General features: G+C 32.7%; 63 protein-coding genes (1 of these 63 running past the window's edge). 34 read left to right on the top strand and 29 right to left on the bottom strand.

All coding sequences use genetic code 11. The features are described 5' to 3' along the window. From QO190_RS07070 to QO190_RS07025, 10 genes are all read left to right on the top strand, one after another. Positions 1–629, top strand: partial view of a TolC family protein gene (locus QO190_RS07070; RefSeq protein ID WP_371462167.1) — the 3' portion only. The gene continues 778 nt to the left of window position 1, outside the view; 629 of the gene's 1,407 nt are visible here — the last part of the coding sequence; its start codon lies beyond the left edge, outside the window; its stop codon occupies positions 627–629. A gap of 36 nt (positions 630–665) precedes the next feature. Further along, a complete protein-coding gene (locus tag QO190_RS07065; protein ID WP_371462168.1) occupies positions 666–1,625 on the top strand; it encodes an HlyD family secretion protein in 960 nt (319 codons plus the stop codon). A 146-nt stretch (positions 1,626–1,771) separates the two neighbouring features. After that, complete coding sequence (locus tag QO190_RS07060; RefSeq protein ID WP_371462169.1) at positions 1,772–2,968, top strand: ABC transporter permease; 1,197 nt, start codon at positions 1,772–1,774, stop codon at positions 2,966–2,968. Positions 2,969–3,060: 92 nt separating this feature from the next. Then, the gene (locus QO190_RS07055) at positions 3,061–3,621 is read left to right on the top strand and encodes a Crp/Fnr family transcriptional regulator (RefSeq protein ID WP_371462170.1); all 561 of its coding nucleotides are present in this window, start codon (positions 3,061–3,063) and stop codon (positions 3,619–3,621) included. Positions 3,622–3,726: 105 nt separating this feature from the next. Beyond that, positions 3,727–4,182 (top strand): DUF1569 domain-containing protein, encoded by a 456-nt coding sequence (locus QO190_RS07050; RefSeq protein WP_371462171.1) that lies wholly within the window; start codon positions 3,727–3,729, stop codon positions 4,180–4,182. Between the two features lie 98 nt (positions 4,183–4,280). After that, positions 4,281–4,703 (top strand): SRPBCC domain-containing protein, encoded by a 423-nt coding sequence (locus QO190_RS07045; RefSeq protein ID WP_104792784.1) that lies wholly within the window; start codon positions 4,281–4,283, stop codon positions 4,701–4,703. A gap of 83 nt (positions 4,704–4,786) precedes the next feature. After that, positions 4,787–5,806: a glutaminyl-peptide cyclotransferase gene (locus QO190_RS07040; protein WP_371462172.1), complete on the top strand. Its 1,020-nt coding sequence runs from the start codon at positions 4,787–4,789 to the stop codon at positions 5,804–5,806. 59 nt (positions 5,807–5,865) lie between these two features. After that, positions 5,866–6,627, top strand: a complete 762-nt coding sequence (locus QO190_RS07035; RefSeq protein ID WP_104792466.1) for a hypothetical protein — start codon at positions 5,866–5,868, stop codon at positions 6,625–6,627. A gap of 5 nt (positions 6,628–6,632) precedes the next feature. After that, the gene (locus QO190_RS07030; protein WP_069796688.1) at positions 6,633–7,247 is read left to right on the top strand and encodes a deoxynucleoside kinase; all 615 of its coding nucleotides are present in this window, start codon (positions 6,633–6,635) and stop codon (positions 7,245–7,247) included. A 78-nt stretch (positions 7,248–7,325) separates the two neighbouring features. After that, entirely contained in the window at positions 7,326–7,667 is a 342-nt protein-coding gene (locus QO190_RS07025) for an ArsC/Spx/MgsR family protein (protein ID WP_371462173.1), read from the top strand. A gap of 51 nt (positions 7,668–7,718) precedes the next feature. Here QO190_RS07025 and QO190_RS07020 read toward each other — a convergent pair whose 3' ends face one another. From QO190_RS07020 to QO190_RS06960, 13 genes are all read right to left on the bottom strand, one after another. Beyond that, positions 7,719–8,618 (bottom strand): TIGR01777 family oxidoreductase, encoded by a 900-nt coding sequence (locus QO190_RS07020; protein WP_371462174.1) that lies wholly within the window; start codon positions 8,616–8,618, stop codon positions 7,719–7,721. 81 nt (positions 8,619–8,699) lie between these two features. Continuing rightward, on the bottom strand, positions 8,700–9,008 hold the full coding sequence (locus tag QO190_RS07015) for a DUF493 family protein (RefSeq protein WP_371462175.1): 309 nt from the start codon (positions 9,006–9,008) through the stop codon (positions 8,700–8,702). Continuing rightward, entirely contained in the window at positions 9,005–10,402 is a 1,398-nt protein-coding gene (locus tag QO190_RS07010) for a TolC family protein (protein WP_371462176.1), read from the bottom strand. The genes QO190_RS07015 and QO190_RS07010 overlap by 4 nt, the downstream gene beginning before the upstream one ends. Continuing rightward, a complete protein-coding gene (locus QO190_RS07005) occupies positions 10,389–11,690 on the bottom strand; it encodes an HlyD family secretion protein (RefSeq protein WP_371462177.1) in 1,302 nt (433 codons plus the stop codon). Before QO190_RS07005 ends, QO190_RS07010 begins: the two co-directional genes overlap by 14 nt. Before the next feature lie 4 nt (positions 11,691–11,694). Further along, complete coding sequence (locus QO190_RS07000; RefSeq protein ID WP_371462178.1) at positions 11,695–13,350, bottom strand: peptidase domain-containing ABC transporter; 1,656 nt, start codon at positions 13,348–13,350, stop codon at positions 11,695–11,697. A gap of 89 nt (positions 13,351–13,439) precedes the next feature. Continuing rightward, the gene (locus QO190_RS06995; RefSeq protein ID WP_371462179.1) at positions 13,440–14,117 is read right to left on the bottom strand and encodes a DUF4197 family protein; all 678 of its coding nucleotides are present in this window, start codon (positions 14,115–14,117) and stop codon (positions 13,440–13,442) included. Positions 14,118–14,383: 266 nt separating this feature from the next. Next, complete coding sequence (locus QO190_RS06990) at positions 14,384–16,363, bottom strand: thiamine pyrophosphate-dependent enzyme (RefSeq protein WP_371462181.1); 1,980 nt, start codon at positions 16,361–16,363, stop codon at positions 14,384–14,386. Positions 16,364–16,528: 165 nt separating this feature from the next. Continuing rightward, positions 16,529–17,005 (bottom strand): 50S ribosomal protein L9, encoded by a 477-nt coding sequence (rplI, locus tag QO190_RS06985; protein WP_371462182.1) that lies wholly within the window; start codon positions 17,003–17,005, stop codon positions 16,529–16,531. Between the two features lie 73 nt (positions 17,006–17,078). Next, positions 17,079–17,381, bottom strand: a complete 303-nt coding sequence (gene rpsR, locus QO190_RS06980) for a 30S ribosomal protein S18 (RefSeq protein ID WP_069796669.1) — start codon at positions 17,379–17,381, stop codon at positions 17,079–17,081. 27 nt (positions 17,382–17,408) lie between these two features. Beyond that, positions 17,409–17,750 carry a 30S ribosomal protein S6 gene (gene rpsF, locus QO190_RS06975; RefSeq protein ID WP_069796667.1) on the bottom strand — a complete coding sequence of 114 codons (342 nt, stop codon included), beginning with the start codon at positions 17,748–17,750 and terminating at the stop codon, positions 17,409–17,411. Between the two features lie 118 nt (positions 17,751–17,868). Next, positions 17,869–18,345, bottom strand: a complete 477-nt coding sequence (locus tag QO190_RS06970; protein ID WP_371462183.1) for an N-acetyltransferase family protein — start codon at positions 18,343–18,345, stop codon at positions 17,869–17,871. 11 nt (positions 18,346–18,356) lie between these two features. Next, positions 18,357–18,776: a hypothetical protein gene (locus QO190_RS06965; RefSeq protein WP_069796662.1), complete on the bottom strand. Its 420-nt coding sequence runs from the start codon at positions 18,774–18,776 to the stop codon at positions 18,357–18,359. Positions 18,777–19,036: 260 nt separating this feature from the next. Beyond that, entirely contained in the window at positions 19,037–20,365 is a 1,329-nt protein-coding gene (locus tag QO190_RS06960) for a dihydrolipoamide acetyltransferase family protein (protein WP_371462184.1), read from the bottom strand. 180 nt (positions 20,366–20,545) lie between these two features. Here QO190_RS06960 and QO190_RS06955 point away from each other — a divergent pair, with 180 nt between their 5' ends. Beyond that, positions 20,546–20,836 (top strand): putative quinol monooxygenase, encoded by a 291-nt coding sequence (locus QO190_RS06955; RefSeq protein ID WP_371462185.1) that lies wholly within the window; start codon positions 20,546–20,548, stop codon positions 20,834–20,836. A gap of 16 nt (positions 20,837–20,852) precedes the next feature. Here QO190_RS06955 and lipB read toward each other — a convergent pair whose 3' ends face one another. Continuing rightward, complete coding sequence (gene lipB, locus QO190_RS06950) at positions 20,853–21,575, bottom strand: lipoyl(octanoyl) transferase LipB (protein ID WP_371462221.1); 723 nt, start codon at positions 21,573–21,575, stop codon at positions 20,853–20,855. Between the two features lie 157 nt (positions 21,576–21,732). Between lipB and QO190_RS06945 the strand changes: the two genes are divergently transcribed. The 5 genes from QO190_RS06945 (at position 21,733) to QO190_RS06925 (ending at position 27,892) form a co-directional block, all read left to right on the top strand. Then, positions 21,733–22,125, top strand: coding sequence for a c-type cytochrome (locus QO190_RS06945; RefSeq protein ID WP_371462186.1), 393 nt, complete (start codon positions 21,733–21,735; stop codon positions 22,123–22,125). A 135-nt stretch (positions 22,126–22,260) separates the two neighbouring features. Next, positions 22,261–23,958 (top strand): lysine--tRNA ligase, encoded by a 1,698-nt coding sequence (gene lysS / locus QO190_RS06940; RefSeq protein WP_371462187.1) that lies wholly within the window; start codon positions 22,261–22,263, stop codon positions 23,956–23,958. Between the two features lie 247 nt (positions 23,959–24,205). After that, the gene (gene gyrB / locus QO190_RS06935) at positions 24,206–26,140 is read left to right on the top strand and encodes a DNA topoisomerase (ATP-hydrolyzing) subunit B (RefSeq protein ID WP_069796649.1); all 1,935 of its coding nucleotides are present in this window, start codon (positions 24,206–24,208) and stop codon (positions 26,138–26,140) included. Between the two features lie 84 nt (positions 26,141–26,224). Continuing rightward, positions 26,225–27,025, top strand: a complete 801-nt coding sequence (locus QO190_RS06930; protein ID WP_371462188.1) for a DUF3298 domain-containing protein — start codon at positions 26,225–26,227, stop codon at positions 27,023–27,025. Between the two features lie 18 nt (positions 27,026–27,043). Further along, a complete protein-coding gene (locus tag QO190_RS06925) occupies positions 27,044–27,892 on the top strand; it encodes a diacylglycerol kinase family protein (RefSeq protein ID WP_371462189.1) in 849 nt (282 codons plus the stop codon). On the opposite strand, the gene QO190_RS06920 is transcribed toward QO190_RS06925, so the two are convergent. The 9 genes from QO190_RS06920 to QO190_RS06880 form a co-directional block, all read right to left on the bottom strand. Then, entirely contained in the window at positions 27,884–29,188 is a 1,305-nt protein-coding gene (locus QO190_RS06920) for a deoxyribodipyrimidine photo-lyase (protein ID WP_371462190.1), read from the bottom strand. The genes QO190_RS06925 and QO190_RS06920 overlap by 9 nt on opposite strands. 2 nt (positions 29,189–29,190) lie before the next feature. After that, complete coding sequence (locus QO190_RS06915) at positions 29,191–29,838, bottom strand: MarR family winged helix-turn-helix transcriptional regulator (protein WP_371462191.1); 648 nt, start codon at positions 29,836–29,838, stop codon at positions 29,191–29,193. 5 nt (positions 29,839–29,843) lie between these two features. Beyond that, the gene (locus tag QO190_RS06910) at positions 29,844–30,542 is read right to left on the bottom strand and encodes an SDR family NAD(P)-dependent oxidoreductase (protein WP_371462192.1); all 699 of its coding nucleotides are present in this window, start codon (positions 30,540–30,542) and stop codon (positions 29,844–29,846) included. A 77-nt stretch (positions 30,543–30,619) separates the two neighbouring features. Next, complete coding sequence (locus tag QO190_RS06905; protein ID WP_371462222.1) at positions 30,620–30,901, bottom strand: TIGR03643 family protein; 282 nt, start codon at positions 30,899–30,901, stop codon at positions 30,620–30,622. After that, a complete protein-coding gene (locus QO190_RS06900) occupies positions 30,901–32,382 on the bottom strand; it encodes a cryptochrome/photolyase family protein (RefSeq protein WP_371462193.1) in 1,482 nt (493 codons plus the stop codon). The genes QO190_RS06905 and QO190_RS06900 overlap by 1 nt, the downstream gene beginning before the upstream one ends. Next, positions 32,364–33,665, bottom strand: coding sequence for a DASH family cryptochrome (locus QO190_RS06895; RefSeq protein ID WP_371462194.1), 1,302 nt, complete (start codon positions 33,663–33,665; stop codon positions 32,364–32,366). Before QO190_RS06895 ends, QO190_RS06900 begins: the two co-directional genes overlap by 19 nt. After that, entirely contained in the window at positions 33,617–33,772 is a 156-nt protein-coding gene (locus tag QO190_RS06890) for a DUF2256 domain-containing protein (protein WP_371462195.1), read from the bottom strand. The genes QO190_RS06895 and QO190_RS06890 overlap by 49 nt, the downstream gene beginning before the upstream one ends. Then, positions 33,765–35,090: an ABC1 kinase family protein gene (locus QO190_RS06885; protein ID WP_371462196.1), complete on the bottom strand. Its 1,326-nt coding sequence runs from the start codon at positions 35,088–35,090 to the stop codon at positions 33,765–33,767. Before QO190_RS06885 ends, QO190_RS06890 begins: the two co-directional genes overlap by 8 nt. A 3-nt stretch (positions 35,091–35,093) precedes the next feature. Beyond that, a complete protein-coding gene (locus tag QO190_RS06880; RefSeq protein WP_371462197.1) occupies positions 35,094–35,750 on the bottom strand; it encodes a TetR family transcriptional regulator C-terminal domain-containing protein in 657 nt (218 codons plus the stop codon). A gap of 176 nt (positions 35,751–35,926) precedes the next feature. Between QO190_RS06880 and ribA the strand changes: the two genes are divergently transcribed. Genes ribA through QO190_RS06840 form a run of 8 tightly spaced genes read left to right on the top strand, consistent with a single transcriptional unit; the run spans position 35,927 to position 42,548 of the window. After that, the gene (ribA, locus tag QO190_RS06875; protein ID WP_371462198.1) at positions 35,927–36,529 is read left to right on the top strand and encodes a GTP cyclohydrolase II; all 603 of its coding nucleotides are present in this window, start codon (positions 35,927–35,929) and stop codon (positions 36,527–36,529) included. Positions 36,530–36,543: 14 nt separating this feature from the next. After that, complete coding sequence (locus tag QO190_RS06870) at positions 36,544–37,998, top strand: phytoene desaturase family protein (RefSeq protein ID WP_371462199.1); 1,455 nt, start codon at positions 36,544–36,546, stop codon at positions 37,996–37,998. Between the two features lie 52 nt (positions 37,999–38,050). Next, a complete protein-coding gene (locus QO190_RS06865) occupies positions 38,051–38,899 on the top strand; it encodes a phytoene/squalene synthase family protein (protein WP_371462200.1) in 849 nt (282 codons plus the stop codon). Between the two features lie 11 nt (positions 38,900–38,910). Beyond that, positions 38,911–39,366, top strand: coding sequence for a hypothetical protein (locus QO190_RS06860; protein WP_371462201.1), 456 nt, complete (start codon positions 38,911–38,913; stop codon positions 39,364–39,366). Between the two features lie 9 nt (positions 39,367–39,375). Continuing rightward, positions 39,376–39,843 carry a sterol desaturase family protein gene (locus QO190_RS06855; protein WP_371462202.1) on the top strand — a complete coding sequence of 156 codons (468 nt, stop codon included), beginning with the start codon at positions 39,376–39,378 and terminating at the stop codon, positions 39,841–39,843. Positions 39,844–39,899: 56 nt separating this feature from the next. Continuing rightward, on the top strand, positions 39,900–40,619 hold the full coding sequence (locus QO190_RS06850; protein WP_371462203.1) for a lycopene cyclase domain-containing protein: 720 nt from the start codon (positions 39,900–39,902) through the stop codon (positions 40,617–40,619). Positions 40,620–40,638: 19 nt separating this feature from the next. Continuing rightward, positions 40,639–41,124, top strand: coding sequence for a hypothetical protein (locus tag QO190_RS06845; RefSeq protein WP_371462204.1), 486 nt, complete (start codon positions 40,639–40,641; stop codon positions 41,122–41,124). Next, positions 41,121–42,548, top strand: coding sequence for an SDR family oxidoreductase (locus QO190_RS06840; RefSeq protein WP_371462205.1), 1,428 nt, complete (start codon positions 41,121–41,123; stop codon positions 42,546–42,548). The genes QO190_RS06845 and QO190_RS06840 overlap by 4 nt, the downstream gene beginning before the upstream one ends. Here the strand turns inward: QO190_RS06840 and ggt are convergent, their stop codons facing one another. Beyond that, positions 42,549–44,237: a gamma-glutamyltransferase gene (ggt, locus tag QO190_RS06835; protein WP_371462206.1), complete on the bottom strand. Its 1,689-nt coding sequence runs from the start codon at positions 44,235–44,237 to the stop codon at positions 42,549–42,551. A gap of 226 nt (positions 44,238–44,463) precedes the next feature. Here ggt and QO190_RS06830 point away from each other — a divergent pair, with 226 nt between their 5' ends. Beyond that, on the top strand, positions 44,464–45,432 hold the full coding sequence (locus QO190_RS06830; RefSeq protein ID WP_371462207.1) for an NAD-dependent epimerase/dehydratase family protein: 969 nt from the start codon (positions 44,464–44,466) through the stop codon (positions 45,430–45,432). A gap of 112 nt (positions 45,433–45,544) precedes the next feature. Continuing rightward, positions 45,545–46,297, top strand: a complete 753-nt coding sequence (locus QO190_RS06825) for a polysaccharide deacetylase family protein (RefSeq protein ID WP_371462208.1) — start codon at positions 45,545–45,547, stop codon at positions 46,295–46,297. A 6-nt stretch (positions 46,298–46,303) separates the two neighbouring features. Here the strand turns inward: QO190_RS06825 and QO190_RS06820 are convergent, their stop codons facing one another. Both QO190_RS06820 and QO190_RS06815 read right to left on the bottom strand, forming a co-directional pair. Continuing rightward, positions 46,304–47,509: a metallophosphoesterase gene (locus tag QO190_RS06820; protein WP_371462209.1), complete on the bottom strand. Its 1,206-nt coding sequence runs from the start codon at positions 47,507–47,509 to the stop codon at positions 46,304–46,306. A gap of 73 nt (positions 47,510–47,582) precedes the next feature. Continuing rightward, positions 47,583–48,650, bottom strand: a complete 1,068-nt coding sequence (locus QO190_RS06815) for a 3-oxoacyl-ACP synthase III family protein (protein WP_371462210.1) — start codon at positions 48,648–48,650, stop codon at positions 47,583–47,585. Between the two features lie 106 nt (positions 48,651–48,756). On the opposite strand from QO190_RS06815, the gene QO190_RS06810 reads away from it, so the two are divergent. The 6 genes from QO190_RS06810 to rny all read left to right on the top strand — a co-directional run bounded on the left by QO190_RS06810 (position 48,757) and on the right by rny (position 53,413). Further along, positions 48,757–49,323 carry a hypothetical protein gene (locus QO190_RS06810; RefSeq protein ID WP_069796607.1) on the top strand — a complete coding sequence of 189 codons (567 nt, stop codon included), beginning with the start codon at positions 48,757–48,759 and terminating at the stop codon, positions 49,321–49,323. Positions 49,324–49,374: 51 nt separating this feature from the next. Next, entirely contained in the window at positions 49,375–50,091 is a 717-nt protein-coding gene (gene ubiE / locus QO190_RS06805; protein WP_371462211.1) for a bifunctional demethylmenaquinone methyltransferase/2-methoxy-6-polyprenyl-1,4-benzoquinol methylase UbiE, read from the top strand. Positions 50,092–50,097: 6 nt separating this feature from the next. Next, entirely contained in the window at positions 50,098–50,874 is a 777-nt protein-coding gene (locus tag QO190_RS06800) for a porin family protein (protein ID WP_371462212.1), read from the top strand. Between the two features lie 146 nt (positions 50,875–51,020). Continuing rightward, positions 51,021–51,323 carry a hypothetical protein gene (locus QO190_RS06795; RefSeq protein ID WP_371462213.1) on the top strand — a complete coding sequence of 101 codons (303 nt, stop codon included), beginning with the start codon at positions 51,021–51,023 and terminating at the stop codon, positions 51,321–51,323. Then, positions 51,323–51,610, top strand: a complete 288-nt coding sequence (locus QO190_RS06790; RefSeq protein WP_371462214.1) for a cell division protein ZapA — start codon at positions 51,323–51,325, stop codon at positions 51,608–51,610. Before QO190_RS06795 ends, QO190_RS06790 begins: the two co-directional genes overlap by 1 nt. Before the next feature lie 231 nt (positions 51,611–51,841). Further along, the gene (gene rny / locus QO190_RS06785) at positions 51,842–53,413 is read left to right on the top strand and encodes a ribonuclease Y (RefSeq protein ID WP_371462215.1); all 1,572 of its coding nucleotides are present in this window, start codon (positions 51,842–51,844) and stop codon (positions 53,411–53,413) included. A 274-nt stretch (positions 53,414–53,687) separates the two neighbouring features. Here rny and QO190_RS06780 read toward each other — a convergent pair whose 3' ends face one another. After that, positions 53,688–54,152 carry an acyl-CoA thioesterase gene (locus QO190_RS06780; RefSeq protein ID WP_371462216.1) on the bottom strand — a complete coding sequence of 155 codons (465 nt, stop codon included), beginning with the start codon at positions 54,150–54,152 and terminating at the stop codon, positions 53,688–53,690. Between the two features lie 69 nt (positions 54,153–54,221). Between QO190_RS06780 and QO190_RS06775 the strand changes: the two genes are divergently transcribed. After that, positions 54,222–54,569 carry an arsenate reductase family protein gene (locus QO190_RS06775; protein ID WP_371462217.1) on the top strand — a complete coding sequence of 116 codons (348 nt, stop codon included), beginning with the start codon at positions 54,222–54,224 and terminating at the stop codon, positions 54,567–54,569. Positions 54,570–54,619: 50 nt separating this feature from the next. On the opposite strand, the gene gcvT is transcribed toward QO190_RS06775, so the two are convergent. Further along, positions 54,620–55,702 (bottom strand): glycine cleavage system aminomethyltransferase GcvT, encoded by a 1,083-nt coding sequence (gcvT, locus tag QO190_RS06770; RefSeq protein WP_371462218.1) that lies wholly within the window; start codon positions 55,700–55,702, stop codon positions 54,620–54,622. 143 nt (positions 55,703–55,845) lie between these two features. Next, positions 55,846–56,355 (bottom strand): isopentenyl-diphosphate Delta-isomerase, encoded by a 510-nt coding sequence (idi, locus tag QO190_RS06765; protein WP_104792510.1) that lies wholly within the window; start codon positions 56,353–56,355, stop codon positions 55,846–55,848. A gap of 290 nt (positions 56,356–56,645) precedes the next feature. Here idi and QO190_RS06760 point away from each other — a divergent pair, with 290 nt between their 5' ends. Then, complete coding sequence (locus QO190_RS06760) at positions 56,646–57,599, top strand: D-2-hydroxyacid dehydrogenase (RefSeq protein ID WP_371462219.1); 954 nt, start codon at positions 56,646–56,648, stop codon at positions 57,597–57,599. Positions 57,600–57,671: the final 72 nt, after the last annotated feature.

The following is a 57,671-nucleotide window of genomic DNA, read 5'->3' as shown; positions in this document are numbered from 1 at the left end:
CCAATGAAACCATCGAAAATAGAGCAGAATTAAAAGCTTTGGATTTTGGGATTAAAGCCATTGATGCCAAAATAAAAGCAGAAAAAACGTGGTGGATTCCGAAAGTTCAAGCCATGACTTCTCTTTCATACATGGGATTTTATAATACCAATCTTTCTTCATCAAAAGAATTAATGCCGGGAACTGGCGCAAAGTTAGATTATGACTTGACCAATCTTAATTTACTGCCGATTTTTCAAGCGGGAATTGGTTTTAAATGGGATGTTTTTGACGGAAATGAAGGAAAACATGAAGTAGAAAAAGCAAAAATTGAAAGAGAGATTTTAGAAAGTAAAAAATCTGATGCCGAAAGAAAATTACAACTCAATTTAGCCAATAATCAAACCAATTATAACATTGCAAATGCGCAAGTAGACTTAAAAGCGAAGGCGAAACAAATTGCTAAAAATGCAATGACACAAGCCGAAAAAGAATTCAGATATGGTTTGATTAAATCTACGCAATTGATAGAAGCAGAAAACGATTTAGAAAACGCAGAATTAGAATATCAAACTGCTGTGTTCAACCAAAGAAGAGCAGCGGTAGAACTGATGAAATCTACTCAAAATTTAAACTTAGAAAAACTATAAAACGATAAACATTAATCAATTAAATATTTTAATCCAATGAAAAACTATATTGTAAAATCTTTATTTTTAGTAACCTTACTTTCTCTAGGAGCTTGTAAAAACGAAACTCCACAACAATTAACCGAAGGAAAAACTAAAAAAGAAGTTGTTTCTTTCGCGCCAAAAGTTACAGGTAGAATTTTAAAAATTTATGTAGAAGAAGGACAAACCGTAAAAGCAGGAGATACCCTCGCAATGTTAGACGTTCCAGAAGTTTCTGCAAAAATTGCTCAAGCAAAAGGAGCCACTGCTGCAGCAACTGCACAAGCACAATTGGCGAAAAATGGCGCAACTGCAGACCAACTTCGTCAGTTAAAAGCCAAACAAAAAGGTTTAGCAGAACAATATGAATATGCTCAAAAATCTTTTAAAAGAGCGCAAAATATGTACAAAGACAGTTTGCTTTCTCCACAAAATTATGATGAGGCTTTCGCTAAATTACAAGGTGCAAAAGCGCAATATGACGCAGTGAATGCAGAATTGCACGATGTGGAAATCGGTACAAGATTAGAAAAAATAGAAATGGCAATCGGTCAAGAAAATCAAGCGAGAGGTGTTCTCCAAGAAGCTAATGTTGCCTATTCTGAAAGATATATTATCGCAACCAATGATATGGAAATTGAAACTATTTCTCTAAATGTAGGCGAATTGGCAACTGCTGGTTATGCACTTTTCAACGGTTATATTCCGAATTCGACTTATTTCCGTTTTACCATTCCAGAAAGTAAAATTTCTAAATATCAAAAAGGAATGACCGTGAATATGAAATCTACTTTCGGAAATCAAGAGTTTTCAGGGAAAATAGTTTCTATCAAACAATTGACAAAATATGCAGATATTACCACAGCATTCCCAGATTATCAACCAGAAGATGCGGTTTACGAAATTAAAGTAATTCCTACAGATAGAGCAAAAGTGAATAATATTTTGGTGAATTCTAGCGTAACTTTAAAATAATCTTAACTAAAAACCGCAAAAGCTCCAAAAGAAATGTTTGAAAATAAGCAATTCAAAAGTAAAAAAAGTTTTTTTTCTTTTGGAAAACTTTAAAACGGAAAAGCTTTTGTCTCTTTTGTGGTTAAAAAAAATAAAATTTAGAAAAAATGAAACAGTTAAGATACCTTTTAAAAAGAGAGTTTCATTTGTTCTTCACGAACAAAACAATGCTTTCTGTATTTTTTATGGCTCCCATTTTCTACGCGCTTTTGTTAGGTTTTACCTATGAAAAGGGAAAAGTAACGGATATTCCTGTGATTGTAATTAATCATGACCAAACTCCATTGTCTAATCAAATTGTAGACATGTTAGATGATAATCAAACGCTGAAAGTGCTGAATTATGTAGATGAACCAGCAATTTTGAAAGATGAGATCATCAAAACAGAAGCAGGAGCAGTTGTTATAATTCCGGAGCGTTTCGAGGCGAATATGCTGCAAAAGAAATATCCAGAAATTAACGTGTATCTCAATACTTCGAATGTGTTGACTGCTAATTTTGCTTCAAAAGCGATTCAATTAACCTTAGGAACTTTTTCAGCGGGTGCCGAAATGAAAGCTTTGCAGAAAAAAGGAATGAATGCAGACCAAGCAAAAGCCAATATAGAACCTTATAAAGCCAATTATATTACGCTTTTTAACACCACGAGTAATTACTTAATTTTCATGTGGCCAGCAATGATGGCAGTGGTTTTACAGCAAGTTATTCTTTTGGCGATGGCAGTTACGTTTTCCGAGGAATTTAAAAGAGATTCTTTCATAAAAGATTTTGCAGGGAAACACAAATATGCAATTTTGGTAATGGCGATTAAATGTTTACCCGTTTGGATTTTCTCCAATTTAAATATTTTGGTTTTTTACTTATGCAGTTTGTATTTTAAAATTCCACTTCCAGAAAACGCCATGAATTTCTTTTTGATAACTGCAATTTTTGTAGTAGCAGCAACTAATTTAGGTGTTTTGGTGAGTATTTTGGTTCCAGATGCTTTGAAGGCAACACAAATTTTAATGGTAATTGCTTCGCCTGCGTTTATCATCAGTGGATTTACTTGGCCAAATTACGCGATGCCAGATTTTATTACATATTTCACTAAAATTATTCCTTTAACTCCATACCTGGAAGCGCTGAAAATATTGGTGGTAGAAAAAGGTTCCGATTATTTAACCCAAAAATATTTCTGGCACTTATTTATTTTAGGTTGGGTTTATTTCCTTTTAGGCTGGATTGCATTGAAAATCAAAATCAAAATGCTGTTCAAAGAATATCATCTCTCTGAAGATTATGACGACCAGAGGTTCGTTTAATCCATATAGTTTTTTTTATTAATGTTTATTCGAAGGCGTTTCAGTTTACTGAAACGCCTTTTTTGTGTAATTTTGCCAGAAATTTAGTTTTCATGAAATTAATTCAAGAACTTAATAAGCACATTAAGGTAGATGCAGAAATAGAGCGTTTTTTAAATGAAGAATGTGAAACAAAAGTCTTTGAAAAAGGTGAAATATTGAGCAAGCAGAATCAATACAATCATACTGTTTTCTTTGTAGATGAAGGTTTGCTAAGGATGTTTTACTACGAAAACGGAAAAGATATCACCACCAATTTTTATTCTGAAGGCAAGATTACTGCCAATATAGATACTCTTTTTAAAAACCAACCTACTCGAAATAACATAGAAACGTTAGAAAAATCGGTAATTACCACTTGTAATTTCAATAAATTAGAGGAATTATGTTCGGTTTCGCTTACTGCGGCAAATTTCAGCAGATATATTCTAGGAAACTTAATGATAGAAATGTCGCGCAGAATTTCTTCGCTGCAATACATGACGGCAAAAGAAAAATACATTCAATTGCTTGAAGAAAATCCTAATATCATTCTCAGAGCTCCATTAGGAATGATTGCCTCTTATTTGGGGATTTCTCAGGAGACATTGAGCCGTATCAGAAGTGATATTTAATGTCAAAACGGTTTTAGTTTTCTAAATTTTATCATATTTTTAAGATTCTTTTGGTAGGCGTATTAGAAATTTCAATTAACTTTGATATTCTTTAAAATAAAATCCATGCAAAACGTTTTTGATGCAAAAGATGCGCAAGAGTACATCAATAGAATCAATAATTTAACACCAGAAACCCAAAGAAAATGGGGCAAAATGAGTGTAAATCAAGTTTTAGCACATTTAAATGTAGCCTATGACCTAACTTTTACACCAGAAAAATTTCCAAAACCTAGTTTTATTGCTAAATTTTTACTTTCGAAATTCGTAAAACCGAAAATCACCAACGAAATACCATATAAACAGAGTTTGCCAACAAGTCCAGCTTTTATCATTGCTGATGAGAGAAACTATGAAGAAGAAAAAGCCAAATTAATTGGCAATATTCAGCGTGTTCAACAATTGGGAAGAGAAGCTTTCGAAGGAAAAGAAAACATCAATTTCGGAAAAATGACGGCTCAAGGTTGGAATAATATGTTTGCGAAACATCTCAATCATCATTTAGAGCAATTTGGAGTTTAAATGCTGAGAGAAGGCTGATAAAATTCAGCAACATTAATCAAGATATTTTTTGTAAATTCGAGTATAAATAATTGTTCAATCTTAAAAATGATAACGCTATGCACGATAATGTTAAAATCAGCGTAAAAGTAAACGCACCAATAGAAAAAGTTTGGGATGCGATTACGAATAGAGAACAGATGAAAGAATGGTATTTTAATATACCAGACTTCGAATTAAAAGAGCATACCGCTTTTAATTTCTTTGAAGGAGAAGATAAAAAATTACACCATCACTGCGAAATCGTAGAGATTATTCCTCAGAAAAAATTAAAACATTCTTGGACGTATCCTGATTATACCCATGATAAAACGTTAGTGAAATGGGAACTTCAGCCAGAAAGCAACGGAACTTTGGTTACTCTTACACACAAAGGTTTAGAAAACTTTGATCATCTAGGCGCTGATTTTAAGAAAGAAAATTTCCAAAACGGTTGGGACGAAATCCTAAACAAAGCTTTGAAAAATTTTGTTGAAAATTAAAAATTCTTAAAATTTATTAAATATTAGGCATCATTCTTATAGAGTGGTGCTTTTTTTGTAATTTTGAACTAAATAATTTAAGAATGAAAAAAACACTTTTCGTAAGTATATTTGCCCTATTTTTATTGACTTCATGTAATAAAGACAAAGAGATTTTAGACGCTCTCAATACCTATAATACAGAAATGGAAACCAAAGGTTATCATTTCGGGGACAAAATAAACCTACCCAAAGAAGTTACCGAAAACGCAGAAAGCATCAGCATCAGCTTCGGAGACAAGGAAACAAGCGATTTAGTAGTAGATCCAGCATTTTTTACTTTAGGAGATAATGCGGTAACCATCAATATTACCAGAGATGGAAAAGTATTGACTCAAGATGCTACCATAAATGTTTTCGCCAAAAATCCAGAAGCGCAATTGACTTATGAAATCGTAGCAGAATATCCTCATGATAAAGCTAATTTTGTACAAGGATTTCAGTTAGAAGGAAACACCATTTATGAAAGTGATGGACAAACCGGACAATCTAAAATTTTAAAATATACCTTAGGTCAAACCAATGCTACAACTTTTACAGCACAACCCGCAGATGTTTTCTCTGAAGGAAGCACGATTGTAGGAAACAAAGTGTATCAACTGACTTGGCAAAATAAAAAAGGTTTTATTTATGATAAATCATCGCTTAAACTTCTATCAGAATTTCCTTATCCTAATGTAATGGGAGAAGGTTGGGGTTTAACTTATGATGGTAAAAATCTTATCGCTTCAGACGGAACTAAAAATCTATATTTCTTAGATGTAAATGACCCTTCTAAAATGGTGAAATACATCTCTGTAGCTGGAAATACTGAAGTGTATGACCAATTAAATGAATTAGAATATGATAACGGTTTTGTTTACGCTAATGTTTGGCAAAAGCCGATTATTCTAAAAATTAATCCAAAATCTGGAGAAGTGGTGGCGAGAATAGATTTCTCAGAAATTGTGAAAAAACACAACACAGGAACAGATGATGTTCTCAACGGAATTGCCTTCAAAGGGCAGAATATGCTTATTACAGGAAAAAATTGGGACAAAATTTATGAAGTAAAAATAAAGTAAATTTCATGCTGAAAGTTTCTGGTTTTTTCTTGACAATACATTTTATAAACACAAATGCCATGAAACGATTATCACTTATTTTTACATTTATTTGTTCTGCACTTTTTGCACAAAAAGAATTTCCTATTATCATAAAAGATAGTATTAGAGATGTTCTTATAGATGATTATGAGAACATTTATGTGTATCGCAATAGCGATTTGAGTATTCTGAAATATGATTCTCTTGGTCATAAAAAAGCACAAGTCATGTTTCCGCAACCGTTTAAAATACAATCGGTTGAAAACCCTCTGAATATTTTTTTATTCTCAGAAAACGGACAGGAAATTAAAATTCTAGACCAGAATCTTAATGAAATTCAGTACCTTAATTTATACCAAAAATTCGGACATGTAAAAGCGGTTTATTCGCAAGATTTACAGTTTATTTGGGTGTTAGATTCAGCTCGAAAGCAATTGATACAGTACAATTATCGAGAGGATAAAATCATCAATATCTTTCCTTTTGACATGGATTTGAGTACTGTGGTAGATTTTATCGTGTATCAAAATCACTTATACTTACTCAGAGAAAAATGTTTCAGCGTTTATAAACTCAAAGGTGCTCAGAAATATTCTATCGACATAGATAATGGTAAAAGATTAAGACGCGTAAATGATAAAATTTACGTGATAGAACAAAATACCATTTCACTCTACACACCAGCTCAATTATTCTATCCAGTATTTTCTAAAGAAAATTTTATCATTGTGGAAAAAAACAGCAATCATTTTTTGGCTTTGATAGAAGACAAACTTTATCTTTACGGAATAGAAAAATAGAATCGATGCATATTGCTGTTACTGGAAACATAGGCGCGGGAAAAACTACTCTAACTACCATGTTGTCAAAACATTATGGTTGGGATGCGCAATTTGAAGATGTAGATCATAATCCATATTTAGAAGACTTTTACGAAGACATGAGCAAATGGAGTTTTGCGCTCCAAATCTATTTCTTAGGAAGCAGATTTCGTCAGGTAAAAGAAATTAGAGAAAGTGGTAAAAATATAGTTCAAGACAGAACCATCTACGAAGATGCGTATATTTTTGCGGAAAACTTAAATGATATGGGCTTGCTTACCGAAAGAGATTTTAACAATTATTCTTCGGTGTTTCATCTGATGAAATCCTTTGTTTCGGCACCAGATTTGCTTATTTATTTAAAGTCAGATGTTCCTAATTTAGTAAAGAAAATCTACAAAAGAGGAAGAGATTATGAAGCCAGCATTAGCATAGAATATTTATCTAAACTGAACGAAAAATACGAAAAATGGATTTCTAACTACAAAGAAGGAAAACTACTCATTATAGAAGTAGATGATTTAGATTTTGTAGAAAGACCAGAAGATTTCGGGTATATTTTAGAGAAAATAGAAGCAGAATTGCACGGACTTTTTTAAGCAGTAGCGTTGTAGAATGATTGAGAATTAGAGAACATTGATAAAAATTCATCATTAAACATCTAATATCCAAAATTTATGATTACCATCTTACATAATAATCGCTGCGGAAAATCTAGAACTGCCTTACAGTATTTAGAATCTAAAGGTGTGGTATTTGAAGTAAGAAATTACTTAGAAAACCCATTGTCTGAAGTAGAAATAGAAGATTTATTATCTAAATTAGATACTTCAATACATAACATTATCAGAAAAAATGAAGATTTATGGAAAGAAAATTTCTCAGAAACAACGTATTCTGATAGTGGTTTAGTTTCTATTTTGGCAAATTATCCTAAACTTTTGCAAAGACCAATTGTCGTTAAAGATAATAAAGCCATCATCGCAAGAGAAATAGAAAAATTAGAAAAATTTCTATAAAATAAATGAAAAGCGAACTCGAAAGAGTTCGCTTTTTTGATTTAAAGTTTTTTATTTGTTGATTAAATCTTCTAAAGCAGCATTTAAATCTGGATATTTAAAAGTAAATCCTGTTGATTTTATTTTCTCGTTAGACGCTCTGCTTCCTTCTAAAATAATAGAAGACATTTCTCCCATAATAAGTTTCATCATAAATGCTGGAACATGAATAGGCAAGAAAAATTTGTTTGATTTTTGAGCCATACTTTTCATGAAAGCTTCATTGGTCACCGTTTCATCTGCTACCGCATTGTAACTTCCATTGTATTGAGAATTTTCTATCGCTTCTACATACATATTTGCCAAATCTTCTATGTGAATCCAGTTCATCCATTGTTTTCCTTTTCCTACAGGTGAAGCCAAGTTGAAATCCGTCAATTTTTTCAATGGAACAAAACTTCCGCCTTCTTTTGCCAAAACCATCGCTGTTCTTAGACAAATCACACGTTCTGAAATTTCAGAAAATTGATAGGCAGATTTTTCCCAATCCACTGAAAGTTCAACCAAAAAATCTAGTTTTTTGATGGGCGAATTTTCAGTGAGAATTTCATCACTCGTAAAAGTTCCGTAATAATTAATTCCAGAAGCTGAGATAAAGCTTTTTAGTTTGATTTGATGCTTTTCGCAGTAAGATTTAAGAAGATTAGCAGCATTAATTCTAGAGCTGTAAAGTTCTTTTTTATATTCTTTTGTCCATCTTTTGGCAATGGTAGCACCTGCTAAATGAATAATAGCTTCTATGTTTTCAAAAGCAGCATCTTCTATGAAATTTTGATCTGGATTCCATTGAAATTCATTAGGTTTTCCCGTTTTTTTTCTGGTCAAAATTACAATTTCATGACCATTTTCTTTTAGTTTTTGAACTAAGTATTTCCCGATTAAACCAGTGGCTCCTGTGATTAATATTTTCATAGATTTCAAATTTTAAGATTTCAGATATGAGATATTAGATTTGAGAAGATTTTCTGTCTTCCATCAACTCTCAACCATTTCCTACAACATAATTACACCCTCAATTTTGGCAACTTCTTGATAAAGTCTGATAACATGCTCCGCATCGAGTACGAAACATTGTATCGTAATGCTGATGTATTTTCCGTTACTGCTTTCTCTTGTAGAAAAAGTATTTTTGGTGCCGTCAAAAACCTTATAAATTTCGGTAAGTTTTTCTTGATTATTGAGAATGATGAATTTATAAAGATAATCTTCAGGGAAATTGTGGTTTTTCTCTAAATTTATTTTTAAAGAAGCATAAAATTCTGCTTGTTCATCAAATGGTTCGTTTCCTGTTACTTCTATCATTGTTTTAAAGTGTTGTTTTCCAGCCAGTTCAGTTTAAAATAAGTTTTAATCGTTTTGGCTTTCAGTTCTAAAAATTTTTCTTGAGTTTCTAATAGTTTGTTTTCTCTGCTGTTAATTAAGAAAAGTGAACTTTCACCATTAGAAAATTTAATTTCTTCGGCTTTTAAAAGCCTTTTATAATTCTCAATGAGCGATTCATTATTTTGAGTTAAAGATAAGAAATTGCCCATTTCTGCATTGTAAGTCTGTATTTTGGTCTTTAATTCTTGATTTTTAAATTTTATATTCTCATTATTTTGGAGAATTTTCAACTTAATGTTTTGATAATCAGCACGAGTTTCTCTCATGAATATGGGTAACTCCAATTTTATACCATATTGATAATTATTGTCAAAAAGTGGCAGAATGTCCTGATTTTTAAACTCTTTATTGTACAAATTGTAGTTGAAGTTGATTTTAGGAAGAAAATTTTGCCATTTTAGTTTCCTTTCCAGTTCCAAAGATTTAGATTTTTCAAAATAATAATTCAGCGCATATTGTGCATCAATATTTTGTAAAAGTTTCTCGGTGATGATAAAATAATCTTGGGTAAACTGTGTATTCAGTTGTTCACTTGGTTTAGTAAACAGCGGAAGATTGTAATTTTCACCGTTTTCTTTCCAAAGAAATTGTGAAAGTTCTATGGTAGAAATATTAAACTTGTTCTGAGATTCTATGGTTTTGGCTTCGAAACTTTGCAGTTGCGCGAAAGCTTCTACAGTATCTATGGCTGGTCTTTCTCCCAACTCAAATGATTTTTTGACCAATTGATATCTTTTTTTGTTGAGGTCAAGAACCTTTTTGTTCAATTCTAAAATTTCGTAATTTTTCACCCATTCCCAAAAACTAAAATTGGCTTCCAAAAGGATTTCATTTTTGAGCATTTCTTGCTCGTAAAAAGTCATTTTGCTGAAATTTTTAGATTGCTGAATAGCGGTTCTTCGTTTATTGTAAACCAAATCTCTTGCAAGCGGAATGCTTATTCCTACATGGTTTAGAACGCCTTTAGTTTCTTCATTATTCAGTTTATTTCCAGTCAAATCATTGGTGCCAATGTTGAAATCTATTCCGTACCAAGTTGGGAGATTCAGTTCTATGTTTTTTTGACTGTAATATAGCGTGTTGTCTATTTTTTTCTCGCCAATTTTTGCAGAAATATTTGGGTCAAGTAAAGCTTTGGCTTTCAAAATATTATTTTGAGCAATATTTTTTTCCCAATCAGAAATTTTAATAATAGGATGGTTTTTTTGAACCCAAGAAATATAATTTTCATAACTCAAAGCAATAGAATCTTGAGCGAAAAAATGATAAGACGTGAAAAGAAAAATAAGCAATAAAATTTTATTTTTTCTCATTCTTTTGGGTGTTTACTTGATAATAATCTGGCGGAAAACCATTGATATTTCTCCATATTTCGTACCAAATCGGCACATCATTCAGAATTGCAATTCCACTGGCTCCTGTTCCGATTTTCATGTTGGGTGGCCATCTTTTTTGGGTTTTATCTTCGGCTACAATCGCTTTAAACAAACCGTTTTCACTGATGGAATTTTCTATGGCAATGATTTTTCCAGAAAAAGTTCCGTAGCTAGAATTAGGCCAACCTGAGAAAACAATCGCTGGAAATCCGTCGAAAGTGAGCATCACCTTTTGATTTTCTCTAATTAGCGGTAAGTCTACAGGTTTTACATAAATTTCTGCGATGTAATCTATCTTTTTCGGAACAATAATTCCGATGGTTTCTGCATCTTTTACAATTTCGCCAATTCCAGCTTTCGTGAGTTGTGTAATTTGTCCGTCTTGCGTTGCCAAAATGTAATACAAACCTTTTCTTACTTTATAGGTTGCCACTTGATTTTCTAATTTTGCAATGTCGCCAGTGCTTCCAGCAACTTGTCCCATACTTTGGAAACGATCACCTTCAGTTTTACTCAATTTTTCTGTATATTCTTGAATAACAGCGTTTTGTTCTATGTTTTGAGCCGTGATTTCTTGTTGAGTTTGTGCCAATTTATTCTCCGCAGACGTTTTCTTGGCAAGAGCATTTTGATAACTTACATTTCGTTGTTGCAATTGAGTAAGAGAAACCAAACCTTCTTCATACATTTTATTCTGACGATTAAGCTGGTCTTGAGCAATTTTTAATTCATTGTTTACGGCGGTAAGTTCGGCTTGTTCTGCTTTTAATTTATTTTGTAACTGAGCAATTTTAATTTTAATTTGATTCAGTTTCAAATCTTTAGAGGCAGTAATGGCTGCAATTTGGTTTTCTGTGGTAGAAATTTTGGCATTATAATATTCTCTGACTCCTTTTTTTGCTTGAACTTGTTCCTGAGTTCTTTCTACCAAAAGTGGGTCTAGATAATCGTCTTTAATTTCAGAAATTTGAAGAATAGTATCGCCTTTTTTTACGACATCTCCGTTTTTCACATACCATTTGATGATTCTTCCAGGAATAGGAGAGTTGAGTTTTTGAGGTCTTTGTTCCTGAAATAAAGTATTAACATTTCCTTGAGTTTTAATATTCTGAGTCCAAGGCAAAAACATAATGAAAACAAATGCTAAAAAAGTAAATAAAAACCATTTGGCAACATTTGATTTCTTATTGATATGATAAATATTTTCGAGTGATTTGAGTTGCATCGTTTTATTTTTTAGTTTCTAATAGGCCATTAATCATGTGAAAATGTTGATGAGCTTTTTGGATAAAGTCATCATCTTGAGTAACCACAATAATGGTTTTTTCCTTGGCTAATTCTTGTAAAAACGCTATCATTTTTTCTTTGATTTCTTTTGAAAGTCCATCATAAGGATCTTCTAAAATGATGATTTTATTATCCGTAGCAAGAGCTCTTAGCAGAAGGATTATTTTCTTATTGCTGTAAGAAAGTTGAGAGTTTCCATCTTGAATTTTGGTCAAAAATCCTTTGGTAAATTTAGTCCCGAAATCATCAATTCCTATTTTTTGAGCAATATGATTGATTTTTTCTACGGTTATTTTTTCATTTCCCAGTTGAATATTTTCCAATACCGTTCCTTTGAAAACATCTATATCATCGGTATGAATGCTGATTCCTCTTCTGATTTGGTCTTGAGTTAAATTTTTAGAAGAAACACCATTGTATAAAATATGTCCAGAAGTAGGTGCGTAAATTCCAGACATCAAATTGATAAGCAAAGATTTACCTGAAGAAAGCTCTCCCGAAATCACATTGATGCTGCTTGGTTGAACTTTGAAATTTAAATTTTTCAGAATATCTTCATCTCCAAAACCAAAAGAAACATTTTTAAATTCAATAGATTGAATATCATCTTTGATATGGATAATGTCGCTTGTTTCATTTTCTAGCGGTAAATCAATAACCTTCGAAAGTTTGCTGAGCGCCGTAATGACATCATAATAACTTTCTAAACTTTTAATGAGTTTTTCTACGGCGGTTAAAATGGTAAGCACTACAATTTCAGCAGCGATAAACGCACCAATATTCAATTTTTGGTTGACCAATAAATAGGTTCCGATTACTAACATAACCAGTGTAATCAAAACTTTGAAGAAAATAATGGTTTTATATTGAAATAATAGAACTTTGAAATGATGCGTTCTGTAACTTAGATAATCCAGAAGTCTGTCATCTGTTTCTCTAAGGTGAAGGTTGGTATGTTTATTAGCTTTGAAAGATTTCACCGAACTGGCAATATCTTCTAACCAAGATGCGACAAAATATTTCTTATCACTTTCGATTAAACTTGTTTCTATCCCTTTTTCTGAAGTATAATTAAAAATCAAAACTACTCCTACCAATACAATTCCGCCAAAAGCTAAAAACCATGGGTGGTAAAAAGAGAGGAGAATAATCCCAAATAAAATATGAATAATAGCAGTAGGAATTTCGAGGAGAATTTTAGAAATCCCTTTTTGTAAATTTTGGGTGTCAAAAAAACGATTGATAAGTTCTGGTAAGTAATATTGATTGGTCTTTTCGAGTTTTATTTTAGGTAAAGTTTCCGAAAAAGAGATGGCATATTCTACGAATATTTTTTGTTGAATTTTTTCGATGATTTCCATTACTTTCACCCTGAAAAATCCTACTAACCACGTTCCAAGAACTACAAATGCAATGAGAATATAAATAGAAGTAACCATAGTTGCACCCATCGCAAAACTGATGATGGCTTGTATTCCCAGTGGTAAACTCAACTGAACGAGACCACTTAATATGGCATAAAAGTAAATATTGAGAACATCTTTTCTTTCTTTAGTAATATACTTCAGAAGCCTTTTTCCTTGCTCTTTTGCCGTCATTGTGTTTTAAATTTTGTCAAAAGTAATGCACAAAAAAATCAATTGCAATAGCTCGCAATTGATTTTACATATCATGATATTGAAAACCTCTATTTCAAAATATTCATAGGATTTTCTGGATTGGTTTTTTCGTAATTTTCTACAATGTTGAACAGTCCATTCACCATTTGTTCAGCCGCTAAATTGCTCAAACTTAAACTTGCCGAAGAACTAGAATTTTGATTTCCTAATAAACCGCCAAGCAAATTATTTCCTTGTAAAGCGAGATTTACACTTCTTACAATACCGTATTCATTGAGTTTCGCATCTACTTTTGGCGCAATTGCAGCCATGAGTTGTGCACTGGTTTTTTGTTTAAGATAAGCAGTTGCAGCGCCACTTCCACCTTGTGCAATTTGTTGAGCTTCTGCAGAAGTCATATCATTAATCGCATTTATTAAAATAGGTTCTGCAATCGGAGCAACAAATGCAGCAGCATCTGCAATGTAGCCTTTTTCCTTCTGAACCAAATTGCTTAATCCTAATTTTTCTAGGGTAGAATTAATGTCTTTCAGCTGTTGTGGAAGTGCGACATTAATCAATTCATTGCCCAAGAAACTATTTTTATCTTTAAAAATTCCTAAACCTTTAGAAACGCCACCAATTAAAATCTTTTTAAGAACCGAAAGTCCTACTGTAGTGGCAATTGTCATACAAGATTGCGTGGTAGTGGTAATAATTCCCACCGAACCTAATGCTAATCCTGCTGCTAAAATATATTTTTTCATAATAATCTTTTTAAGGGAAGTTTTCAAATATCAAGCCAAAGTTACAATTTTTTGGGCGTGTATTTTTTTCCTTTGCTTTTTCCTTGCAAAAAATACCGCGCTTTTCGCTGCAATTCCTCGTGAAAACTAACGCTCGCTTCGCTCGCGCCATTTTCACTGCGGGATTTCCGCTGCAATCGCTCACGCAAAACAATTCCGAGTTTCGACATCCGACATCCATCCTCTAACATCTAAAATCTAACATCTAACATCCAACTTCTAGCTTCTCAATATTTCAAAATTTTCTCTACAGCTTCTGCCAATTCTTCATTGGGCATAAATTGGTCTTCTAGCTTTTTGTTGAATGGAATTGGTGTGTCCATAGAAGCTACACGTAAAATAGGAGCGTCTAAATCCTCAAAACAATGTTCAGAAATTAATGCAGAAAGTTCCGCTCCGAATCCACAAGTTAAAGTGTCTTCGTGCAGAATTATCACTTTATTGCATTTTTTCACCGATTCGTAAGTGGTTTCTGTATCGAGTGGAATCAACGTTCTTAAATCAACAATTTCTAAAGAAATTTCAGGATTTTTTTCTGCAAATTCTAAAGCAATGTGAACTCCTAAACCGTAAGTAATAATGGTAAGTTCATTGCCTTCTTTTACTTTTCTGGCTTTCCCGAATGGAGTAGTGTAGAATCCTTCTGGAACGTTTCCTTTCAGACTTCTGTATAATTTTTTATGTTCGAAAAACAATACTGGATTTGGATCTTCAAAACTTTGAATCAATAAACCTTTAGCATCATCAGGAAACGCAGGATAGGCGATTTTCAATCCTGGAGTTTTGGTAAACCAAGCCTCATTACTTTGAGAGTGAAAAGGTCCCGCTCCAGTTCCCGCTCCAGTTGGCATTCTTACCACTACATCAGCATTTTGGTTCCATCTGTAATGCGTTTTTGCCAAATTATTGATGATTTGATTGAACCCTTCCGTTACAAAATCTGCAAATTGCATTTCTACCATAGATTTGTAGCCATTAATGCTGAGTCCCAAACCAGAACCTACAATCGCTGCTTCGCATAATGGTGTATTTCTGACTCTTTTTTTACCAAATTTTTCAACAAAACCTTCTGTAATTTTAAAAGCGCCGCCATATTCTGCAATGTCTTGTCCCATTAAAACCAAATTCGGATGGTTTTTCGTGGAAATTTCTATGGCTTCAGAAATCGCATCGATGAATCTTATTTCTCTGTTTTGTAATTTTTGTGGTAAGATTTCTTGATTGTCAAAAGGTGCGTAAACATCTTCTAATTCCTTTTTTTTATTCGGAATGATTTCTGGTTCTGCGATGGTTTGGTCAAGTGCATCGTCAACTTGTTTTTTATAAGATTCTTTAATTTCTTCAATCAAATTTTGGGTTAAAATTCCTTCAGAAAGTAAGAATTGTTCGTAATTAGAAATCGGGTCTTGTTTTGTCCATTCTTCAATCATTCCTTCTGGATAATATGCTGTTCCTGAAGCTTCTTCATGACCTCTGAGTCTAAAAGTATTGCACTCTACTAAAACAGGTCTAGGATTTTTTCTGATGCTTTCTGCTAAATTTTTGAAAGTCTGATAAACTTCCAAAATATTGTTTCCATTGATAGAATGGGCTTCTATTCCGTAGCCAATTCCCTTATCTGCGAATGATTTGCATCTAAACTGTTCACGAGATGGCGTAGAAAGTCCCCACTGATTATTTTCAACGACGATGATGACAGGCAGATTCCAAACAGCAGCGGTGTTTACAGCTTCGTGGAAATCTCCTTCAGAAGCGCCACCGTCACCAGTGTAAACTAAAGTGCATTTTTCTTCCTGATTCAATAAATGAGAAAGAGCAATTCCGTCTGCAACTCCCATTTGTGAACCCAAATGAGAAATCATTCCCACAATTTTGAATTCTTGAGTCCCGAAATGAAAACTTCTGTCTCTGCCTTTGGTGAAACCATTCATTTTTCCTTGAAACTGAGAAAAAAGTCTATCTAGTGGAATTTCCCTTGAAGTAAAAACACCTAAATTTCTATGCATGGTCAAGATGTATTCTTCTTTGTTCATCGCAAGAGCAGAACCTACAGAAGTAGCTTCTTGTCCCCAACTAGAAAACCATTTAGATATTTTCCCTTGGCGTAAAGCAATGAGCATTTTTTCTTCTATGGTTCTAGGTAAAACCATAGCTTTATAAAGGTGGAGTAATGTTTCTTTATCAAGATTTTCGGTGTTGAAATTCATAAGGAAAGTTTAAACTCAAAAATAATCAAATGTGATGAGAGCAACAATTTATAAATTGTCAAATTTTCAATAAAGTCTAGATAAATTATCTATTTGTTAAATGAAAAACATAAAAAAACGCTCTCAAAATTTTGAGAGCGTTCTTAATATTTATAAGTCTGAATTTTAAGCTTCAGTGTTTGCTTCTTCAATAGCTACATCAGAAACAACTTCGAATTCATATTCGAATTCTACGTTTCTGTGAGGTCTTACTTTAGCAGAGAATTTACCTGTTCTCTTGATAGTATTTCCAGGGATTTTGATGTATTTTTTGTCTACTTCTACACCAGCTTTAGCTAATTCTTCAGCTAAAGTAGCATTGTTAATAGAACCAAAAATCTTATCACCTGTACCTACTTTTGCAGCGATAGAAACAGTTGTAGCTTTTAATTTTTCGATGATTGCAGTTGCAGCAGCGATTAATTTAGCTTCTTCTTCTTTTCTAGCTTCTAAAGTAGCTTCTAGAGCAGCTTTATTTTTAGGAGTTGCAAGAAGTGCATAACCTTGAGGAATTAAGAAGTTTCTTGCATAACCTGGTTTTACATTTACTGTATCAAACTCAAGTCCTAAGTTTTCTACGTCTTTTTTTAGGATAATTTCCATTGTTGTTGTCCTTTTTTGTTTTAAAAAGTTAGGTTTAGTAAACTAAAACCAACAATTTATTTTTTGTTAATAATTATTTTAATAAGTCTGCTACGTAAGGCATTAAAGCTAAGTGTCTAGCTCTTTTGATTGCTGCAGAAACTTTTCTTTGATATTTAAGAGAAGTACCTGTATATCTTCTTGGTAAAATTTTACCTTGTTCGTTTACGAACTGTAATAAGAAGTCAGCATCTTTATAGTCTACGTATTTAATACCGAATTTTTTGAATCTACAGTATTTTTTATCAGATTTAGTATTGATATCAAGTGGAGTAAGGAATTTTACTTCTGATTCACCTCCAGCTGATGCTTGTTTTGCCATGTCGTCGATTGCCATTTTTGTAAATTTTTTAAGGGTTAAAAATTAAGCTTTAGCAGTTTTTACTTTAGCTCTTCTTTTCACTGCGTATTCTACGCCATGCTTATCAAGTTTAGTAGTTAAGTAACGGATTACTCTCTCGTCACGTTTGAAAGCAGTTTCTAAACCTGCAACTACAGTACCTTCACCTTTGAATTCAATCAAAGTGTAGAATCCATTCTTTTTTAATTGAATAGGATAAGCTAATTTTTTAAGACCCCAATTTTCTTTAGCAACGATTTCGCAGTTGTGCTCTTTTAAGAAGTCTTCGAATTTTTTAACTGCTTCCTCCACCTGAGCGTCAGATAGAACGGGAGTTAAAATGAAAACAGTTTCGTAATTGTTCATAATGTTAAAAATATTTGTTAATTATTTCGAGGTGCAAAAGTATTGAAACTTTTTTAAATACACAATATTGATGTGATAATTTGTTGATTTAATGATGTGTTAATGCCAGAATTTAGATTTATTTCGCTAAATTTTCTATTCCATCTTTGTCTAAACGGAAAACCGTCCATTCATCCATTGGTTTTGCACCAAGAGATTTATAGAATTCTATAGAAGGAGTATTCCAATCGAGTACGCTCCATTCTAATCTACCACAGTTTCTTTCTTTGGCAATTCTAGCCAATTCTACTAAAAGTGCTTTTCCGTAACCCTTTCCGCGAGTTTCTGGTTCTACGAATAAATCTTCTAGATAAATTCCTGGTTTGCCAACAAACGTAGAAAAGTTATGAAAATAGAGTGCAAAACCTACTGGTTTTTCGTCTTCTTCTGCGATGAGAACTTCTGCAAATTTTTTCTCAAAAATATTGGTGCGAAGTTCTTCTACTGAAGTGATGACATCGTTTTCTAATTTTTCGTAAACGGCTAATTTGTAAATGAGGTCAAAGATGGTTTGTGTGTCTTCTGGCGTTGCTTTACGGATTTGGAAGTTATTCATATTGAAAAATTTTACTTGTAAATATGGAACTTTTTTGAAATGAGAATTTCTATTTTATTATTTGGAAGTTTATTGACGTAAATATTTTTATAATCAAGCGTTTTTTCTTTAGTTAAAATAATTTTTTGATTATTGATATAGATAATTACTTCTTTGAAATCCTTTTCTAATTCATAAGAATCTGCAACACCTAAAATATCACTTGTGCTAATTTTTTTGTCATAAACTAATTTCTTATCAACATATATTTTAATGTAATCAGATTTAAAGTAGTCTTCAAAAGTTATATTGAGAAATGGACTTGTTTTTTTTTCAAAATTTTTCTCTAAACTTGTTAATTGATGGTTTTTATCATCATACTTAATGGCAATTCTATTATTACAACTTACTAAAATGATTACTAAAAATGATAAAGTAATTATTTTTTTCATGGTTTATTATTTTTTTTTTTCAAAAATAGCAATTTTTTGACGAAAATGTAACTAGCCCCGATTGCAGCGACATCCTTTTTCTTAGGTTGGGAATTGCGGTTGCAAGAAAAAGATATAGCGGAAAGCGGGAAATGCTTCTAAAACACCCCGTCAATCTCGCTAAAGCGGATTGACACCCCTCTAAAAGAGGGGAACCCACAAAAAAAAACCTCCGAAAAATTTCGAAGGTTACTTTTTACTTTTATCTTTTTACTTGGTTCTTAAATTTCTGTATTCATGTCCCAGTTTTGCAGGTAATCATGAACATGTTTTAGGAACATTCCGCCAAGAGAACCGTCTACAACTCTGTGGTCATAAGAATGACTCATGAACATCATTTGACGAATGCCAATCATGTCGCCATCTTTGGTTTCAATAACTGCAGGCTTTTTCACAATCGCACCAATTGCCAAAATCGCAACTTGCGGTTGAGGAATAATAGGCGTTCCCATTAAATTTCCGAAAGTTCCTACGTTTGAAATGGTGTAAGTAGCACCTTGAGTATCTTCTGGACGAAGTTTTTTGTTTCTCGCTCTGTAAGCCAAATCATTAATTGCTTTTGCTAATCCAGAAAGTGATAATTGGTCAGCGTTTTTAATCACAGGAACGATAAGGTTTCCGTCTGGTAAAGCAGTTGCCATACCAATGTTGATATTTTTCTTTTTGATGATTTTGTCACCATCTACAGAAACATTAATCATTGGGAAATCCTGAATAGCTTTTACCACAGCTTTCACGAAAATAGGCATGAAAGTTAATTTTTCGCCTTCACGTTTTTCGAAGATATCTTTGTGTTTTGCTCTCCATTTTACCACATTGGTTACGTCTGATTCTATGAAAGAAGTTACGTGTGGCGAAGTTCTCTTAGAATTAACCATAGCATCTGCAATGATTTTTCTAACTCTATCCATTGGAATGATTTCATCACCTTCTGCAACTGGAACTGGCGCAGATTGCGGTGCAGCAGCAACTGGAGCAGTTACTTGAACTGGCGCAGCAACTGGAGTAGAAGTGCCTCTGTTTTTCACAAAAGCCAAAATATCTTCTTTGGTAATTCTGCCTTCTAAACCAGAACCTTTAATGGTTTTAAGTTCTGCTTCAGAAATATTTTCTTCTTGAGCAATAGATTTTACGAGTGGAGAAAGATAAACATCTCCAGAAAATTCTTGAGGAGTAGAAGTGGTAGCTAAAGGTTTTTCTAATTCTTTTACTACTTCTACAGCAGGAGCTTCAGTTTTAGGTTCTTCCGCTTTTGGAGTTTCTGCAACTGGTGCAGCTTCTCCTTCTCCTGTTGTACCATTGAGCGGAGTCGAAATGTCTAAAATAGCGATTGCTTCACCAATTTTAGCAACTTCGTCTTTATGTTTTAAAATTTTTACAATTTTCCCAGAAACTGGTGTAGGAACATCAGAGTCTACTTTGTCGGTAGCAATTTCTACCACAGAATCATCTTCATTTACGGTGTCGCCTTCATTGTATAACCAACTGATAATAGTAGCTTCCATCACGCCTTCTCCCATGCTTGGAAGGATTAATTTGTATTCTGCCATTTTACTTTTTGAATTTTCACAAAGATAAAAATTTTTTGGAATTACGAATTAATAAAAATTAGATACTTTTTTTATGAATTTTCTAATGGAAGAATTTTAGGATTCTGAGAAACTTTCAAAAATTTATTTCTGAGGTGCTTTTAAAATTCAATACTTTTGTTTTAGAAATTACAGTCAGTTATGAATTTACACATTGTAGCATTATTTAGATTCAAAGAAAATCATCTTTTTGATGCGATAGAATTATTGAAAAAGTTAGTAATAGAAACCAGAAAAGAAGAAGGTTGTTTGCAATATGATTTGGTAGAAGACCGAGAAAACAAAGGCACTTTTTTCTTAATTGAACTTTGGGAAACCGAAGGACATCATCATTTACATGCAGGAACAGAACATCTTTTTACTTTTAGACAAAACGCAGCTCCGCTGATGGAATCTCAAACCGAAGTTTACAGAGGAGCGAAGATTTTTTAAAAAGAAAAAGCGAAACTTAAAAAAGTTCCGCTTCGAAAACATCTTGAAAATGTTTCTTTATTTTTTCTTTTACTTCTTCCACTTCTGTCGGTGTAAATTCTCTTTCTAGTTCACGTTTTAGGGAAGTAACTGCTTTGTCCTTGATTCCGCAAGGAATAATGTATTCGAAATAGCGTAAGTCTGTATTGACATTTATGGCAAAACCGTGCATAGTCACCCATTTTGAAGTTTTAACGCCTAATGCACAAATTTTTCTAGCAAAAGGTTTTCCTACATCGAGCCAAACTCCAGTTTCGCCCGCGCTTCTTTCGCCTTTTAAACCGTATTCTGCAATGGTTCTGATGATTACTTCTTCCAGATTTCTCATATATAAATGAATATCTGATTTGAAGTTGTCTAAATCCAAAATCGGATAGCCTACAAGTTGACCGAAACCATGATAGGTAATGTCTCCACCGCGATTGGTTTTTACGAAAGTGGCGTCTATTTCTTTTAGTTTACTTTCATTAGCAAGCATATTGTGCTCATCACCAGATTTTCCTAAAGTGTAAACATGTGGGTGTTCTACAAACAGTAAATAATTAGGAGTAGTTTCGGGTTCTTGGTCTTCGTTTTCTCTGTTTTTGATTTTAATGGCAATGATTTCATCCATTAAAGATTGTTGATATTCAAAAGCCTCAAGATAATTTTTAAGACCCAATTCTTCGAATTTTATTTTTTTGTTTTGTGAAGCGTTCATTTCTAATTTTTGGTTCACAAAAATAAGTTTTTTTTTAATAATTATGCTTCGAATAAATTTTTTAAAAAATCTGATATGATTTTTAGCATTTTGAAAAAAGGGAAGGCTTTATTCGCTAAATTTGTGAAAATTTAAAAATAAATAAAATATTATATCTATGAAAAGAGTAATTTTAACACTAGCTTTCGGTGCATTAGTAGCGGTTTCTTGTTCTAAAAAAGAAGAGCCAGTAAAAGAATCAAATGTAATGTTGCCAGAACCTACAGAGCAAACTGCTGCTACAGCTGCTGCAACTCCTGAAGAAGAAGGTAAGGCATTAATCGCAGGTTCAGATTGTCTTACTTGTCATAAAGAAGATGCTAAATTAGTAGGTCCTTCTTATCAAGATGTAGCGGCTAAATATACGGAAGCGGATATTGATATGTTAGCAGATAAAATCATTAACGGTGGTAGTGGAGTTTGGGGAGAAGTTCCTATGTCTGCTCACGCTGGAATGGATAAAGAAAATGCTAAAAAAATGGTGAAATATATTCTCACTCTAAAAAAATAAACAATTGTACCAATTGTGATTTTAACAGAAGGCAACCTTTTTGGGTTGCTTTTTTCTTGACCAGGCTAATTTTTAAGAAATTTAAAAATTCGTAAAAAAATCCTTATTTTTGCAATTCCAAAAAATTGAAAAACAATGTCTTTATCAGAACAGGAAATCATCAGAAGAGAGAAATTACAGAAACTGACCGAAATGGGAATAAACGCATTCCCAGCAGATGAATATAAAATTACAGATACTACCAAGTCTATCAAGAACGATTTTACTGAAGGAAAAGCAGTGAAAATCGCAGGTAGATTAATGTCTAGAAGAATTCAAGGGAAGGCTTCTTTCGCAGAATTACAGGATTCTGAAGGTAGAATTCAGGTGTATTTTAATCGTGATGAAATCTGTACTGGCGAAGATAAAACGCTTTATAATGAAGTCTATAAACATCTTTTAGATATTGGTGATATCATCGGTGTAGAAGGAGAATTGTTCAAAACTCAAGTGGGAGAAATGACGGTAATGGTGAAAAATTTTACGTTATTGACCAAAGCACTTCGTCCGCTTCCGCAACCTAGAACTGATGAAAATGGAGTAACTCATGATGCTTTTAATGACCCAGAACTTAGATACAGACAGCGTTATGTAGATTTGACGGTGAATCCTCACGTAAAAGAAATTTTCGTAAAGAGAACCAAGTTGTTCAATGCAATGCGTGAGTTTTTCAATAACGCAGGTTATTTCGAGGTAGAAACGCCTATTTTACAGGCAATTCCTGGTGGAGCTGCTGCAAGACCATTTATTACGCATCACAATGCTTTAGATATTCCATTGTACATGAGAATTGCAAATGAATTATATCTGAAAAGATTAATTGTAGGTGGTTTTGATGGGGTTTATGAATTTTCTAAAAATTTCCGTAACGAAGGAATGGATAGAACCCACAATCCAGAGTTTACCGCGATGGAAATTTATGTAGCCTATAAAGACTACAACTGGATGATGGATTTCACTGAGAAATTATTAGAATTCTGTGCGGTTTCTGTTAACGGAACTCCAGAATCTCAGTTTGGAGAACATACCATCAATTGGAAAGCTCCATATCCTAGAGTTTCGATGACAGAAGCGATTCAGAAATTCACAGGTTTTGATATCACTGGAAAAACTGAAGATGAATTGCGCGATTTTGCAAAATCTATCGGAATAGAAGTAGATGAAACGATGGGGAAAGGAAAATTAATTGATGAAATTTTCGGAGAAAAATGCGAAGGGAACTTCATTCAGCCGACTTTCATTACCGATTATCCAATCGAAATGTCGCCTTTAACTAAAAAACACAGAAGCAAAGAAGGACTTACCGAACGTTTTGAATTAATGGTTTGTGGTAAAGAAATTGCCAATGCATATTCAGAGTTGAACGATCCAATTGATCAAAGAGAACGTTTCGAGTCTCAAATGGCGCTTTCTGAGCGTGGTGATGACGAGGCAATGTTCATAGACCAAGATTTCTTAAGAGCGTTAGAATATGGAATGCCACCAACTTCAGGTTTGGGAATTGGTATGGATAGATTAATTATGTTCCTTACCAATAATGCATCTATTCAAGAAGTATTGTTTTTCCCACAAATGAGACCAGAAAAAGCGGTTCCAAAAGTAGAATTGAATGAAGATGATAAAATTATCATTGAGATTTTAGAAAAAAATGGAGGTGAAATGAGTTTAGCTGAGGTAAAAACACAATCTCAATTTTCAGGAAAAAAATGGGACAAAACGTCTAAAAATCTTACCAAACTAAATGTAGTGAAGGTAGAGAAAACAGATGATGATTTGTTAATGAAATTAGTGTAAAACTATATAAATAGAATCAATAAAAGCGGACTGATGTCCGCTTTTTTTTGGAAGAAATTGAATGAGTTTTTCCAATAATTTTTGTGTTATTGTTGATAACTTTTTATGATTTTTAAGCCGTTTTTTCTTTCATATCTCACTAATTTTTACGATATTTGTAAGTCTTTGAAAAAAGAAAAATTTCAAAAAAAATAATATTAATTTTAATTTGCTGAAGGCAAAAAGCTGAAAGCAGAGAGCAAAAAATATGAGTCAAAAACAATATACAGCAGACAGTATTCAGGCATTAGAAGGAATAGAACACGTGCGTCTTAGACCTTCTATGTACATTGGTGATGTAGGTGTTAGAGGTTTGCATCACTTGGTTTATGAGGTAGTTGATAACTCTATTGACGAAGCTTTGGCGGGTCATTGTGATACCATTGCAGTAACCATCCACGAAGGAGACGGGATTTCTGTAAAAGATAATGGTAGAGGTATTCCTGTAGACTTTCACCAAAAAGAACAAAAATCTGCGCTAGAAGTAGTAATGACCAAAATTGGTGCAGGTGGTAAGTTTGATAAAGATTCTTACAAAGTTTCTGGTGGTCTTCACGGAGTTGGGGTTTCTTGTGTGAACGCACTTTCTACTTCGTTAATTGCTACTGTTTCTAGAAACGGAAAATTATACCAACAAAAATATTCTCAAGGAAAAGCATTAGCAGATGTACAAGAAATAGGAACTTCTACTTCTACAGGAACTGAAGTTTTCTTTCAACCAGATGGAAGCATTTTCCAAGAATTGGTATACAATTATGATACTTTAGCTGCTAGATTAAGAGAATTAGCTTTCCTAAACAAAGGAATTACCATTACTTTAACAGACGAAAGAAGAAAAAATGAAGATGGAAGTTTCCCAACTGAAACGTTCCATTCAGAAGGTGGCCTTAAAGAATTTGTTGCCTACATTGACGGAAACCGTGAATCAATCATGGAACACGTAATCTTCATGGAAGGTGAGCGTGATGATATTCCGGTAGAAGTAGCGATGCGTTACAATACTTCATTCAACGAGAATTTACACTCTTACGTAAATAATATCAATACGCACGAAGGTGGAACGCATTTAGCAGGTTTCAGAAGAGCTCTTACTAGAACTTTAAAGAAATATGCGGATGAACTAGGTCTTCCTGCAAAAGAAAAAGTAGAAATTACGGGTGATGACTTTAGAGAAGGTCTTACAGCGATTATCTCAGTAAAAGTAATGGAGCCTCAGTTCGAAGGGCAAACCAAAACCAAATTAGGAAACTCAGAAGTTTCTGGTGCTGTAGATAAAATTGTAGGCGAAATGCTTACCAATTTCTTAGAAGAAAACCCTAATGAAGCGAAGCAAATCGTACAAAAAGTAGTTCTAGCTGCAAAAGCAAGACAAGCTGCGAAAAAAGCTCGTGAAATGGTTCAGAGAAAATCTCCAATGGGAGGTTCTGGTTTACCAGGAAAATTATCTGACTGTTCTTCTAAAGATCCAGAAATTTCAGAAATATTCTTAGTAGAGGGAGATTCTGCAGGTGGGACTGCTAAACAAGGTAGAGATAGACATTTCCAAGCGATTCTTCCATTGAGAGGTAAAATCTTGAACGTAGAAAAATCTATGCTTCACAAAGTATATGATAATGACGAAATCAAGAATATTTATACTGCTCTTGGTGTTTCTGTAGGAACTGAAGAAGATTCTAAAGCTTTGAATTTGGCAAAACTAAGATATCACAAAATCGTAATCATGACCGATGCTGATATTGATGGTTCTCACATTTCTACGTTGATTCTTACGTTCTTCTTTAGATATATGAAAGAACTCATTGAACAAGGATACATTTACATTGCACAACCGCCTTTATATTTATTGAAAAAAGGAAACAAAAAAATGTATGCTTACAACGAGAAAGAAAGAGAAGCAAAAACATTAGAAATGGCTCCAGATGGAAAAGGAGTAGAAGTACAGCGTTATAAAGGTCTTGGGGAAATGAACCCAGAACAGTTATGGGAAACTACTCTAAATCCTGAAAACAGAATTTTAAAACAGGTAACCATAGAAAGCCTTGCAGAAGCAGATAACGTATTCTCTATGTTAATGGGCGATGAAGTGCCACCAAGAAGAGAATTCATCGAGAAAAATGCAATCTATGCAAATATTGACGCTTAAAATTCAATATTTTATCAATAATTTCAAAACCGTTCAATTTTTGGACGGTTTTTTGCTATATTTAAGCTCACAAATCTGAATTCCATGAAAACTATTTTTCTAGCTTTAGCTACTGCTTTCGTACTCTTTTCTTGTAGCCCAAAAACTACAGGAAATAAAGGAATTATTCCAGAAAATGCCAATGAATTGGCTTCTGAAAATTTACCTTTTGCGGTAGATTCTCTTCAATTGCAAGATTCTATTTCCGTAGCAAAAACTTTGAAATTACGAACTTCATCAACCATTTTGTTATTTCCTACGCTGCATAATAAAACTTTATTAGACAGTATTTATAGTCCATCTGGAATCAAATTAGAGACATATTCTAAAGAAAATATTCAGAAAGAATTGGTAAATCAAAAAGAAGCTTATTTTTCTCAAGCTCAAGAAGATGCTAAAGAATATACTCCAGATTTTGAACAAACTTGGGAAGAAAATTCTTACATGAAGGTTTTCTCTAATCAAAATGATGTTCTCACCATTTCTTATGAAAATGATGGCTTTTCTGGTGGAGCACATGGTTACTATAATATATTGTTCAAAAATTTTGACTTAAAAACCAATGCAGTAATTCAACTTTCTGATATTTTTAAGGATATCAATAAAGTAGATTGGAATAAAATTTTAATGAAAAATTTTAAAAATCCAGACCAAAAAGAAATGCTTTTAGTTGATAAAATTCCTGTAAATAACAATTTCTATTTTGATTCCCGAAACATCACTTTTGTGTACAATCAATACGAAATTACAGCTTATGCAGCAGGAGTAGTGGAAATTTCTATTCCTTTTTCTGAGTTGAAATCTTACTTAAAACCAGAATTTATTTCGAGGAATAACATTAAATAATTCCGTACTTTTGCACCCATGCAAAATGTAGCATTTATCATCAATCCTTTTTCTGCAAAGAAAAATTATCAGCCTTTTCTTAATTCTTTACAAGCAAAGGTTGAAAATCCGTTGTATTTAATTTCTAAGTCTATTCAGGATACTGAAAATTTCATTAAGGAAAATTTTGAAAAAATAGACGTTTTCGTTGCTATTGGTGGTGACGGAACCATTTCTACGGTTGCGAAAAATTTAATTCACACGGATAAAATTCTAGGGATTTACCCAGCAGGAAGCGGTAACGGTTTTTCGAATGAAACCAAGTTTTCTAAAAATTTAGACGAACTTTTAGCGAAAATCCAAAAGAAAAATTTTAAAGAAATTGATACGTTTACAGTAAACGAAAGATTTTCGATTAATGTAGCTGGAGTAGGATTTGACGGCGCTGTAATCGAAGCTTTTGAGAAGACTTCTAGAGGTTTTAAAAACTACATCAAAACTTCTATCCAGACTTTTTTTAAATACCAACCGATTATCATCAAATTTGAAGAAAAATTTAAAAAATTTGATGGAAAATACTTGATGCTCAACGTTGCAAACACCCGTCAATTTGGGAATAATGCCTACATTGCTCCTCATGCAAGTAAAAGTGATGGTTTGTTAGAAATTGCTTTGGTAAAGAAGTTTCCTTTCACGCATTCTGGCGTTTTTGCTTATAGAATGTTTACCAAAAAATTGGTTCCCAATCAGTACATTCATTATTTGTCAGTTCCAGAAATTGAGTTTTCAGTTGATTCATATTTGTGGCATTTAGACGGTGAATTTAACCAAATTTCATCTCCAGTTAAAGTAAAAGTTCTTCCAAAAAGTTTAAGAATTTTAGTCTAAATTATCTAAAGCTTCTTTGTACACATTCAGTACTTTTTCTCTGGCTTTTTTATGCTCTACGATAGGTTTTGGATAGTATTTTGTTCCAAATTCAGGAATCCATTTTTTAATATATTTAAAATCTGGATCGAATTTTTTCTGTTGTTCATCTGGATTGAAAATTCTAAAATAAGGAGCGGCATCACAACCTGAACTTGCACACCATTGCCAGTTTCCATTATTCGCACTTAAATCGTAATCCATTAATTTTTCCGCAAAATAGGCTTCGCCAATTCGCCAATCAGTAAGCAAATGTTTGATGAGGAAACTCGCGGTAATCATTCTCACTCTGTTGTGCATAAAACCAGTAGCGTTCAGTTCACGCATTCCCGCATCTACAATAGGAAATCCTGTTTTTCCAGCTTTCCATTTTTCTAGAAATTCAGGATTATTTTCCCAAGGAATGGCATCATATTTTGTCTTGAAAGAATGATTGACCACTTTTGGAAAATGATACAAAATCTGCATAAAAAATTCTCTCCAAATCAATTCTTTCAGAAAAGTAAGATTATTTTCTTTGGCAATTTTGGCTAATTTTCTTACGCTGATGGTTCCAAATCTCAGATGAACACCCAATTGTGTAGTTCCTTTTACCGCAGGGAAATTTCGAGTTTCTTCGTAAGTTTTGATGATGTGAAGATCTGCTTCTGGAACTTCAAATGCTAAATCTGTTTTTTGAAAACCAATATCTTCAATTTTAAATTCTTCAAAAGGAATATCTAGTAAATTGTCTAGTTTTTTTTCTGTTGGAAATCCTTGTAAATCAACTTTTTGAAATTCATTAAGCCAAAGTTTTGAATACGGAGTATAAACCGTGTAAGGTTTTTTATCGGCTTTTACAATTTCGTCTTTGTGAAAAATAACTTGGTCTTTAAACTGATGAAAAGCGATATTTTTTGAAGCCAAAAAATCCGCAATTTCTTGGTCTCTTTTTATTGCGTAAGGTTCATAATCTTCATTGCAATAAACGGCTTCTATTTCATAGTTTTCAGTGAGTTTTTTATAAATTTCAAAAGGTTTTCCTTTGAAAATTTTGATGCCTTTATTCTTTGATTTTAAAAAAGAATTCAGGGTTTGTAACGTTTGTACAATGAAATCAACTCTCTTATCCGACTTATTTTCTAATAAATCTAAAATATCTTCGTCAAAAATAAAAATCGGCAGAACCTTTTTTCCCGATTCTAATGCTTGAAATAATCCGTGATTGTCTTTTAAACGAAGGTCTCTTCTGAACCAAAAAATAGATATTTTATCCATGCTTATTCTATCAAATGAAGGAGTTCTTTAATTTCAGAATTCTTGTATTCTGTGTACAAAGTGTAGTGAAAATCGTTTACTTTTTTCAGTAATTCCAGCAATTTTGTTTTTTCATCATTTTTAAGATTTGCCGAAAGAATTCTAGAAGTGGTATTGACTTTTTCTACCGATTGATGGAAGGCTTCTTCTCCTTTTTTGGTCAAAGTCAATCTTTTGGCACGTTTGTCATTTTCATCCACGGTTTCTTGAATCAAACCATCGTCTAGAAGTCTTTTGATGATTTGAATTCCCGTTTGTTTTTCGTGACCGTTTCTTTCGATGAGTTGCATTTTGGTCAAAGAAGGCTCATCTTTGAGTCTGTAGAGATAAGTAAATTCTTCGTTCGCTAAAGTCGGGAAATCGCTTAAACCTTTGCGAATCATTTGTTTAGAAAATCTGCCCAAAAGCAAAACCTGTTTGCAAATTTCATTTTCGGTGAAACTTACATCGTGGTTTTCATTTTTAAAAAGTTTGGTCGGACTTTCCGTAGTATATTTTTTTTCGTTGAGCCAAATTCTGAAATCTTCTATCGTAGCATGATTTTTAAACGATTTAGAATGTTCATATTCCTGAACTTCTAAAAGGAGATTAATTAAAAAACTGGTTTCCATATTGCTTATAATTTAATAGTACTCATTCCTCCGTCAATGCCAAAAATCTGTCCGGTAATCCAAGAAGAAGAATCAGAAAGTAAAAATACAACCATTTTTGCAATTTCTTCTGGATTTCCTATTTTCTGTAGCGGATGTCTTTTCGCAGCGGCTTCTCTTTTCTCTGGCGATGCCAATAAAGCAGTGGCTAAATTGGTGTCTGAAAGTGATGGCGCAATAGCGTTAAATCTTATTTTTTGTAGCGAAAATTCTGCCGCTAAACTCTTTATCAAACCTTCTACAGCGCTTTTACTTGCGGAGATAGAAGAATGAAAAGGCATCCCTAATTTTGCTGCAACGGTGCTGAATAAAACCACACTAGCACTTTCAGACTTTTTAAGATTTGGCAATATTTTTTGAATGATTTTAATAGCACCCAAAACATTAATTTCAAAATCTTTTTTGAAATCTTCAGCAGATAATCTTCCGAAAGGTTTCAAATTGATGCTTCCTGGTGCATAAACCAATCCATCAATTTTTTCAGGAAAAGAAACATCATCCAAAGTGTCTGTTAGAATGTCTTTTTGATAAAAATGAAGTTTTACATTTTTCAATTCTGGAGTTTCTGTTCTAGAAATTCCGATGATTTGGGCTTCGTTTTGTAATTGTTTTGCGGTAGCTAAACCTATTCCGCTTCCACAACCGATGATGACTATATTTTTCATATTATTTTAATTTTTTGTTTTATTTTTTCTCACAGATTTTAAATCTAAAATCTAAAACCTTACATCTAAAATCTCATTTATCTTTTTGATATTTTATTTAAACTTATGGTTCTCTGTCTGGTACATTTAAATCTCTCAATTTCTGGATTTCTCTTTTTGAGATGCTTTTGACTAACACCAGAATTCACTCTTTTTCTCCAAAGATTGAAAGAACTTCTTTTCAGTTCAGTTCTCATAATAGCGATGATTTCAGCTTCAGAAATCCCAAACTGAAAAGCGATAGCTTCAAATGGCGTTCTGTCTTCCCAAGCCATTTCTATAATTCTGTCGATTTGTTCTACACTAAAATTTTTTTTCATCATTGGTGTAATTTTTCTAAAAAGTTTTGAGCTCTCACGAGATGTAATTCTTTTTGCTGTTCTGTCATTTTATTCCAAGTGATGAGCATCATGCTCAATCTTGGATTTTTTCTAAAAAATTCTTGATTTTTAGAGATGAAATTCCAAAAAAGGGAATCCCAAATTTCTCCCCAATTTTCGGTGGAATAATCACTCATTTTTTTGAGGTAATTGCTTCCGCTGATATACGGTTTTGTGCTCATGATTCCGCCATCTGCAAACAAACTCATGCCATAAACATTAGGTACCATCACCCAATCATACGCATCAATGAACATCTCCATAAACCATTGATAGACGTCATCTGGATGAAACTCACACAAATTCATAAAATTGGCGAGAATCATCAATCGTTCAATGTGATGAGCATAACCCGTTTTCAATATTTTTTTAATGGTTTTGTCAATCGGAGCTATTCCTGTAGTTCCATCATAAAAAGATTTTGGAATTTTTCGTTGATGATTCCAAAAATTTCGGGTTCTTTCGAAACTTCCTTGGTACAAATAAATTCCTCGAATAAATTCTCGCCAACCTAAAATCTGACGAACGAATCCTTCTAAAGAATTGAGTGGAATTTCATTTTTTTGAGCAAATTCAATGGATTTTTCTAGGATAATGTTTGGAGTTAAAAAGCCAATGTTCATCAATGGAGACAACACACTGTGATGCAAAAAATGCTCTTGTTCTACAATGCTGTCTTCATAAATTCCAAATTCTAAAAATCTGTTTTCTAAGAAATTTTCGAACCAAATTTCCGCTTCGGAAAAGGTAGTTGGATAGATTTGATAATCTGTTAATTCTCCATAATGATTTCTGAAATTTTCAGAAATATAAATTTTCGCTTCTTCGTAAAAACAGTTATTCTGAGGAAATGAAATAGAAGGCGATTTTTTATTTTTGGGATATTTTTTTCGGTTTTCGGTATCGAAAGTCCATTTTCCGCCAACGGGTTTTCCATTTTCTAAAAGAATATTTCTAGAAACGCGTTGTTGCTTGTAAAAATCGGTTTGATGATAATGCTTTTTGCCTTCAAAATAAACCTTTAAATCTTCTTTTGAATTGATAAAACTTGGATTTTCAATAATCTCAACTCCTAATTTTGTCTTTAAAATCCTCTTTTCCAACCAATCGTCACAAACATCTATGATTTTGATTTTTTCAAAACCTTCTTGTTCTAAAAATCCAATTAAATTTCGAATGTCTGAAAGCTCCGAAATGCTTTCTATATAATGAACTTTGAATCCTTTTTCGAGTAGAAAATTTTCATAGAATTTCATGGTAGCTCTGTGAAAAGCCAGTTTCTGTTGGTGAAATGTATACTGTTTGAAAAACAAAAATTCTTCCACTAAAAACACAGGAATTTCCTTTTCAAGAAAAGAAATCTCTTGAAATAACTGATGCGGAAATATCAATTGTGCCGTTTTTAGTGGTTTTTCAGCCATAAATTTCTAAATTTTTTATCGCTATCGTATTGTTCTGCCTGTTTTTCTGTGTTGAAACTTCTGTCTCGTGCATCATTTCCAATTCCAGCCAAATACAGCCAGTTTCCGTAATTGCTATGAACATCATAATCGATGAGCATTTCCTCGAAATAGGCAGCGCCAATTCGCCAATCCAGTTGAAGATTTTTACAGAAATACGAAGCCACATTTTGTCTTCCTCGATTGCTCATGAAACCAGTTTTTTGAAGTTCAATCATGTTGGCATTCACAAATTCTGAATGCGTTTTTCCAGAAACCCATTGTTCTAATTTTTGAGGATTGTTCTGAAATTCTACATTTTTATGGGATTGAAGTCCGTTTTTGTAAAAAATTTCATTGCGGTGTTGCAAAGCAATAAATTTGAAATAATCTCGCCACAGCAATTCGAAAATCAACCAATAGGTAGATTCATTGGCTCCGAATTTTTGTTCAATTTTTTTCACTTCATCATAAATGGAAACCGCCGAAATACTTCCATTGGCTAACCACGACGAAAATTTGGAACTGTAATCACTTCCTACCAATCCATTTCTGGTATTTTTATAATCTTTAAGCAGTTGAGTTTCTTCAAAATAATAATGCAATCTTTCCCAAGCTGCGTTTTCACCGCCAGAAAAAGGAAATGCTGAGTCGGGATGCGTTTCGAAATCCTCAAAACCTAATTTTTCTAAATCAATTTTGTCTGATGGAATTTCTAGTTCAAAAAATACTTTTCTTTTTTCTATTTTTAAAGGTTTTCTTACGCTGAAATTCTTTTCAACCTTGTTTCTGAAAGTGGTAAAAAGCGCAGGGATTTTTTCTAATTTTCCGAAAACAAAATCTGGTTCTAATAAAAATTGTGAGTAAGATTTTTCAAATTTCACATGAGGTAAGACAGAAGAAACACTTTTTTCTAAATCCACTTCTTCTTGAGTAAATTCTTTTTCAAAAAAGATTTTTTGAACAGAGTAGTGTTCATTGATTTTTTCAAAAATCTCTTTTGTTTTTCCCAATTTTGTTAAAAAAGTTATGTTGAGTTCAGCAAGATTGTAATGTAAATTTTGAACACTTTCCAACAAAAATTTTGCACGAAATTTCCCGATTTTTCTAAAACCAAACTGCTTTTTTTGATAAAAATCTTCATCGAAAATATACAAAGCTATAAAAGGCAAATCTTCTTGAGATGCCTTAAATAGTGATATTTGGTCTTTGGTTCTTAGATCGTTTTTGAACCAAACGATGTTGATTTTTTGTTTTTCCTGCATTTTTCGCTACAATATTTCACTTCTTCCCAGTCTTTTTTCCATTTTTTGCGCCAGTTAAAAGGTAAACCGCAAACTTCACAGATTTTTGAGGGTAAATTTTTAGGCATTTTCTACCATAAATTTTTGAAAATGATTAATTTCTATTTCTTCAGATCTTAAATCGTGCATCATATTATATAAACCAAAAAACGTTCGGTTCAGATAAATAAAATGTCTAGAACCACGATTGGTATTCATGTTTTTTAAATCGCTGAGTTTGGCATAACGCTGACCTAAATCGGCAATTTCTTGAAAGAAACTCTCATCAGAAAAGTCAAAAAACTCTTGATTAAAAGGTCTGGTAAATAATTCCAACATTTCATGGAAAAGTTTACTGAAAAAGACTTTTTCTTCAGATGAATCTTCTGGTTTAAGAATTTCTAATTCATATAATTTTTGTTCAAAAAACGCTTGATTCATTAAGTTTTCCACTTTTGCCAATTCAAAATAAGGCTCATAAAAATCACTCGGTATTTCCTTCACACAACCGAAATCGATCACCATTAATTCGCCTTTTTCCGAAATCAAAAAATTTCCAGGATGCGGATCTGCATGAACTTGCTTCAAAACATGCATTTGATACATGTAAAAATCCCAAAGTGTTTGTCCGATTTTATTCAGGGTTTTCTGCGGATGTTTGGTTTTGATAAATTCAGAGAAATGTTTTCCATGCAACCAATCCATCGTAATGATTTTTTCACAAGAAAATTCTGGATAATATTTCGGAAATTTTATATTTTCTAAATGAGCACATTGTTGCGCAATTTGCTCACTTCGTGAGAGTTCTAAATCGTAATTGGTTTCTTCATACAATTTATCTTCTACTTCTTTAAAGTACGATTCAGAACCTTCTTTTCGGATGTTGAACATCTTCATTGCGATTGGTTTTACCAATTTCAAATCGCTGGAAATGCTTTCCTGAACTCCAGGATATTGAATTTTTACGGCCAATTCTTGACCTTTTTTCTTGGCTTTATGAACCTGACCAATACTTGCTGCATTGACTGATTCTGGCGAAAATTCATCAAAAATATCTTCAGGATTTTTGCCAAAATATTTTCTAAAAGTCTTTTTAACCAAAGCTCCAGAAAGTGGCGGAACCGAAAACTGCGAAAGCGAAAATTTTTCTACATAAGCTTGTGGCATGATGTTTTTTTCCATACTCAGCATTTGTGCTACTTTCAGTGCAGAACCTTTTAGTTCTTTTAAACTGTCATAAATGTCTGCAGCATTGTCTTCGTTTAGAATTTTTTTGGCTTCTTCTTCGTCTTTGGTGATTTTGTTGCCGTAATATTTAATGTAATTTACGCCAACTTTTGCACCGGCTTTCAGTAAATTGCTGGCGCGTTCTATTTTTCCCGTGGGAATTTTATTGAGGGTTTTCATTTTTTACGATTTTTGAAATTTTTCTTTCCACAAGAATTTTCCTAAATCAATGATTTTTTTCAAAGGTTCATTGTTTAAGAATTCAAAACCTGTGTCAATGGTTTTTTCAATGAATAAATCTGTTTTTTCAAAACTTTGTGATTCATCTTTTTGCCAAAATTCAATGATAGAGAGAAAATGTAACCAAAGCGCTTCTTCTCTAGATTTTTCATTGAAATTTTTTATAGAATCTTTAGCTTTTTCTAAAATTTCTAAATCATTAAAGTCTAATGTTTTAATAAATTTTTGATGTTCAGATTTTAGTTCTTTGAGTTTTTGTAATGTAGAAAGATTCTTTTTCCCTAAAATCATAAGAACTAAAGACCTATTCATGGTAAGGTTTTCAAAAAAGATGAAATAAAGATTCAGTAATCTTTCTTTAGCACTCATGTCTTCATAACCTTCGATTTCTAGAGAAAGTTCTAAAGATTTTTGAAAAAAATGCTTTAAAATTTCTTTCTCCAGATGTTCGAAGTTTGAAAAGAATTGATAAAATTCTTTTTCATCAAAGTGATTTTCTTGTGCAAAAACGAAGATATTTTTAGGTCTTTCTCCGTGAGTAAGTAAATAATTTCCGTAATCGGATAATATTTTTTCTGAATTGATGGTTTTATTTTTCATATTTCAATTTTTTTAAATCGGTTTGTATTCCTTTAATAATGAGTTTTTTTGAGTTAATTTCTATTAATTGATACATTCAATAGAATTTATTGATGACAAAAATAGTAAAATATTTTACTACTTAACAAAATAAAGTATAAATTTGTACAATAATTATGATTTAAAAAATAGATAATATGATCAAGATACAAGCAGAATCAAAATTGCCTACAGATTTTGGGAATTTCAAAATTGTAGCATTTTCAGAATCACAAGAAGATTGGATGCCACACATTGCATTAATCTCTGAAAATACAGATTTTAACGGGGTGGTAAACGTAAGAATTCATTCAGAATGTATTACGGGAGAGATTTTTCATTCTCAAAAATGCGAGTGTGGTCAACAATTAGACGCATCTATGAAATATATAGATGAAAATGGAGGAATTATTTTATATCTTCGTCAGGAAGGTAGAAATATTGGGATTATCAATAAAATAAAGGCTTATCAGTTGCAAGAATTAGGACTTGATACAGTAGAAGCTAATCTTCAGTTGGGTTTACCTGCAGATGATAGAGATTTTAATGTAGCCATAGAAATTCTAAATATTTTAGGCGTTAAAAAAATCAATCTTTTAACGAATAATCCCGAAAAATTAAGTTTTGTGGAAAACAGTAATATTCAATTGGTGAAGAGAATTCCACTGAATATTAAGGCTAATCATATCAATAAATCATATTTAGAGGTCAAAAAAAGTTATTTTGGGCATCAATTAGAAGAAGCATTATCATCAATATAAAAAATTAAATACCCTTGAAAACAACAGTAATTATTGGTTCCGGATTTTCTTCGCTAGCTTCTGCTTGTTATATGGCAAAAGCGGGTTACAAAGTGACGGTTTTAGAAAAAAATGAACAATTAGGAGGAAGAGCTTCCATGATGGAAATTGATGGCTATAAGTTTGATATGGGCCCAAGTTGGTATTGGATGCCTGATATTTTCGAGAGATTTTTTGCGGATTTTGGTAAAAAAGTTTCAGATTATTATGAGCTAGAAAAACTTTCGCCAGCTTATAGAGTGGTTTTTGGTGAAAATGATTACATCGACATCGAAGATACTCCAGAAAAAATCATTGCAACTTTCGAAAGAATAGAACCAGGAAGCGGAAAACATTTGAAAAAATTCATGGATGAAGCTCAAGAAAACTATAGAATTGCGATGCAGGATTTGGTGTATAATCCAGGTTTATCATTGTTAGAATTGGTTTCTGTAGAAAGTGCAAAAAGACTAAATTTATTTGTCAAAAATATTTCTGAGCAAGTAAGAAAGGAAATCAAAAATCCTAAATTGAGAAGTATTTTAGAATTTCCTGTATTATTTTTAGGGGCAAAACCAAATAAAACTCCAGCTTTCTACAATTTTATGAATCATGCAGATTTCGGTTTGGGAACATGGTATCCTAAAGGAGGTTTCAATGCGGTTGCGCTTGGAATGGTGAAATTAGCCAAAGAATTAGGCGTAGAATTTCATGTGAATGAAGAAGTTATTGGAATAGATTATGAAAATAATCAAGCCAAAAAAATCAGAACTCAAAACGGAGTGTATGAAGCAGATGTTTTCATTTCTGGAGCAGATTATGCACACACCGAAAAATTACTCAACGGAAACCGAAATTACAGTGAAGAATATTGGCAAAAGAAAACTTTTGCGCCGAGTTCGTTCTTATATTATGTAGCTTTTAACAGAAAAGTGAACCATCTTTTGCATCATAATTTATTCTTTGATACCGATTTTGAAGAGCATGCAAAAGAGATTTATGATACCAAAGAATTACCGAAACAACCATTGTTTTATGCTAATTTTTCGAGCAAAACAGATGATTCTCTTTGTGAAGAAGGTAAGGAAGTTGGGTTTTTCCTTATTCCAGTTGCGGTAGATTTAGAAGACAACGAAGAAATTCACGAAAAATATTTCCAGTTGATTCTCGATAGAATTAAAAAATGCACAGGAGAAGATTTAAGTGATGCCATCGTTTTCAAAAAATCATTTGGTGTAAAAGATTTCAAAGAGCGTTATCATTCTTGTAGAGGAAACGCTTATGGTTTGGCAAATACTTTATTGCAAACATCGGTTTTAAGACCAACGATTAAGAATAAAAAATTGAAAAATTTCTTTTATACAGGGCAATTAACTGTTCCAGGACCTGGAGTTCCACCTGCATTGATTTCTGGAAAAGTAGTGACAGATTATATTATAAAGAACAATTAATCTATTGAAAATTTGTTAGACTCAATTTTAAACCACACAAAACACAAGAAAAATGAATAATTTTCAAATTTTTAATCACATTTCTGGATTAACCTCGAAAATGGTTACCGAAAAATACAGCACTTCGTTTTCTAGAGCTTCTACTTTGTTTAAGCCAGAAATTCGTCAGCATATTTATAATATTTATGGTTTCGTGCGTTTTGCAGATGAAATTGTAGATACTTTTCATGATTATGACAAAGCAAAATTGCTTGATGAATTCGAGAAAAACTACAGAGATGCCCTAGATAATGGTATTTCTCTCAATCCTATTCTTCATTCTTTTTGTACCACGCAAAGAGAGAAAAATATTCCTCAGCATTTGGTAGATGCGTTTTTGCATTCTATGAGAATGGATTTGGGCGATATCAAGGATTTAAATGACGAAAAATACAATGAATACATCTACGGAAGTTCAGAAGTAGTTGGGTTAATGTGTTTGAAAGTATTTGCAGATGGCAATGAAGAAGAATATCAAAAACTGAAACCTTTTGCGCAAAGTTTAGGAGCGGCGTTCCAAAAAATCAATTTCTTAAGAGATATTTCTGCAGATTATACAGATTTAGGAAGAACTTATTTCCCGAATGTGAATTTCAGAAATTTTTCTCAACAAGATAAATTAGAAATCGAGAAAGACATTGCTAAAGATTTTGAACATTCTTTAATCGGGATTAAAATGTTGCCGATTTCTTCTAGATTAGCGGTTTTTATGGCCTATAAATACTACACCAATTTATTCAAGAAAATTAAAAAATGTAAGCCAGAAATATTGATGCACAAAAGAATCAGTGTTTCTAATGCGAGAAAAGTTTATCTTTTCGGAGAGATGATTTTGTTTAAAAATCTTAACTTCGTAAGATAAATTTAAAATCTATGAAAAAGTTAGTTCTTGTATTTTTATTGTTTTGCAGTTTCATCAATGCACAAAGTTTAGTAGAATTAAGAGGTTACCTTCAAAAAGGAGAAAACTCAGAAGAAGTAAGCAAAACCCTTATTTTAAAATCTAAAAATGCTTATGATACAACTAAAAAGCCTATTTATATGGCATTTTATGCGGTTGGTAATTTTTTCATGGCAAAACACGCATCTAATCCTTTGAATAAATATTCTTATTTCAATAAAGGGAAAAAGTTGCTAGAAGATGCAATTAAAAAAGAGCCTAACAATATAGAAATCAGATTAATGAGATTGATTTCTCAAGAAAAAACACCAAGTTTTTTGGGCTACAATAAAAATATAGAATCAGACCGAAACTTCATTATTAAGAACTATAAAAATTCAGACGATGAAAATCTAGTGAAATTCATCAAAAACTATCTAAAATTCTAAAATTAAAAAATGGAAGCATTGCAATATTTTTTCATCACATTAGGCGTTTTCGTTACCATGGAAGGCATTACTTGGCTCACACACAAGTATATTATGCATGGTTTAGGTTGGTATTTTCACGAAGATCACCATCAACCAGGTTATCCTCATGTTTTTGAAAAAAATGATTTCTTTTTTGTGGTTTTTGCGATTCCCAGTATTCTATTATTCTATTTCGGAACGGTAAATGGAATCAACTATCTTTTTTTCATAGGACTAGGAATTTTACTGTACGGAATGGCGTATTTTTTAGTGCATGATGTTCTCATTCACAGACGTTTTAAATGGTTTGATAAAACCAATAACTGGTATTTACGTGGATTGAGAAAAGCACACAAAATGCACCATAAACATCTTGGGAAAGAAGAAGGAGAGTGTTTCGGGATGCTTTTCGTGCCTTTGAAATACTTCAAAGAACAATTGAGAATTGAAAATTAAACTTTTTATCAAGTTTTCAGTTAGACAACAACTATCAACCAAAAACCAACAACCAATTGCAACAATATTATTACATAGCTCTAGATATCTTGAGTTTTAGCATTCCTTTTATCTTCAGTTTTGAGAAAAAATGGATGAATTTTATCCGTTTTTGGAAGCCTTATTTTTTGGCAATCATCACGGTGGGAATTTTCTTCATTCTATGGGATATTTATTTTGCGTATCAAAATGTTTGGGGATTTAATGACGAATATTTAATGGGAATCAGATGGTTTAAATTGCCATTAGAAGAATGGTTATTTTTCTTGCTCATTCCTTATTCCAGCAATTTTATTCACTATTCTTTAGAATATTTCTTCCCGAAATTGCAGTTGACCAAAAAATTGACACAATGGATTTCTGTTCTTTTATTGATTATAAGTGCAAGTGTTTTTGCTACTAATTTAGACAGAATTTACACCGCAGCAAGTTTTGGTTTGTTTGCACTATTGATGATTTTCCAAATTTTTTATCAATGGGAATATGCGCGAAAGTTTTACATCAGTTTTGTGCTGATTTATGTGCCGTTTTTCTTTGTTAATTCTGCTTTGACGGGAAGTTATTCTGAAAATCCAGTGGTTTTTTATGACAACAATGAAAACCTCGGAATCAGAGTGGGAACCATGCCTTTAGAAGACAGTTTTTACTGTTTTTCGATGCTTTATGGAAGTGTCTTATTGTTTGAATATTTTAGAAGAAAATGGAACTATTCATTATCAATGTCTGTAAAATCTTAATTTAAAATAAAATTCAAAGATGAAAATCAATATAAAAAAACAATCAGGAATTTATACACTTACTTCGGAACAGATTCTTCCTATTTCTTTAGAAAAAGCTTGGGAATTCTTTACTCATCCTAATAATTTAGACAGAATTACGCCGAAAGAAATGCAATTCGAAATCACCAATAATCCGCCAGATAAAACGTATCTTGGTCAGATCATCACTTATAAAATTGGAATTTTACCAATGGTGAAGAGCAACTGGATTACAGAAATTACGCATTTCGAAGACCAAAAATTTTTCGTAGATGAACAACGTTTTGGACCATATGCAATGTGGCATCACGAACACCATTTCGATGCTACAGAAGATGGAAAAGTGAAGATGACGGATATTGTCAATTTCAAATTACCAATGGGAATATTAGGTGATTTATTGGCAGGTTTTTATGTAAAAAATAAAGTGAAATTCATTTTCGAAAGTCGTTTTAAAATTTTAAAAGAAATCTTTAAATCATGAAAATTTTTCTTACAGGAGCCACAGGTTATATCGGTAAAAGACTTCTCATTCAGTTGTTAGAAGAAGGTCATGATGTGGTGTGTTCTGTAAGAGACCAAAAAAGATTAAGCCTTAAACTCTATCAAAATCATCTTGAAAAAATTCAAATCATAGAAAATGATTTTCTAGATGAAAATTCTTTACTAAATATTCCACAAGATATAGATTTTGCTTATTATCTGGTACATTCTATGTCTTCTGGTAGTGGAAATTTCTCAGAAAAAGAGAGAATTTCTGCCGAAAATTTCAGAAAAGCATTAGAAAAAACTTCAGTAAAGCAAGTCGTTTTCCTCACTGGAATTATCAATGAAGAAAAACTTTCAGAACATCTTCAATCCAGAAAAAATGTTGAGCAAGCCTTGAAAAGCCAAAAATATGCTTTAACCTGCCTCAGAGCTGGAATAATAGTAGGTTCTGGTAGTGCTTCTTTTGAAATTATTAGAGATTTGGTAGAGAAACTACCGATTATGGTTGCTCCAAAATGGTTGAAAACCAAGTGTCAACCGATTGCCATCAGAAATGTAATTCAGTTTTTAACCAAAGTTATCGGTGTAGAAAAAACCTACAATCAAAACTACGATATTGCAAGTCAAGATGTTCTTACTTATAAAGAAATGCTCCTTCAATATGCAGAAGTTCGAGGTCTGAAACGTTGGATTTTCACTGTTCCGGTGATGACGCCTAAATTGTCTTCTTATTGGCTATACTTTATTACTTCTACTACCTATTCTTTGGCGGTCAATTTGGTAGACAGTATGAAAATAGATGTAATCGCAAGACAAAATTCTTTGGCTTCGGACTTAGGAATTCATTTGTTCACTTACAAAGAAGCAATTAACATGGCTTTTGACAAAATCAAGCAAAATGATGTGTTGAGCAGTTGGTATGATTCTTTTACCAATCAGTTTCACAAGCGAAATGTTTGGCAGTATTTAGAAGTTCCAGAGAAAGGTTGTTTTACCGATTTTAGAAAGATGAAAGTAGATGATGAAGAATTCGCGATGGAAAGGGTTTTCAGTATTGGTGGGAAAACAGGCTGGTATTATGCCAATTTTCTATGGAAAATAAGAGGTTTTTTAGATAAATTAATGGGTGGAGTAGGATTGAGAAGAGGAAGAAGAAACCAAAACGAATTAGAAGCTGGAGATTCTCTAGATTTTTGGCGCGTTTTATATGCCAACAAAGAAGAAAAACGCCTTTTACTTTTCGCCGAAATGAAAGTTCCTGGTGAAGCTTGGTTAGAATTCTATATTAAAAATGGAGAGTTGTACCAAGAAGCAACTTTCCGACCACTAGGTTTATCGGGAAGATTGTATTGGTACTCAGTTTTACCATTCCATGGCTTAATTTTCAATGGAATGTTGAGAAAATTAGCAGGGAAATAATTATTCTACCGCTACAGAATCATCTCCACGACTATCTGCAACAGCAGTAGCATTGCCCTTTTCATCAATAACGATCATTTCTGTTCTGCCAATTCCGCCACGTTTTTCAAATTTGTAATTTTTTTGTTCTAAAATTTTCAAAGTGTTTTCTGGGAAATTTTTCTCTACAAAAACCACTTCGGGCAACCACTGATGATGAAATTTTGCAGAATTCACCGCTGAACTAGGATTCATTTTAAAATCAATCACATTCACTATGCTTTGATAGACAGAAGTAGGAATCGTAGTTCCACCAGGAGTTCCCACCACGATGTAAGGTTTTCCGTTTTTCAAAACGATAGTTGGTGTCATCGAAGAAAGCATTCTTTTATTGGGTTCAATTTTATTGGCTTCACCACCTACTGCACCAAACATATTCGGAACGCCCGGTTTTACAGAAAAATCATCCATTTCATTATTCAAGAAATATCCGCCACCTTTTACTACAACTTTGCTTCCATATAAACCATTTAAAGTGGTCGTAACAGCAACTGCATTTCCAAATTTATCAATAATAGAAATATGCGTAGTTTCGGTAGATTCTTTGGGTTGAGCAATAATTTTCCCTACTTCTGCACTTGGGGTAGCTTTTTCAAAACTGAAATTTTTCCAACGATTTTTTAAATATTCTTCAGAAATAAGCATTTGGGTTTTATCTTCTATAAAATCTGGGTCTCCCATAAATTCTGCACGGTCTGCAAAAGCTCTGCGTTCTGCTTCTACCATTACTTGAACTGCTTCTGGAGAGTTTTGTTGATATTTTTCTAAATTTTCAAAACTACTCATTTTAAGCATTTGAGCCAAAAGAATTCCACCACTCGAAGGAAGCGGCATCGAAACAATTTCGTGATTTTTATAATTAAATTCTAATGCTTTTCTTTCTTTGGTTTTATAATTTTTCAAATCTTCAAGGGTAATGATTCCGTTTCCTCGCTTCATTTCGGCTACCAAAAATTGAGCGTTTTTTCCTTCGTAGAAAGCTTTTTGACCTTGTTTTTGAATTAATTTTAAAGTTTGAGCCAATTCTTTTTGAACTAAAATATCTCCTTTCTTCCAAGGAATTTCTTTGGTAAAAGCTGTTGGATGTGAATTGTGTTTTAGAAAATCTTCTCGGGTTTCATTAAGCAAATTCGCTTCTCTTTCTGTAACGGCAAAACCTTTTTGTGCTAAATCAATGGCAGGTTGTATCAAAACAGCCATGGATAGTTTTCCAAATTTTTGATGCGTGTAAAACATCCCAGAAACCGAACCAGGAACACCGACTGCCAATCTTCCGTTTTGTGATAAATCAGTATTGGCTTTTCCTTTTTCATCGAGATACATATCTCTGGAAGCGTTTTTAGGAGCAGTTTCTCTATAATCCAATGCGATTTTTTTGCCATCTTTAGTGTAACCTACTAAAAATCCACCACCTCCAATATTTCCAGCTTGAGGATAAACAACTGCCAAAGCAAATTGCGTAGCAATCGCAGCGTCAAAGGCATTTCCACCCTTTTTTAGAATTTGAGCACCTGCTTCACTTGCCAATGGATGCGCAGAAACGACCATTCCTTTTTCTTTGGCTTGAATTTCTTTAACAATTTTGATTTCAGTGAATTGTGCATCAAATGTTTGTGCCAAAAAGAGTAGAAGGAAAAGTAGATTTTTCATTGGGAAATATTTTTATCAAAAATAATCGAAAATTTTAAATATTTTTCAAAAGTTTCTAAAGAGAACAGAATTACGCCACCGAAAAAAAGCGAGCAGCGAAAGTTGGAAATCTAACGAAGTGGTTCGACGACTTCAGGAGTCAATTTGGCACCCAAAATATTTTAGGCATAAAATTTTTAATAACCCTTTAATTTTTCTAAATTTGTGAAAATCCTAAAATTTAAAAATGGAAACCGATACGCACACGGAAAAAATTCTTATTACTGGTGCTTTAGGACAAATAGGCACCGAACTGACCAATAGATTAGTGGAAATTCATGGCGCAGAAAATGTAATTGCTTCTGGACTGGATAGATGGGACAAAAAGCTTACTTCTGCGGGATTTTATGAAAGAATGGACGTTTCTAACACGCAATTGGTGAGACAAGTTTGTAAAGATTACGAAATTACTACTGTCTATCATTTGGCTTCTTTATTGTCCGGAACTTCGGAAAGACAGCCACAATTCGCTTGGAAACTGAATGTAGAGCCGCTACTGAATTTATTAGAAATGGCGAAAGAAGGTTTGATAAAAAAAGTTTTTTGGCCAAGTTCTATTGCGGTTTTTGGAAAAGGAATTCCGAAGGAAAATGTGGGTCAAGATGTAGTTCTAAATCCTACAACGGTGTACGGAATCTCTAAAATGGCAGGAGAAAAGTGGTGCGAATATTACCATGAAAAATACGGAGTAGATATTAGAAGTATCAGATATCCAGGTTTAATTTCTTGGAAAACTCCAGCTGGTGGTGGAACTACAGATTATGCAGTAGAAATCTTCTACGAAGCAATTGAAGAAGGAAAATACAAATCTTTCATTTCTGAAAATACAGCAATGCCAATGTTGTACATGGATGATGCAATAAATGCAACGCTAAAACTTATGGAAGCGCCATCTGAAAATCTTACGGTAAGAAGTTCGTATAATTTGGGCGGAATGAGTTTTACACCAAAAGAATTGGCAACAGAAATTAAAAAAGAAATTCCAGAATTTGAGATTTCTTATGAGCCAGATTTCAGACAAGCTATTGCTGATTCTTGGCCAGCTTCTATAGATGATTCTGTGGCGAAAAAAGATTGGGGATTAACCTATGATTTTGGCATTACAGAAATGACCAAAGATATGATTAAAAACCTGAAGGTGAAATTGGGAAAATAATCAAGTGATGGAATTTTAGAATGGTAGAGTTCTAGAGAACTTAAATTCTTCACCACAAAATAATTTTAAACTTTGTCTGCGGATTGTAGACAAAGTTTTTTATTTTTACGATATGGTTTTACTTACTTTTAACATCATCGCTCCCGAAATTCCAGTTTCTTATCAAAAAATAGTTGCTGAAGAGGAACTATTGAAGATTACAACAAATGGAACACAGAAAATTCTGGAAATTCTAGAAAAATATCAAATTCACACTACTTTTTTTGTGGAAATTTCTTTGGTGGAAAAGTTACCGGAACTTTTGAAAAGCATTACTAAAAAAGGTCATGAATTGGGCTTGCTCAATAAATATTCATATCAAAAAGAGATAGAAACCGCTAAAGGTTTCTTAGAAGAACTGACGGGGAAAAACATCAGAGGAATGAGACAGTTTCCCGAAAAAAGGCTAAGTTCTGAAAAACTGAAAGCCATGCAATTTATTTATCGTTCACCGATGGATTTTTCTAATATTTTCTTTTTCAAAAATGCTTTAGAAAGAAAAATTGCTTACGAAGAACATGAAATTATGGTGATACCAGAAAGTGTTTCGCCGTATTCTAGACTTCCATATAATGATTTTACGTTTCAGATGATTCCCATGAAATTTTATCAAAATATGGTAACAGAAACGCTGCAAAAAGAAGAATATGTGATGATTTATCTAAATTCTTGGCAGTTTGTAGAACTCAATGATAAAAAGTTTGGATTGTCTTTTTACAGAAAATACAATCTTGGCGTACAAATGGAAGAAAAACTCAATCGTTTTCTAAAATTTGTAGAAGAAAATGATTTGGCCATTACCAGAATGAAGGATTTCTTTTTCTAAATTAAATTACACCAATTCTATAACGGTAATTTCTGGGTTGATGCCCACTCTTCCAGGATAGGCAATAACGCCGAAACCTCTGTTTACATAGAGATATTTTCCTTCTGACTCATATAAATCAGCCCATTTTTTGTATTTGAATTTTACTGGCGACCATTTGATGTTTTTCAAATCTAAACCAAATTGCATTCCGTGAGTGTGACCAGAAAGGGTAAGATGAACATTGGTTTTGTGTTTTTTTACCACTTCGTCAAAGTGAGTTGGGTCATGGCTCATCAAAACTTTAATCGCATCTTCAGGAACGCCCTTCAAAGCTTTGTCTAAATCGCCATATTGTGGAAAAGGTTTGATTCCCCAATTTTCTACACCCAAAAGATAAATTTTCTCTCCGTTTTTTTCTAAAGCAATATTTTCATTGCGCAGAAGTTTAAAACCTGCTTCGGCTTGATAGTTTTTCAAAATTGGGATGTTTCGCGCTTTTTCTTCTCGAGAATTCCAAGCGCCATAATCGCCATAATCATGATTTCCTAAGATAGAAAATTTGCCATCTTTGGCTTTAATACTTTTAAAAAGTGGAATAAATGGTTTGAATTCATCCGCATAATTATTCACCATATCACCGGTGAATAAAACAACATCAGCATCTTGTTCGTTAATCAGGTCAATCGCTTTTTGTAATTTTTGAGGATTGAAAAAACTTCCGCTGTGAACATCAGAAATTTGTACGATTTTATAACCTTTAAAACTTTCAGGGAGATTTTTAAATCTTAATTTTATTTTTCTTACTGAGTGTCTATATTTTCCGAAAATAATGCCATCAATTGCCAATAAAGAGAAAATTCCAGCAGCAGCAAGAGCGGTGGTAGAAATGAATTTTCTACGCTCAGGAAAATAGTTTTCATTAGCGGTGAAATATTTAAAACCAAATTCTAAAAATCTGGTAAAATCTCCAATCAATAAAAATATTAAAGACAATAGCTTCGGGAAAACGAAAATCATGACCGCAGAAACCATTAATTGAATTTGTTGATGGTCTCTAGAAGCTTTATTAAATGTTAAAATCCAATATAAGATGATTCCGTAAGCCAAAAGTGTAAAAACCCAATACCCAATTCTAATGTAATTATTGGTGGTGATATTTCTAATCGCTTGATAAACATATATTTCTATAATGAAAAATACAGCGAGTAATACTATAAAATTTGTTTTCATAAATTATTCTTCATAAAAAAACTCCGACAAGTTAAGTAGTCGAAGTTTTGTATATTTTGTTTCAGAATTCTGATTAAGGCATCTTGTAAACAATACAGTTGATGTTCATTCCTGCACCTACAGAACCCATTACTACATAACCTCCTTTTTTGAAAGAATGACCTTTCATTTCTCCTTTTGCAATTAAATCATACATAGTAGGAATCGTGGCTACAGATGAATTTCCTAAATATTGAATCGTCATAGGAGACACATTTTCGTCATATTCTGATTTCCCGTATAATTTATACAATCTAGAAACCATAGCATGGTCCATTTTTGCATTGGCTTGGTGCATTAAGATTTTATCAATGTCTTCTATGCCAATTTGAGCATTATCCATTGTTTCTTTTACCGCAGCAGGAACGTTTTTGAGAGCATATTCATAAATTTTACGACCATGCATTCTGATATACATTTTTTCTTGGTCTGCTTCTGGATTAAGCGAATGAGAATTTTCTAAATACAAAAGTTCTTCTGCATTATCACAAACGGTATTGGTAGCAATAATTCCTACGTTTTCTTGTTCAGATTTTTGTAAAACTACAGCTCCAGCTCCATCTGCGAAAATCATTTTATTTCTGTCAAATGGGTCAGTTACACGACTTAATGTTTCACCACCAATTACTAAAATGGTTTTTGCTTTTCCTAGTTTAATTAAATCGTCTGCTAAAATCATCGCTTCTACCCAACCTGGACAACCGAAAATCATATCATAAGTGATGCATTTTCTGTTTTTAATACCCAATTTATGCTTTACTCTTGCCGCCATATTCGGCATGAAATTCGCCATTCCGTTAGCTGAAACTTCTCCAAAATTACTCGCGAAAATGATATAATCGAGGTCTTCTTTTTCTATTTTAGCATCATAAATGGCTTCTTTAGCAGCTTGTACACCAAGGTCAGAATTAAATTGGTCATTTCTCAGATATCTTCTTTCTTCAATTTCTGTGATGTCTACAAATTTTTTAATAATTTCTTCATTGGGTTTATCAATAAAATCTCCTGCGTCTGTATAAAACTTAGAGTTGATAAAATGAGAGCCATCAATTACTCTTTCTGGAATGCAACTACCTGAACCTACAATTACTGAACTTGGCATAATTTCTATATTACATTTATAATTAAGGGGCAAATTTATAAATTAAATCATAACAAACGCATAGAAAATAATTATTAACTTTGCAATTCTCAATATTTTTTTAAATATGAAAAAAAACGCTCCTCTTATTGGGCTTATTGTCTCGGCAAGTGTAATGCTAATTGCCTTCGGAATTTATTATTTATTTTTAGCAAAGAAAAATGAATATTTAGTAGATAATCCTACTACTAAAACCTTTTATTTTAAGATTAATAACGGCGAAGAAAAAATCATTACTTCTGGTCAGTTTGTAAAAGTAGATCTTAACAGAGGGAAACAAAACAGCATTAAAGTTTTTGATGATAAAAAGAAGCTTCTTTTTGATTCTGCTTTTAATGTTTCACAATACAGAGGTTTATTGAATATTGCTGGAGAAGAATATTTTGTACACCGTCAGTTTTATGGCTATATTCCGAATAAAGATTCCCTATTGATGGCGAGTACTTTTGAAATGGACGGCGTAAAACTTCCTGGCCATGTTACCAAGCATAAAAAATTATACATAGAGGACTTTTATTATAATGTAGACGAAGATTATGATAAAGTCATTAAAAACATTGATAAATTAGAATCTAGGACTAAAATTTATAGAAAAGAAGATTTTAAACTTTTCTACAAAGAGAATTATCAATAATACACCTAGGAAAAAGTTAGCTAAAAATATTACTCAATACTTAATAAATACATGCAAGTAAAACCATACAATACCGATCAAAGTAAAAAAACTGAAGTAGAAGATATGTTTGATAACATCGCTCCAAAATATGATTTATTGAATCATGTTTTATCGATGAAAATAGATGTGCTTTGGAGAAATACTTTAGTAAAATGGATGAATAAAGATGCTCCGAAACTCGTACTAGATGTAGCGACAGGAACAGGTGATCTTGCTATTGCGGTACAAAAAGGAACTGGAGCAGAAGTAGTAGGTTTAGACCTTTCTCAGCAAATGCTAAATGTAGGGATTGATAAAATTAAGAAGATTAATCTAGACCAAAAAATATCAATGCAAAAAGGAGATGCAGAAAATCTTCCTTTTGATGATAATAAATTCGATGCAGTTTCCGTTGCATTTGGAGTAAGAAATTTCGAAAATTTAGAAAAAGGTTTAGCCGAGCTAAGAAGAGTGGTAAAAGAAAATTCTAGCGTTTATATTTTAGAATTTTCAAAAGTAGAAGGGTTTTTAGCGCCATTTTATATGTTTTATTTCAAAAATATTTTACCACAAATCGGTAAATTAGTTTCTAAAGATAATAGAGCATATACTTATTTGCCAGATTCTGTAAATGCTTTTCCTTTTGGTGAAAAAATGAAACAAATTTTACTAGAAATAGGATACAGCAAAGTAGAATATAAAAAACTAAGTTTAGGGATAGCTACCATTTATAAAGCGACCAAATAATCACCCATGAAAAAAACGTTAATCAAAACATTCTCGCTCCTTTTTTTAGGAATGTTTTTGTTTACTCAAGCTCAATTTAGAAACAGAGATAGACAAGACAGAAGACAAGAGCAAGATTCTTATCAATACAGTTATGGTTTTTATTTAAATCTTAACCAATTTGACTATAAACTCGTTCTAGACCCGAAATATGGAATGGAAGACAAAGTAAATCTTGTTCAAACCAAACCTACTTATGGTTTCGGAGCTGGGTTTATTACTAAAATGAGACTTAATGATAACTTTGATTTAAGAGTAGAACCAGGTTTACAATTTGTAGAAAGAGAGCTTACTTTTAATACACAATCAAACGACCAATATGCTGCAGATACTAATAATCCTTTTACACCAAAAACGCTTAATGAAGCAGATATGGTTAGAAGAGTGAAATCTACGTATGTAGACATCCCGATTATGCTAGAAATTCACGCAGACAGATGGTATAATTCTAGACCTTATGCTGCAGCTGGACTTAATTATATGGTGAACTTACAGTCTAATTCTAGTGCTACAGATGACAATCAACAAGGGATTTTCAGAAGTACAACCCATAATTTTGCATGGAGTGCAGAGATAGGCATGCAGTTTTATTTTTCTAAGGTTAAGTTTACTCCAGCTTTTAGAGGAACCTTTGCCTTTAATAACGAAATTGTAGCAGATAACGCTGGAACGCCACCTTATTGGACGGCAGCAATCTCTACCATGCAAACCAGAGCTTTCATGTTTGTATTGAAATTTGAATAAGAAAAATTTTTCTAAATATTTGATTTAAAGAAGATTCTAAGGAGTCTTCTTTTTTTATTTAAAGTTTTGCTTTAAATTATTATTAAATTTCTGTTTAACTGATTATTTTTTTTATATTTTTGCATAAGTTAGAACTAACACCTGAAATGCTTAAAGAATTAGAGAATAATTTTTCTTTACTTGAAAAAAAGATTTTTGAGATGAATAAAAGTTATCAAAATCTTTTAGAAAAGCATGCTATTCTTACAGAAGACTTTGAAAATCTGAAAGTTAAGTATGAAGAAGAGCATAAGAAAAATCAGGAGTTAACAGAAGAGCAAAAAAAAATAAAATTAATCTCAGCAATATCTGGCAATCCAGACCACAATCGATTGATGAAAAATCATATCAATAGATTGGTCAAAGAAATAGATGCTTGTATTGCACAACTTCAAAATAGTGGCTTGTAATGGAAGTAAGAAGAATTACCATAAACATTGCCGGAAGAAATTATCCTCTTAATGTTCCTGCTACAGAAGAAGAAACACTTCGTAGAGTAGGGAAACAGATAGAAGGAATGATTAGAGAATTTGAAGCTAATTTTGATGTTAAGGATAAACAAGATGCACTCGCAATGTGCGCCCTAAAATTAGGAGCAAATGCAGAAGTACATCAACTTAACTCAGAAAAAATTATAAAAAATGCTAATGATAGATTAATGCAAATTAATCAGCAATTAGATGAATTAGAAAAGTAAAAACTTTTCTATAAAAACTTGCCTACAATAGTTCTAACACATTACAGGTAAACTCAACGCTAAACAATTACCGAACGAATGTCTTTGCAATGGCGTGCTGCTTTACGCAGATTACAGAGCATAGAAAACAGTTCAAATCGTGTTGATTAGGAGTTTACTCTATATCACTGAACTGTTGTAGGTTTTTTTATTTTTAAAAATTAAGTAATTGACAATTAAAACTCGATATATATGGATATAACCACTATTATTATCGGTGCTATTTGCCTGATTTTAGGTTTGGTTGCAGGAACGTTGTTCGCAAAAAGTTCCCTAAACTCTAAAGCTAAATTCATCGTGAAAGATGCTAAAAAAAGCGCCGAAAACATTATAGAAAACGCGAATGTAAAGGCTGAAGCTATTAAAAAAGAAAAAGAAGCTCAAGCAAAAGTAAAATTCTTAGAACTCAAATCTCAGCATGACGAAAACATTAACAGTCGTGAGAAAAAAATGCAAGAAGCTGAGAAAAGAATTAGAGACAAAGAACAAAAACTAAATGACGAACTTTCTAAAACTGGAAAACTAGAAAAAGATTTAGAAAGACAGAAGGCAGAGTACGATAAAAAACACGAAATCGTACAGAAAAAACAACAAGAATTAGACGTAGCGATTGCTCAAAAAGTAGAAATGTTAGAAAAAATTTCTAACTATTCGGCAGAAGAAGCAAAAGCAGAACTCGTAGAGTCTATGAAAGCTGAAGCGAAAACCAAAGCTCAGGCTCACGTACAATCTATTATGGAAGAAGCGCAATTGAACGCTAAAAATGAAGCGAAAAAAATTGTGATTCAGACTATTCAGAGAATTGGTACAGAACAAGCAATTGAAAACTCAGTTTCTGTATTTAATATAGAATCTGATGAGGTAAAAGGTAGAATCATCGGTAGAGAAGGTAGAAATATCAGAGCGCTAGAAGCAGCAACAGGTGTAGAAATCATCGTAGATGATACTCCAGAAGCTATTTTGCTTTCCTGTTTTGATCCAGTAAGAAGAGAAGTGGCTAGATTATCACTTCACAGATTGGTAACAGACGGTAGAATTCACCCAGCGAGAATAGAAGAAGTAGTAGAAAAAACGCGTAAACAAATAGAAGAAGAAATCATAGAAGTGGGGAAAAGAACCATTATTGATTTAGGAATTCACGGTTTACATCCAGAGTTAGTTAAAATCGTAGGTAGAATGAAATTCCGTTCTTCTTATGGTCAAAACTTACTACAGCACTCTAGAGAAGTGGCAAATATCGCTGCAACTATGGCTGCTGAATTAGGCTTAAACGTAAAATTAGCAAAAAGAGCTGGTTTATTACACGATATTGGAAAAGTTCCAGAGCAAGAATCAGAACTTCCTCACGCACTTTTAGGAATGCAGTGGGCTGAGAAATTTGGAGAAAATCCAGAAGTGGTAAATGCAATTGGAGCGCACCATGACGAGGTAGAAATGACTTCTTTATTATCACCAATTATTCAAGTAGCGGATGCAATTTCTGGTGCAAGACCAGGAGCGAGAAGACAAGTTTTAGAATCTTATATCCAAAGATTAAAAGATTTAGAAGCAGCTGCATTAAGCTTTGATGGAGTTTCTAGTGCATTTGCGATTCAGGCAGGTAGAGAATTGAGAGTGATGGTAGAATCTGCAAAAGTAACAGACGAAGTGGCTCATCAACTTTCTTATGATATTTCTGAAAAAATTCAGAATGAGTTAACTTACCCAGGTCAAGTAAAAGTGACGGTAATTAGAGAAACAAGAGCCGTAAATATCGCAAGATAATAACTCATCAAAATAACAAATTAAAACTCCTTTCAAATTTTCGAGAGGAGTTTTTTTATTGCAAATTTTTACAAATAATAGATTCTGAGAATGTAAAAATAATTTGATTTAACCTTTCCTGATTTGCGATGAATAGAAATTCTTTTGATTGAAACTTTCCCAACTTGGGACGGAGAGAAATTGTTTTACTTTAAACTTTCCTAATTTGGGATGAATAAAAATATTTTTGGTTCAACTTTTCCCAACTTGGGACGGATAGAAACTGTTTTGCGACTTACAAGAACGGTTTCATTTCGTCTTCGATTTGTTTCCTCAGATCCATCAATTTGATGGCGTATTGTTCCATTTGTTTTTCCTGTTCAGTTTCGGGGATGAATTTGGGAACTTCTATCGTATTTCCTTCGTCATCTACTGCCACAAAAACGATGATACAATGCGTTTTTTTCTCAAATTCTTTGCGTTTTATATTTCTGGAAAATACATTGATGGCAATGTGCATGCTGCTTTTGCCGGTGTAAATCACTTCGGCTTCTACTTTTACAATGTGACCAATTTTGATGGGCGAAAAAAACCTTATTCCACCAACATAGACCGTTACGCAGTAGCTAGAACTCCAAGAACTTGCACAAGCGTAACCAGCTTGGTCTATCCATTTCATTACGCTTCCACCGTGTACATTTCCTCCATAATTTATGTCTCCTGGTTCAGAAATAAACTGAAAAATAGTCTTGTTGCTCATTTGCTCTAAAATTTGAATAAAGATATTCAATAATTTTTGAAATATAGAGATTAATCTTATTTTTGGAAGATGAAAAAAGTATATTTTTTAAAGACTTGCAGTACTTGCAAAAGAATCATGTCTGAATTTGATTTAACTGATTTTGAACAAAGAGAAATCAAGTCAAAAGCATTGTCAGAAGATGAATTGCAAGAAATGTATGCCTTGTCAAACTCTTATGAAGCGCTTTTTAGCAAAAAATCTACTCAAATCAAGGAACGAAATATAGAAGTGAAATCTTTACAAGAAGAAGATTTTAAAAAACTGATTTTAGAGGATTATCATTTTCTAAAACGCCCCGTTTTTATCATCAATCAAGAGATTTTTATAGGAAGTGACAAGAAGAATATTGAACTATTAAGAGACAAATTAAAATAAAAAAAGCAGTTCGGAAAGAACTGCTTTTTGAGTATGTTATAAAAGTTTCCTTATACAAATGGTAATTTTACCACTTTAGCAGGAATATTTTTATTTCTGATTTGAATAAAGATTTCAGAATCTAATTTGAAGTAAGGTTTAGCTACATAAGCAAGACCAACTCCCACTTTTTTCAAAGGGCTCATCGTTCCAGAAGTTACTTTTCCGATTTCATTTCCTTCTGCATCTACCACCAAATAATCATGTCTAGGAATTGCTTTTTCTTGCATTTCGAAACCTACTAATTTTCTAGAAACACCTTCTTCTTTTTGTTTTAAAAGGAATTCTTTATCTACAAATTCTTTATCAAACTTGGTAATCCAGCCTAATCCAGCTTCTAATGGAGAAGTGGTGTCATCAATATCATTTCCGTAAAGACAGAAACCTTTTTCTAGTCTCAAAGTATCTCTAGAAGCCAATCCACAAGGAATTAGTCCAAATTCTTCACCTGCTTTTGTCAATTCATCCCAAAGTTTTTCTGCACTTTCGTTCCCGAAATAAATTTCAAAACCTCCACTTCCTGTATAACCGGTATTAGAAATAATCACGTTTTCTACGCCTGCTACAGTTCCTACCGTGAAATGATAGTAAGGAATTTCAGAAAGATTGGTTTCCGTAAGTTTTTGAAGGGTTTCTACGGCTTTCGGACCTTGAATCGCAATGAGAGAAGTTTCATCTGAAATATTGCTTAATTGAGCCCCGAATTTTTCATTATAATGAGAAAAATGATTCCAATCTTTATCGATGTTAGAAGCATTTACCACTACAAAATATTTTTCGTCATTCATTTTATAAACGATTAAATCGTCTACTATTCCGCCATTTCCATTCGGTAGACAAGAATATTGTGCTTGTCCGTTCGTCAGTTTTTCTACATTATTAGAAGTGATAAATTGGAGTAAGTTTTTAGCTTCTGGACCTTCTACATAAAACTGTCCCATGTGTGAAACATCAAAAATTCCTACTTTTTCGCGTACAGCAAAATGCTCTTCTGTAACGCCAGAATATTGTACAGGCATTTCGAAACCTGCAAAAGGAACCATTTTAGCTCCTAAAGAAACGTGCTTGTTATACAGTGCTGTTTTTTTATCCATTTTTTATTTTTTTAACTTGATAAAAGATATTTTTTAATTTTTAATTTTTAACCTTTGCCTTTGCCTTTACCTTTACCTTTACCTTTACCTCTACCTCTACCTCTACCTCTACCTCTACCTTTACCTTTACCTTTACCTTTACCTTAAAGATGATGTTTATATTCTTCTAAAATGATTTTAAACCATTCGGTAAAATGTTCAGGGTTTTGTTTCATTTCTTGGTCTAAATTTTCCATAGAAATGTATCTTACTTCGGCTACTTCTTCTAAATTGAGTTGAAAATCTCCTTCGTAATTTCCTACAAAAACATGGTCTAATTCGTGTTCCCAAAGATTTCCACCTACATCTGCTTTATAAATAAAATAGAATTTTTCTGAAATTTCGGTATCTATTCCTAATTCTTCTTTTAATCTTCTTTTGGCTGCTTCTTCATAGGTTTCATTCGCTCTAGGATGGGAGCAACAAGCATTCGTCCATTGATTGGGAGAATGGTATTTTTCTGCGGCTCTTTTCTGGAGAAGCATTTCGCCTTTTGAATTAAATAAAAATACAGAAAATGCTCTATGCAACAAACCATTGATATGTGCTTGTTGTTTTTCCATCAAGCCTAGAACTTCATCATTTTCGGTAACTAAAACTACTTTTTCTTCCATAATTGTTCGACTTCTCAAATTTAATGATAATCTACGAGATAAAGAATTGATTTTAGAAATTTGAATTTTTTATACTTTACATAGCTTTTTTGTGCGTAAAATTTTTAAAAAACCTTTATTAATTAGGGATTTAATATCTATAATTTTCTCTAACTTTGCAACTTGAAAATCAGATATTGGAGCATTAAATACAAATGCTGCTGCTGAAATTCTTGTTAAAGACAAAAATTTTTGAGCAACAAGAATTTATAGATTCTAAATTTTTAATGATTAATCTAAAAAAAATATAAATGAAGGTATTAGCAAATGATGGATTGACACTATCAGGAATAAATGCTTTAGAAGAAAAAGGTTTCACTGTAATTACGGAAAAAGTTCCTCAAGAAGAGCTTGTTTCTTACATCAATGCAGAAAAAATCAGAACACTTTTGGTAAGAAGCGCAACTAAGGTGACTAAGGAAATCATAGACAACTGCCCATCTCTACAAATCATAGGAAGAGGTGGAGTAGGAATGGATAATATAGAAGTAACATACGCTAGAGAACAAGGACTGCATGTAATCAATACACCAGCTGCTTCCTCTGAAAGTGTTGCTGAATTGGTTTTTGCACATTTATTTACAGGATGCAGATTTTTACAAGATTCTAATAGAAAAATGCCAGTTTCTGGTCAAACAGAATTTGCGAAACTTAAAAAATCTTACGAAAAAGGTTTGGAATTAAGAGGGAAAACCATTGGTATTGTTGGATTGGGTAGAATTGGTCAAGAAGTAGCAAGAATCGCTTTTGGATTAGGAATGAAAGTCATCGCTTCTGATGTAATGATAGATAAAACAAGTGTGAGAGTAGATTTCTATAACAACCAATACATTGACATAGAAATTGTAACTGAACCTTTCGAAGAAGTGATAAAAAAAGCAGACTTTATAACGCTTCACGTTCCTGCTCAAAAATCTGCGATTATAGGCAAAGAAGAAATGGCTAAAATGAAAGATGGAGTGGCATTAATCAATTGTGCAAGAGGTGGAGTAATAGATGAAAAAGCCTTAATAGAAGCTTTAAATGCTGGTAAAGTTTCTTTTGCGGGATTAGATGTTTTCGTGAATGAGCCTACACCATCAGAAAAAATTCTTACTCATCCTAAAATTTCTTTAACGCCTCATACTGGAGCGTCTACTTTAGAAGCCCAAGACAGAATTGGCGAAGAATTGGCGATGCAAGTTGCTAGTATTTTAAAAATTTGACTAGTCCTAAAAAACCGATACAGATTATAGGACAAAAATAAATAATTAAACCAAAGTAAAAACGTTTTTGCT

The organism is Cloacibacterium sp. Arc13, assembly GCF_041431305.1.
GTDB lineage: Bacteria > Bacteroidota > Bacteroidia > Flavobacteriales > Weeksellaceae > Cloacibacterium > Cloacibacterium caeni_B.
The sequence above is the reverse complement of the archived record's forward strand: the minus strand, read 5'-3'. Positions and strand labels throughout refer to the sequence as shown.

Coding starts and splice junctions, on each gene's coding strand:
- lysS (WP_371462187.1), top strand. CDS start 22,261: ATGTCTTTATCAGAACAGGAAATCATCAGAAGAGAGAAATTACAGAAA.
- QO190_RS06815 (WP_371462210.1), bottom strand. CDS start 48,650: ATGCCAAGTTCAGTAATTGTAGGTTCAGGTAGTTGCATTCCAGAAAGA.
- rplI (WP_371462182.1), bottom strand. CDS start 17,005: ATGGAAATTATCCTAAAAAAAGACGTAGAAAACTTAGGACTTGAGTTT.
- QO190_RS07040 (WP_371462172.1), top strand. CDS start 4,787: ATGAAAAAAACACTTTTCGTAAGTATATTTGCCCTATTTTTATTGACT.
- ggt (WP_371462206.1), bottom strand. CDS start 44,237: ATGAAAAATCTACTTTTCCTTCTACTCTTTTTGGCACAAACATTTGAT.
- QO190_RS06830 (WP_371462207.1), top strand. CDS start 44,464: ATGGAAACCGATACGCACACGGAAAAAATTCTTATTACTGGTGCTTTA.
- QO190_RS06865 (WP_371462200.1), top strand. CDS start 38,051: ATGAATAATTTTCAAATTTTTAATCACATTTCTGGATTAACCTCGAAA.
- QO190_RS06895 (WP_371462194.1), bottom strand. CDS start 33,665: ATGCAGGAAAAACAAAAAATCAACATCGTTTGGTTCAAAAACGATCTA.
- QO190_RS06990 (WP_371462181.1), bottom strand. CDS start 16,363: ATGAATTTCAACACCGAAAATCTTGATAAAGAAACATTACTCCACCTT.
- QO190_RS06885 (WP_371462196.1), bottom strand. CDS start 35,090: ATGAAAACCCTCAATAAAATTCCCACGGGAAAAATAGAACGCGCCAGC.
- QO190_RS06845 (WP_371462204.1), top strand. CDS start 40,639: ATGAAAATCAATATAAAAAAACAATCAGGAATTTATACACTTACTTCG.
- QO190_RS07005 (WP_371462177.1), bottom strand. CDS start 11,690: ATGCAACTCAAATCACTCGAAAATATTTATCATATCAATAAGAAATCA.
- ribA (WP_371462198.1), top strand. CDS start 35,927: ATGATCAAGATACAAGCAGAATCAAAATTGCCTACAGATTTTGGGAAT.
- QO190_RS06925 (WP_371462189.1), top strand. CDS start 27,044: ATGCAAAATGTAGCATTTATCATCAATCCTTTTTCTGCAAAGAAAAAT.
- QO190_RS06955 (WP_371462185.1), top strand. CDS start 20,546: ATGAATTTACACATTGTAGCATTATTTAGATTCAAAGAAAATCATCTT.
- QO190_RS06900 (WP_371462193.1), bottom strand. CDS start 32,382: ATGGCTGAAAAACCACTAAAAACGGCACAATTGATATTTCCGCATCAG.
- idi (WP_104792510.1), bottom strand. CDS start 56,355: ATGGAAGAAAAAGTAGTTTTAGTTACCGAAAATGATGAAGTTCTAGGC.
- QO190_RS07025 (WP_371462173.1), top strand. CDS start 7,326: ATGATTACCATCTTACATAATAATCGCTGCGGAAAATCTAGAACTGCC.
- QO190_RS07010 (WP_371462176.1), bottom strand. CDS start 10,402: ATGAGAAAAAATAAAATTTTATTGCTTATTTTTCTTTTCACGTCTTAT.
- QO190_RS06970 (WP_371462183.1), bottom strand. CDS start 18,345: ATGAATAACTTCCAAATCCGTAAAGCAACGCCAGAAGACACACAAACC.
- QO190_RS06880 (WP_371462197.1), bottom strand. CDS start 35,750: ATGAAAAATAAAACCATCAATTCAGAAAAAATATTATCCGATTACGGA.
- QO190_RS06915 (WP_371462191.1), bottom strand. CDS start 29,838: ATGGAAACCAGTTTTTTAATTAATCTCCTTTTAGAAGTTCAGGAATAT.
- QO190_RS07015 (WP_371462175.1), bottom strand. CDS start 9,008: ATGATAGAAGTAACAGGAAACGAACCATTTGATGAACAAGCAGAATTT.
- lipB (WP_371462221.1), bottom strand. CDS start 21,575: ATGAACGCTTCACAAAACAAAAAAATAAAATTCGAAGAATTGGGTCTT.
- QO190_RS06960 (WP_371462184.1), bottom strand. CDS start 20,365: ATGGCAGAATACAAATTAATCCTTCCAAGCATGGGAGAAGGCGTGATG.
- gyrB (WP_069796649.1), top strand. CDS start 24,206: ATGAGTCAAAAACAATATACAGCAGACAGTATTCAGGCATTAGAAGGA.
- QO190_RS07030 (WP_069796688.1), top strand. CDS start 6,633: ATGCATATTGCTGTTACTGGAAACATAGGCGCGGGAAAAACTACTCTA.
- QO190_RS06890 (WP_371462195.1), bottom strand. CDS start 33,772: ATGCCTAAAAATTTACCCTCAAAAATCTGTGAAGTTTGCGGTTTACCT.
- QO190_RS07050 (WP_371462171.1), top strand. CDS start 3,727: ATGCAAAACGTTTTTGATGCAAAAGATGCGCAAGAGTACATCAATAGA.
- QO190_RS06795 (WP_371462213.1), top strand. CDS start 51,021: ATGCTTAAAGAATTAGAGAATAATTTTTCTTTACTTGAAAAAAAGATT.
- QO190_RS06995 (WP_371462179.1), bottom strand. CDS start 14,117: ATGAAAAAATATATTTTAGCAGCAGGATTAGCATTAGGTTCGGTGGGA.
- QO190_RS07035 (WP_104792466.1), top strand. CDS start 5,866: ATGAAACGATTATCACTTATTTTTACATTTATTTGTTCTGCACTTTTT.
- QO190_RS06905 (WP_371462222.1), bottom strand. CDS start 30,901: ATGAAAAAAAATTTTAGTGTAGAACAAATCGACAGAATTATAGAAATG.
- QO190_RS06840 (WP_371462205.1), top strand. CDS start 41,121: ATGAAAATTTTTCTTACAGGAGCCACAGGTTATATCGGTAAAAGACTT.
- rpsR (WP_069796669.1), bottom strand. CDS start 17,381: ATGGCAATCGACGACATGGCAAAACAAGCATCAGCTGGAGGTGAATCA.
- QO190_RS06860 (WP_371462201.1), top strand. CDS start 38,911: ATGAAAAAGTTAGTTCTTGTATTTTTATTGTTTTGCAGTTTCATCAAT.
- QO190_RS07065 (WP_371462168.1), top strand. CDS start 666: ATGAAAAACTATATTGTAAAATCTTTATTTTTAGTAACCTTACTTTCT.
- QO190_RS06920 (WP_371462190.1), bottom strand. CDS start 29,188: ATGGATAAAATATCTATTTTTTGGTTCAGAAGAGACCTTCGTTTAAAA.
- QO190_RS06810 (WP_069796607.1), top strand. CDS start 48,757: ATGAAAAAAAACGCTCCTCTTATTGGGCTTATTGTCTCGGCAAGTGTA.
- QO190_RS06855 (WP_371462202.1), top strand. CDS start 39,376: ATGGAAGCATTGCAATATTTTTTCATCACATTAGGCGTTTTCGTTACC.
- QO190_RS06930 (WP_371462188.1), top strand. CDS start 26,225: ATGAAAACTATTTTTCTAGCTTTAGCTACTGCTTTCGTACTCTTTTCT.
- QO190_RS06820 (WP_371462209.1), bottom strand. CDS start 47,509: ATGAAAACAAATTTTATAGTATTACTCGCTGTATTTTTCATTATAGAA.
- QO190_RS06825 (WP_371462208.1), top strand. CDS start 45,545: ATGGTTTTACTTACTTTTAACATCATCGCTCCCGAAATTCCAGTTTCT.
- QO190_RS07000 (WP_371462178.1), bottom strand. CDS start 13,350: ATGACGGCAAAAGAGCAAGGAAAAAGGCTTCTGAAGTATATTACTAAA.
- QO190_RS06790 (WP_371462214.1), top strand. CDS start 51,323: ATGGAAGTAAGAAGAATTACCATAAACATTGCCGGAAGAAATTATCCT.
- QO190_RS06800 (WP_371462212.1), top strand. CDS start 50,098: ATGAAAAAAACGTTAATCAAAACATTCTCGCTCCTTTTTTTAGGAATG.
- QO190_RS06775 (WP_371462217.1), top strand. CDS start 54,222: ATGAAAAAAGTATATTTTTTAAAGACTTGCAGTACTTGCAAAAGAATC.
- QO190_RS06945 (WP_371462186.1), top strand. CDS start 21,733: ATGAAAAGAGTAATTTTAACACTAGCTTTCGGTGCATTAGTAGCGGTT.
- QO190_RS06760 (WP_371462219.1), top strand. CDS start 56,646: ATGAAGGTATTAGCAAATGATGGATTGACACTATCAGGAATAAATGCT.
- QO190_RS06910 (WP_371462192.1), bottom strand. CDS start 30,542: ATGAAAAATATAGTCATCATCGGTTGTGGAAGCGGAATAGGTTTAGCT.
- ubiE (WP_371462211.1), top strand. CDS start 49,375: ATGCAAGTAAAACCATACAATACCGATCAAAGTAAAAAAACTGAAGTA.
- rny (WP_371462215.1), top strand. CDS start 51,842: ATGGATATAACCACTATTATTATCGGTGCTATTTGCCTGATTTTAGGT.
- QO190_RS07045 (WP_104792784.1), top strand. CDS start 4,281: ATGCACGATAATGTTAAAATCAGCGTAAAAGTAAACGCACCAATAGAA.
- QO190_RS07055 (WP_371462170.1), top strand. CDS start 3,061: ATGAAATTAATTCAAGAACTTAATAAGCACATTAAGGTAGATGCAGAA.
- QO190_RS06780 (WP_371462216.1), bottom strand. CDS start 54,152: ATGAGCAACAAGACTATTTTTCAGTTTATTTCTGAACCAGGAGACATA.
- rpsF (WP_069796667.1), bottom strand. CDS start 17,750: ATGAACAATTACGAAACTGTTTTCATTTTAACTCCCGTTCTATCTGAC.
- QO190_RS07060 (WP_371462169.1), top strand. CDS start 1,772: ATGAAACAGTTAAGATACCTTTTAAAAAGAGAGTTTCATTTGTTCTTC.
- gcvT (WP_371462218.1), bottom strand. CDS start 55,702: ATGGATAAAAAAACAGCACTGTATAACAAGCACGTTTCTTTAGGAGCT.
- QO190_RS06965 (WP_069796662.1), bottom strand. CDS start 18,776: ATGAAAAAAATAATTACTTTATCATTTTTAGTAATCATTTTAGTAAGT.
- QO190_RS07020 (WP_371462174.1), bottom strand. CDS start 8,618: ATGAAAATATTAATCACAGGAGCCACTGGTTTAATCGGGAAATACTTA.